Here is a 55,934-nt window from a genome sequence, read left to right as displayed (position 1 = left end):
CGGCGCGGCGAACGACATCGAGAAGGCCACGGCGACGGCCCGCGCGATGGTCACCCAGTACGGCATGACCGAGCGCCTCGGCGCGATCAAGTTCGGCGGGGACAACACCGAGCCGTTCCTGGGCCGCGAGATGTCGCACCCGCGGGACTACTCGGAAGAGGTCGCGGCGCTGGTCGACGAAGAGGTCAAGAAGCTCATCGAGACCGCGCACAACGAGGCCTGGGAGATCCTGGTCGAGAACCGGGACGTCCTGGACAACCTCGTCCTCGCGCTCCTGGAGAAGGAGACGCTGGGCAAGGAGGAGATCGCCGAGATCTTCTCCACGATCGTGAAGCGCCCGGCCCGTCCGGCGTGGACCGGCTCGTCCCGCCGTACCCCCTCCACCCGTCCGCCGGTGCTCTCTCCCAAGGAGCTCCAGCTGACGAACTCCGCGAACGGCACCTCGGCGGCAGCCGCGGCGCCCGTCTCGACGGAGAAGGGCATCGAGGTGGCCCCGGAGGACCGCCCCGAGGCCTGACCACCCGGAATGGAAGCCGCGCCCCCCAGGTTCTAGCCTGGGGGGCGCGGCACATTTGTACGAAGCCGCGCGTGCGCACAGGAACGAGGATGAGATGACCGACCCAGTGACCCTGACCGGTGGCGAGGGCACGATCGGCGAGTTCGACGAGAAGCGCGCCGAGGCGGCCGTCCGTGAACTCCTGATCGCGGTCGGCGAGGACCCGGACCGCGAAGGCCTCCTGGAGACCCCGGCGCGCGTCGCGCGGGCGTACAAGGAGATATTCGCCGGCCTCTACCAGAAGCCCGAAGAGGTCCTGACCACGACGTTCGACCTCGGCCACGACGAGATGGTCCTGGTGAAGGACATCGAGGTCATGTCGAGCTGTGAACACCACCTGGTCCCGTTCCACGGTGTGGCCCACGTCGGCTACATCCCGTCCACCGACGGCAAGATCACCGGCCTGTCCAAGCTGGCCCGCCTGGTGGACGTCTACGCCCGCCGCCCCCAGGTCCAGGAGCGCCTGACCACGCAGATCGCCGACTCCCTGATGGAGATCCTCGACCCGCGCGGCTGCATCGTGGTCATCGAGTGCGAGCACATGTGCATGACCATGCGTGGCGTCCGCAAGCCCGGCGCGAAGACCATCACCTCTGCGGTCCGCGGCCAGCTGCGCGACCCCGCGACCCGCAACGAGGCCATGAGCCTGATCATGGCGCGCTGAGGCCGTGCGGGAGCCGACGGCGGGAGAGGCCGTCTGGGAGCCGCTGAGCGAGGACGTCCGGCGCACCCTGGAGGTCCTGCTGGCCGGGGAGAGCGGCCAGGACCCCGTCTACCGGGCTCAGATCCCGCACGCCCTGATGAAGCCCGGCTGCATGTGCGGCTGCCCCAGCCAGGACCTGCGGGTCGGGCCCAGGGGCGTGCCGGCGGCGAGGGCGGAGTCCGGGGCCTCCCCGATCGTGGCGAGCCGCCCCCTCCGCTCCCCGGAGGGCGCGTGTGTCGGCGAGGCGCTGCTCTTCGCCGACGAGGGCCTGATGGTGTCGCTGGAGATCTGCCACTGGGAGGCCCTGGGACCCCTGGTCCAGCCCCTGTGGCAGCAGCTGGGACCCGTCTAGGCCCGTCCAGGCCCGGCCGGGGCTCAGGCCGTCGCGCGGGCCCTGGACGGGTCGTCGTCCTCGGGGAGCCTCAGGACGCGCTCCAGGAACAGCGCGGCGGCGATCACGGCCGCGCCGGCGATGACCGAGCCGCCCGCGTACCAGGCCTGGTCGCGGCGGGCCGGGACGTCCATCGCGTCGGTCAGCAGGAAGACGCCCACGCCGCCGTACATGCCCGCGACCAGGGCCGCGACCAGGGCGCTCGCCTGTCCGAAGACCACCGCCCGGGCCGCCATCAGCGGCTCCACGCCCTTCGCCCCCGGGCGGCGCTCCCGCTGGGCCTTGAGGCGGGCGCGCATCGACAGGGCCGTCGCCAGCAGGACGACGGCGATCACCGCCAGCACGATCGGCGCGGCCAGCGGGACGCCCGGCAGGGTGCCGTACGCGTTCCACAGGCGGGCACCCGCCCAGGACAGCACCCCGGCGATCGCGAAGATTCCCGCCAGGACCGCCGGCCTCAGTTGCTTCACTTGCCCGTCCCCTGTTCAGTGGCTGCTACCTGAACACGCTAACGGCTACTCCGGCAGGCGGAGTTCCAGGTCGGTGCGTGCCGTGACACCGGTGAGGCCGATCGCGGCCAGCAGCTCCGCGACGGGGCCGCGGCCGGGCAGCTGGGCCCCGGGGTCGATGTCGTTCCAGGGGGCCAGGACGAAGGACCGCAGGTGCGCCCGCGGGTGCGGGAGGGTGAGGACCGGGTCGTCGGAGACCACGTCGGCGTACGTCACGATGTCGACGTCGATCGTGCGCGGCCCCCAGCGCTCCTCGCGGACGCGGTCGAAGGCCTCCTCGATCGCGTGGGCCCGCTCCAGCAGGGAGGAGGGCGGCAGGGTGGTCTTCAGCGCGACGACGGCGTTCAGGTACGAGGGCTGCGAGCCGGGCTCGACGCCCCACGGCTCCGTCTCGTAGACCGGGGAGACGGCCTTGACCCGCAGCCCCGGGGTGTCGCCGAGGGCGTCGATGGCGCCCTGGAGGGTGTCCAGGCGGTTGCCGAGGTTCGCGCCGAGCGCGACGACGGCCCACTTGGGGTTGGACAGGGTGGTGTCCGCCGCGTCGACCGCCTGGACGACGGAGGCGGGTACCGGCTGGACGGTGGGGTCGCTCTGGGCGTTCAGTCCGTTGTTCATGCGCGGCTCCGGGTGATCGTGATGGTCACGTCGTCGAAGGGCACGGTGATCGGCGCGTCCGGCTTGTGGACGACGACCTCCACCTGTGCCACCGCCTCGTGCTTGAGGCACTGCTGGGCGATCCGCTCGGCGAGGGTCTCGATCAGGTCCACGGGCTCGCCCTGGACCACGTCCACGACCTCCTCGGCCACGACGCCGTAGTGCACGGTCTTAGCCAGGTCGTCACCGGCCGCGGCCGGGCGGGTGTCCAGGTGCAGCACGAGGTCGACGATGAAGGTCTGGCCCTCTTCGCGCTCCCGGGGGAAGACGCCGTGGTGCCCGCGAGCCTTGAGGCCGCGCAGCGCGACACGATCCACGCGAATCACTCCTGCTTTCGTAGGTGCTTCCGGTCCCGGGGCTCCCCGGGGCCATGGGCCTACGCCGAGTGCGGTCGGCGTCGTCCACCTTCGAATTTACCTGCGATAAACCTCGGCCCCCGCCTTTGGGGTCAGCCGGAGCCCTCTTCTTCCTCGTCATCGGAGTCCGTGAGCACGGGAGAACCGTGGTGGGACCAGAGGCGCCAGCCCTCCGGTGTGCGTCGGAACACATTCGTGGCGACGACCAGCTGACCGACCAGCGGACCCAGCTCGCCGGCCTCCGGGGCGGGGCCCCCGCTGAGGATGTTCTCCGTGCACGTGACCAGGGCGGTGTCACCTATGAGGGCCACCTTGGTGTCGGTCAGGAAGAACTGGATGTACTCGGTGTGGGACATGATCAGCGCGTACGAGCGCAGCACCTCGCCCCGCCCCGAGAGCACCGGCCACCCGGGGTGGACGCAGGAGATCTCGTCCTCCAGCCAGAGCGCCGACAGCGTGTCGAAGTCCCCCTGCTCCATGGCCGCGTAGAAGGCCGTGTTGGCCTCTTCCACGGCTTCGATGTCGGTACGGCTCACCGTGCCCCTTCCCTGTACTTCCGGCGGGTGTGCGTCGGGCGGGTCAAAGAGCCCCTTCCACGGCACGGGCCACCCGAACCGCGTCCGCGGTCGCCCGTACCTCGTGCACCCGTACGGCCCAGGCGCCCTGGTGCGCGGCGATGGCCGAGACGGCGGCCGTGGCGGCGTCCCGCTCGCGGGCCGGCGGCGGGGCGGTATCGGCGGTGCCGGCCAGGACCCGGCCGAGGAAGCGCTTGCGGGAGGCGGCGACGAGGAGCGGGAAGCCGAGGGCGCGCAGCTCGGGGAGGCGGGCGACGAGCGCCAGGTCGTGCTCGGCGTTCTTGGCGAAGCCGAGGCCGGGGTCGACGACGATCCGCTCGGGGGCGATGCCGCCGGCGACGACGGCGTCGATGCGGGCGCGGAGCTCGGCGGCGACCTCGGCGAGGACGTCGTCGTAGACGGCGAGGCTGTTCATGTTGTCGCTGAAGCCGCGCCAGTGCATGACCACGAAGGGCACCTCGGCGGCGGCGACGGCGGGGATCATGCCGGGGTCGGCGAGGCCGCCGCTGACGTCGTTGACGAGGCGGGCGCCGGCGGCGACGGCCTGCTCGGCGACGGCGGCGCGCATGGTGTCGACGGAGACGACGACGCCCTCGGAGGCCAGGCCCCGGACGACGGGCACGACCCGGCGGAGCTCTTCCTCGGCGTCGACGCGGGTGGCTCCGGGGCGGGTGGACTCACCGCCGACGTCGACGAGGTCGGCGCCCTGGGCGACGAGTTCGAGGCCGCGCTTGACGGCGGCGGTGGTGTCGAACCACCGGCCGCCGTCGGAGAAGGAGTCCGGGGTGACGTTGACGACGCCCATGACCGCGCAGCGGTCCCAGTCGGGCAGCCCTGTGACGATGCCCCTGGGGGCCGGCCCGAGGTTGCTGTTCATGGGCCCAGGGTAGAGCCCCTGCCCTGGCCGGGCGGTTATGCGGCTTGGCTGTGGGGGCCGGCCGATGCGGATGCGGATGCGGCGGGGCCGGTCGCCGGGGGTGCCGCTGCGCGGGGCGGTCCCCTACCCGCCCTTCGCCCGTTCCCTGGGGGCTCCGCCCCCAGACCCCCGCGCCTCAAACGCCGGCGGGGCTGGAAGTGCGCTGCGCGCACTCCAGCCCGCGCGGCGTTTGAGCGCAACGGGGTCAGGGGCGGAGCCCCTGGGAACGGTGGAAGGGCGGGTAGGGGACCAGCCCCGCAGGGGTTCCCCACCCGCCCGGCAGGGCTTACGCGGCCTGGACCTCGCGGTCCTGCTGCGCGGGGACCTTGGCCTCGTGGACCGTGTGCGTGCAGGTGCGGACCGGCTTGGGGCGGCGGCGGCTCGCGAAGAGGCGGGGGAGGGCCAGCGTGACGAAGCCCTCCGCCTGCATCACGGCGAAGCCGATGCGCGGCAGGTCGCGGTGGTGCCGGTAGACCATGAAGCGCGGCTCCCAGCGGGGGCGGAACTTCTCGTTGAACTTGTACAGCGACTCGATCTGGAACCAGCGCGAGAGGAACACGAGCAGGCCGCGCCAGGCCCGCAGGACCGGTCCGGCGCCGATCTTCTCGCCGCGGGCCAGGGCAGCGCGGAACATCGCGAAGTTCAGGGAGACCTTCTCGATCTTCAGCTCGGGGGCCTGCTGGAGGGAGGCGACGATCAGCAGTTCGTTCATGCCGGGGTCGGCTCCGCGGTCGCGGCGCATCATCTCCAGCGACATGCCGTCCTTGCCCCACGGCACGAAGTGCTGGATGGCCTTGAGGTCGCCGAAGGGGCTGGTGTCGCCCTCCTCGATGCGGTGCGCGGTGGCGATGATGCAGTCGCCGTCGCCCGGGTCGCCGATGCGGCCCAGGGCCATGGAGAAGCCGCGCTCGGTGTCGGTGCCGCGCCAGGCCTCGGCGGCCTTGCGCACCTGGGTCAGCTCGAACTCGTTCAGTTCGCTGACCCGGCGGACCTTGGTGGTGTAGCCGTTGCGTTCGATGCGCTTGACCATCTGCCGGACGTTGCGCATCGGGCGGCCGGAGAGGGAGAAGTCTTTGACGTCGACGATGGCCTCGTCACCGAGTTCCAGGGCGTCCAGGCCCGTCTCGCGGGTCCAGACCTCGCCGCCGGTCTCGCTGCAGCCGACGACGGCGGGGGTCCAGGAGTGGGCCTTGGCCTCCTCCATGAACCGCTCGATGGCGCCGGGCCAGGCCTCGACGTCGCCGACCGGGTCGCCGGAGGCGAGCATCACGCCGGAGACCACGCGGTAGGTGACGGCGGCCTTGCCGCTGGGGGAGAAGACGACGGCCTTGTCGCGGCGGAGCGCGAAGTGGCCGAGGGAGTCGCGGCCGCCGTGCCGGGTGAGCAGCTCGCGCAGCTTCTCCTCGTCGTCGGAGGTGAGCTGGGCGGCCGGGTGCTCGGGGCGGAAGGCCAGGTAGATGGTGGTGACGGCGGTCAGCATGCCGAGGGCGCCGAGGGAGTAGCCGACGGTCCAGGACACCCGTCCGGCGTAGTCGACGGGGCCCTCGAAGCCGAAGAGGCCGTAGATGACGTGGGTGATCTGCTCGTACAGGCTGGGGCGGCCGACGACCTTGCCCGGGTGCACGTTGACGATGACGAGTCCGAGGCCGATGGAGCCGGCGCTCATCAGGACGAAGTTGGCCAGCGCCTTCCAGCGGCTGCGCGGGTCCGGCAGGGCCTTGAACTCACCCTGGTGGCGGACGAGCAGCGCGAGGAGGACGGCCGAGATGACCACGCCGATGACGGAGTGGCGGTACGCGAACTGCGCGACGGCGCCGGCGGGCAGCAGGATGACGGCGGCCCGCCAGGCGCGGCGCTTGCGGCGCTTGAGACCGTGCGCGAGGAGCAGGATGAGCACGCCCGCGCTGATGGAGAGGGCCGCGGCGAAGGGGCCCAGGGAACCGGGCAGCACCTCGGTGACCGCGTGGATCCGGCTGTGGCGGAATCGCGGGAAGACGCCCGCCGCGATGTCCAGAAGGCCGACGATCATGACGGCCGTACCTACGAGACCGGGCACCGACTCCGGTCGTGGTCCGCGGAAGATTCGCCGGACCGTACTCGGAACCTGTCCCGACTTATCGCCATCTATCCTGCTAGACATCGCTTCCCGTTGCTCCGCGAGAGATCATGTGGCCGAAGGCCGCGACAGCCTCCGGAGTGTGGTGCGTCCACTAGGACGACATCGGCGGGTGGCGGGTTCACTCTTCCGTCGGAAAAATCCAGTCCTGCCATCAGAAAGTCGACTGACTGCTCATGGGTCTCACCAGTAATACGGTTCTGGTCCTGGCCATCATCGCGGGCGTGGCCCTGTTCGCGGTCACGGTCTGGGCCTGGCCGAAGCTCTCGGGGCGCGGCGTGCGCGCGGTTCTCGGCCGGATCGGCCTGCTGCTCGCGACCCAGCTGGCGCTGTTCTCGGCAGTCGGTCTCGCGGCGAACAAGTCGTTCCTCTTCTACGGCTCGTGGGCGGACCTGTTCGGCCAGGAGACGTCCATCGGCAAGGTCGTCGACCACTCGATGAGCAGCAAGGACATCAAGGTCATCGACAAGCAGCAGCTCGACGTGCCGGGCGGCGGCAAGCCGCAGGTCGGCGGGCAGATCCTGAAAGTGGCCATAACCGGCCCGAAGTCGAAGATAACGAGCCCCGGCTACGTGTGGCTGCCGCCGGAGTACTTCCAGCCGCAGCACAAGGACCAGAACTTTCCGGCCTCGATCGTCCTGACGGGCTACCCGGGCACCGCCGAGAACCTGATCAAAGGGCTGAACTACCCGATGACGGCCTTCAAGCAGGCCAAGGCGGGCAAGATGAAGCCGATGATCCTGGTCATGCTGCGGCCGACCATCGCGCCGCCGCGCGACACCGAGTGCGTGGACATACCCGATGGCCCGCAGACCGAGACCTTCTTCGCGCAGGACCTGCCGCAGGCCATCCAGTCCACCTTCCGGGTGGGCAAGAAGCCGCAGAACATGGGCTTCATCGGGAACTCGACGGGCGGCTACTGCGCCCTGAAGATCGCCGCGCACCACCCGCAGACCTTCGGCGCGGGCGTGGGCCTGTCGGCCTACTACAAGGCGGCGGACGACGCGACGACCGGTGACCTGTTCCACGGCGACGCCAAGCTGAAGGCCCGCGCGGACGTCCTGCAGAGCATGCAGGACAAGAAGCCGGCCGGTACGTCCTTCCTGGTCACGACCAGCGAGAAGGGCGAGGACAACCTGAACGACACGAAGAAGTTCATCAAGCTGGTCAAGGGCCCGGACCGGGTCTCCTCGATCGTGCTCGACAGCGGCGGCCACAACTTCAACACCTGGCGCCGCGAGATCCCGCCGATGCTGGTGTGGCTGAGCGGCCGCCTCCAGGCCTGAGCCCCGTGCTCGTACGGCGTACCCGAAGGGCCCGGCTCCGGCCGGGCCCTTCCGCATGTCCGGGCGGCTCCGTCAGGAGTCCTGGAGGCCGGCCCGGCGCAGCGCCCGGTGGACGCCGCCGGGGGTGAGGACGCCGGCCAGCGCGCCGGAGTCCGGGGCGGTGACCCCGATCCGGCCGGAGTCGTCCTGGAGCAGGGCGGCGAGGGCCTCGCGCAGCGACGCCCCCAGGGGAACCGTCACGGCGGGGTCCGGGCCGCCGTCGGGGGCGGTGAGGTCGGCCGCCGTGACGGGGGTGACGGCGAGCCGCCTGAGGCCGCGGTCGGCGCCGACGAAGGAGGCCACGTACTCGGTGGCGGGCGCGGCGAGGACGGCGGCCGGGCGGTCGAACTGCTCGATGGTGCCGTGTCCGTAGACGGCGATCCGGTCGCCGAGCCGCACGGCCTCCTCCAGGTCGTGCGTGACCAGCAGGATCGTCTTGCGGACGGTCTTCTGGAGGGTCAGGAACTCGTTCTGGAGCCGTTCGCGCACCACCGGGTCCACCGCGCCGAACGGCTCGTCCATCAGCAGCACCGGCGGGTCGGCGGCGAGCGCGCGGGCCACGCCGACGCGCTGGCGCTGCCCGCCCGACAGCTGCTGCGGGTAGCGGCCCCCGTGGACGGCCGGATCCAGCCCCACGAGTTCGAGCAGTTCGGCGGCGCGGGCGCGGGCCTTGGCCTTCGGGGTGCCGATCAGCTGGGGCACGGTCGCCGTGTTCTCCAGGACCGTCTTGTGCGGGAACAGCCCGACCTGCTGGATGACGTAGCCGATGCGGCGGCGCAGCTCGACCGGGTCGGCGGCGGCGATGTCCTCGCCGTTCAGCAGGATCCGGCCGGAGGTCGGCTCGATCAGCCGGTTGACCATCTTCATCGTGGTCGTCTTGCCGCAGCCGGACGGGCCGACCAGCGTGACCAGCTCGCCCTCCGCGACCTCGAAGGACAGCTCCTCGACGGCCGTCGTCCCGTCGGGGTAGCGCTTGGTCACTCGCTCGAATCGGATCACCCCGCCATCCTCCCCCAACGGTCCGCCCGGATGGGCGAAGGGTTTGTCAGGGGAGTGTTGCGGCTGTGCGAATGATTCCGGCCATCGCGGGCACCGGGGGTTATGGTCGCTCGGTGGCCGCTGTGCGGCACATCCGTGCGAGGGGGGAAGGGGTGAGCGGCTTGGCCGGGCAGGGCTGCCTGGTGGCGAACGACTGGATCTGCTGGGAGTACGTCACCTCCCGCTCCCGGGAACTCACCGACGCCACCGTCGAACACGTCTGGATCACCGTCGTGTCGGTGCTCGTCGGCGTCGCCGTGGCCGTCCCCCTCGCCCTGCTGGCCCGCCGCGGCCGCCGCTGGGCGGCCCCCGTGCTGGGCCTGACCACCCTGCTCTACACGATCCCCTCGCTCGCCATGTTCTCCCTGCTGCTGCCCTTCTTCGGGCTGTCGGCGGCGCTCGTGGTGACCGGTCTGGTGCTGTACTCGCTGACCATCCTGGTCCGCAACGTGCTGGCCGGCCTGGAAGCCGTCCCCGAGGACGTACGGGAGGCCGCGCGCGGCATGGGCTACGGCCCGGCCCGGCTGCTGTGGCAGGTCGAACTCCCGCTGGCGCTGCCCGCGCTGCTCGCCGGGGTGCGGATCGCCACCGTGTCGACGGTGGCGCTGACCACCGTCGGCTCCATCGTCGGCAAGGGCGGGCTGGGCAACCTGATCGCCCCCGCCGTGAACAGCTCCTTCAAGGCCCAGGTGCTCACCGCATCGGTGCTGTGCGTGCTGCTGGCGCTCGTCGCCGACCTGCTGCTGCTCGGAGTGCAGCGGCTGCTGACCCCGTGGACGCGGCCCGGCCGCCGCGCCGTGAAGGGGGCGTGAGGGCATGGGCGTGATGGCGAAGGCCTGGGACTGGCTGGCCGACGGGGCCAACTGGTCCGGCGAGGCGGGGGTGTGGCACCGGCTCGGCGAGCACGTCTACGTGAGCGGGATCGCCCTGGCCGTCGCCTGCGCGGTGGCCCTGCCGGTCGGGCTGTGGCTGGGCCACCTCGGCAAGGGCGGCACCCTCGCGGTGAACGTCTCCAACGCCGGCCGGGCCGTGCCGGTGTTCGCGGTGCTGGCCCTGTTCATGGTCTCGCCGCTGCGCAGCGCGGGCTACCTGCCCACCATCGCCGCGCTGGTGCTGTTCGCCGTACCGCCGCTGCTGACCAACGCGTACGTCGGCATGCGCGAGGTGGACCGCTCGGTGGTCGAGGCGGCCCGGGGGATGGGCATGTCCGGGAGCCAGCTGTTCCTGCGCGTGGAACTGCCCCTCGCGCGGCCCCTGGTGATGACCGGGCTGCGCTCGGCCGCCGTGCAGGTCGTCGCCACCGCCACGATCGCGGCGATGGTCGGCCAGGGCGGCCTGGGCCGGATCATCACCGCCGGCTTCAACACGTACAACACCCCGCAGGTGGTGGCGGGCGCCGTGCTGGTGGCGCTGCTGGCCCTGGTGGTGGAGGGCGCGCTGGTGGCGGCCGACCGGCTGCTGCCGGGAGCCCCGTCGCGCTGAGGCGCGGCCGGCCGTCCTCCCTCTGACCGATCCCTAAGGAGCATGATGAGCAAGTCCACGCGCATCCTCGGCGCGACCCTGGGCGCGGTGGCCCTGACCGTCTCGCTGGCCGCGTGCGGCGGCGAGAGCCTGGAGAAGTCCAAGGACGGCGGTTCCGCCTCGGCCCCCGCCGGCGGCGGCAAGGGCAGGCTCGTGGTCGGCGCGGCGGGCTTCACCGAGTCCAACGTGCTGGCGGAGCTGTACGCGCAGGTCCTGCGCGGCGCCGGCTACGACACCTCGGTCACCACCGTCAACAACCGCGAGCTGTACGAGCCGTCGCTGGAGAAGGGCGAGATCGACGTCGTCCCGGAGTACGCGGCCACGCTCGCGGAGTTCCTGAACGCCAAGGTGAACGGTCCGAACGCGCCCAAGGAGAAGCCGGTCGCCTCCAGCGACGCGGCGGCGACCGTCGCGGCGCTGGAGAAGATCGCGGCGCCGCTCGGGCTGAAGGCCCTCCCGGCGGGCTCGGCGGTCGACCAGAACGCCTTCGCCGTGAGCAGGGAATTCGCGCAGAAGAACAACCTCAAGTCCCTTTCCGATCTTGGAAAGTCGGGACTGAAGGTGAAGATCGCGGCGGGTGACGAATGCGCCGTCCGCCCCTTCTGCGCGCCCGGACTGGAGAAGACCTACGGAATCGCCGTTTCCGGTATTGATCCCAAGGGAGTCGGCACCCCGCAGGCCAAGCAGGCCGTCAAGGACGGGGTGGACCAGCTCGTACTGACCACCACCACCGACGCCACCCTCGACGCCTACGGCCTGGTCCTGCTGGAGGACGACAAGAAGCTCCAGAACGCCGACAACGTGCTGCCCGTCGTCAACGCCAAGGACGCCGGGACCCCCGAGGTCGCCACCGCCCTCGACGCGCTCACCAAGGCCCTGACCACCGCCGACCTCGTCGAGCTGAACCGCAAGGTGGACGCGGAACGCGCGAAGCCGGCCGACGTGGCCAAGGCCTATCTGGACTCCAAGGGACTCCTGAAGAAGCAGTAGTTACGTGTTTGATGGCCAATTGTGGGGTAACTGCCCGGGAACGGATTGCCGGGCGGGTACCCCACACGCGGTCCACGCCCTGTAAATTTCAGGCCATGCCCCGTGGACGCCACCGCAATCCCGAGCCCCTGCACCGACTTCTCACGCCGACGGCCGTCGCCGGGGTTTCCGTGGCCAGCGCCGGTGCGGCCTGGCTCCTCGCGGAACCCCTCGCGCTGCGCCTGCTCGTGGCCCTCACGGCGGCCGCGGGCGTGGGCGGTGCCGTCCTCATGCGCTCCTGGGACCGGGCGGCCGGCCGCCGGGTGGCGGAGCTGGCCCGCGAACGGGTCAAGGACGAGTGGAAGACGGACGAGCGGATAGCCGAGCTCGAATCCGACATCGAGGAGGCCCGCCTGCTGCGCGCCCGCCTCGACGCCAAGCTGCGCGCCAAGCGCGTCGAACTGGCGGGCCTGCGCGGGGAGCACGCCGCCCTGCTGCGCCGGTACGCCACCGCCGAGACCGAGCGCGCCAGCGCACTGGAGAAGCGCCGGCTGCTGGCCCTGGAGACCGCCTCGGCCCCGGCCGGCGCGCCCAAGGAGCTCCCCGCCGTCTCCGAGGAGCGCACCGGTGCCGGAGCGCCCACCCCGGTCGGCTACGCCCGGGCCCACGCCGCGATGGCGGCCCTGGCCCGCAAGGCGGAGGAACGGTCCGCCTCCGCTCCCGCCCCGGCGGCCACGCACAGCCGCCCGGCCGCTCCCGCTCCCGCCCCCGACCGGGCGTCGGCGGTCCCGGCCCGCCGCCCGGCGGCGGCGGTGTCCCCGTACGCGGCCCAGCGCCGCACCGCCTCCCGCGCCGAGGGCGGCTTCGACTTCTTCGGCACCAAGAACGCCGCGCAGGCCCGCGCCGCGATCGAGTCCGTGCAGAACGAGGACCTCGCCGACGTGGTCGGCGCCGAGGCCCTCGCCGTCCACGAGGCGGAGACCGCGGGCGGCGAAACCGGGCCGGAGGCCACGGAGGCCACGGATCCCGCGGAGGCCACCCCCGGCCAGGACGCGGCGGGCCAGGTCATCGACCTCACGGCACACGACGAGACGGAGCCCATCGAGGTGGTCCGCCTCCGCACGGCGATCTCCTAGGCGGCCGCCGGGAGTCCGGCGGAACGGATTCTCCACAGCCTGTGCACAACCCCGCGGAGCTGCCGGCTCAGGGGAAGGCGGGCACCAGGCCCACCGCGCACAGCTCCAGCACCAGTTGGGCGCCCAGCGCCGGTCCGCGCAGCCTCGCCGGCGCGGCCAGGGCGAGCACCATCGCCAGCGCCGCCGCACCGCACAGCACCAGGAAGACGACCCCGGGGAAGGGCGCGCAGCCGCCGTACATCAGGCAGCGGCCGCCCTTCTCGGTCATCAGGACCAGGATCTTCGCCGCCACCAGCGCGGGCACGAACAGCGCGGCCGCGATCAGCGCGCGGACGTGCGTCCGGGGGCCGGTGGCGGCGGTAGGGGGCACGGCGGCGGTCGGGGGCTGAGGGCTCCAGGTCATGCGGCCATCCTGTCCCGGCGGGCCGGCCCGGGGATCCGTACGCGTACTCAGTCCGCCCGGCCCCCGTACCCAGAAGGCAGTGGCCGGGGCTGCTCAGAACAGCGGCAACTGGCCCGCATGGGGCCCGAGGACGAACCCGTCCAGCGTCGGGGCGGAGGCGCCGAGGACCACCCGGGCCCGGGAGCCGGGGCAGGACACCATGTCGCCCCGGCCGCGCCCGGCCGGCGGGTCGTGGCGGGCGATCCGGCCGGCCGTCACGGCGCAGTCGCGGCCGCAGGTGGGGCAGGCCCGTCGGGGGGAGTGGGACATGCCCCCAGTCTGCCCTGCCGCACCGACAGCGAAGCCGTCAGGAGGAGGCCGCGGCCTCCTTCTCGCCCTCCTCGCCCTTCTCGCCCTTGGACGCGAGCCAGGCCCGGTGGGCCTCGTCCACCCGGGCCCACAGCGCATCCCGGTCCGTCTCCGTCAGGTCGTCGAGCCGCCGCCCGAAGACGCCCTCCACCACCTCGAAGAACTCCCGCCGCCCGGCCAGTTCCCGCTCGGCCGTCACCTTCCCGCCCCCCGACCGGCGGGACAGGACCCGGCCGCGCAGGATGTCCACGCCGTCCGCGTCGCGCCGGAACAGCGCGAAGGTCCGGACGAACGAGGACTCCGGGGAGGTCGACAGCCAGGTGTGCGTCTCCTCGAAGTCGGCCGTCGTCGCGGGGGCGTCGCGGAAGTTCACCCGGTGCATGGTGCTGTCGGGGTTGAAGTAGCTCCAGCCGGGGCCCTCGCCCTCCAGCGGGTCCAGCCGCCGCAGCGCGTAGCGGAAGCCGTCCTGCTCGTACGCCCCCTCGCGCAGCGGGAGCGGCTCGTACGGGCCGTCCCCGAGCCCGGCGTCCACCCAGTACGCCGCCCCGCCGACCCGTACGGTCAGCGTCAGGTGGTGGCCGTTGACCACCCGCGACCCGTCGTCGGCCTCGACCCCGGAGACGTGGCGGGTCACGTCGTAGCCCAGGTCCTCCAGCAGCGCGGCGAAGGCGCCGTTGAGGTGGAAGCAGTAACCGCCGCGCCCCTCGGCGAACCGGCGCGCCGACAGGCCCGGGTCGATGCCGGGCGGCCGGCCGACGTAGATGTCGACGTTCTCGTAGGGGATGCGCTCCAGATGGGCGCGCTGGAGCGCGAACAGCCCCTCGGCGGAGGGGGCACCGGGGTCGGTCAGACCGAGTCGGCGCAGGTAGTCCGGGTACGTGCCAGTGGTCATGGGGGCACCCTAGGACGCCCCGCCGACACCGCCCGGGCGGATTTCCGCCCGCCTGTCAGGTCGCCCTACTTGTCGATGTCGCCGACCACGAAGAAGAGCGAGCCGAGGATCGACACCATGTCCGCGACCAGCTGCCCGGGCAGCAGCACGGCCAGCGCCTGGATGTTGTTGAAGGACGCGCTGCGCAGCTTCAGCCGGTACGGGGTCTTCTCGCCCTTCGAGACCAGGTAGTAGCCGTTGATGCCGAGCGGGTTCTCCGTCCAGGCGTACGTGCTCCCCTCGGGCGCCTTCAGCACCTTCGGGAGCCGCTGGTTGACCGGCCCCGGCGGCAGCTCCGCCATCCGGTCCAGGCAGGCCACGGCCAGGTCGAGGGCGTTGTGCGTCTGGTCGAGCAGCACCTCGAAGCGGGCCAGGCAGTCGCCCTCGGTGCGGGTGACGACCTTCAGCACGTCGGCCAGCTCGCCGTACGCCAGGTACGGCTCGTCGCGGCGCAGGTCGAAGTCCACGCCGGAGGCGCGCGCGATCGGGCCGGACACCCCGTACGCGTGCACCGCCTCGGCGGACAGCACGCCGACGCCGCGGGTGCGGGCCCGGAAGATCTCGTTGCCGTGGACCAGCTTGTCGTAGACGTCCATGCGGGTGCGGACGTCGGCGATGGCGGCGCGGGCCCGGCCGAGCCAGCCGGCCGGGAGGTCCTCCTTGAGGCCGCCGACGCGGTTGAACATGTAGTGCATGCGGCCGCCGGAGATCTCCTCCATCACGGCCTGGAGCTCCTCGCGCTCGCGGAACGCGTGGAAGATCGGGGTGATGCCGCCCAGTTCGAGCGGGTACGACCCGAGGAACATCAGGTGGTTCAGGACCCGGTTCAGCTCGGCGAGGAGCGTACGCATCCACACCGCCCGCTCGGGGACCTCCATGCCGAGCATCCGCTCGACGGCCATGACCACGCCGAGCTCGTTGGAGAACGCGGACAGCCAGTCGTGGCGGTTCGCGAGCATCACGATCTGGCGGTAGTCGCGCGCCTCGAAGAGCTTCTCGGCGCCCCGGTGCATGTAGCCGACCACCGGCTCGGCGCTGGCGATGCGCTCGCCGTCCAGGACGAGCCGCAGGCGCAGCACGCCGTGGGTGGAAGGGTGCTGGGGTCCGATGTTGAGCACCATGTCGGTGCTCTCCGCCGCACCGCCGATGCCGACCGTGGTCTCCGTCATGGGCGCATTGTCTCAGTCCTAGGGTGGGTGCATGGATACGGGGACGAGGGGTGAGACGGACCGCCCGCAGTGGGTGGGCCTGCCGGAGGGGCTGCGCGGGGTCCGGCGGCTGCTGCTGGTGATCTGGACGGTCCCGCTCACGGTGGTGACCGGCGTGTCGCTGGGGCTGGCCGCCGGTCCGTGGTGGGCGGTCTTCGCGGCGTTCTGGCCGGCGGTCCTGGTCTGGGGATGGGTGCTGATCGGGCGGAACTGGCGGTCCTGGCGGTACGCGGAACGGGCCGACGACCTGCTGATCAGCCGGGGGGTGCTGTGGCGGGAGGAGACGGTGGTCCCGTACGGGCGGATGCAGCTGGTCGAGGTGACCTCGGGCCCGCTGGAGCGCCGCTTCGGCCTGGCCTCGGTCCAGCTCCACACGGCGGCCGCGGCGACGGACGCCAAGATCCCGGGCCTGGCCCCCGCGGAGGCCGAACGCCTCCGCGACCGCCTGACCGCCCTGGGCGAAGCAAGGTCGGCGGGCCTGTGACGCCGCCGCCCCGCTCCGCGGGGGAACCCGACCGGGACACCCCCGCACCCGGCGCCGGGCACCGGGAGCCCGCCGCCCCGCCGCAGGCGCCTGCCGCGCCCGGGGCCTCCGCCGCGCCCGGGGCCGCCCCGGCGGAACGCCCGGTGGCGGGGTCCGGGGCGGAGCCCCGGGGAACGGTGGAAGTGGGGGTCCCCCCGGACGGAGTCTGGGGGAGGGTAGGGGACGGCCCCACGCAGCGGCCCCCCGCAGCCCCCGCTCCGGCGGCCACCGCGCCCGGGACGGGCAGGCCCCCCGCCACCCCGCCGGGAGGCGAGCGGCGGCTGCACGTGCTGACCCCGCTGCGCCGGGCGTGGGTGCCCGGCGCGGCCCTCGGCGGTGTCGTCGTCCAGCAGGGCGAGCGGGCCCAGGAATGGGTCACCGGCCTCACCCCCGGCGTGCGCATGCTCATCCTGGCCGGGCTGGTCCTCGTCTTCGGTACGTACGGCTTCCTGAGCTGGTGGTTCACCCACTACGCCGTCACCGACACCGAGCTCCGCATCCGCACCGGCCTGGTCTTCCGCCGCACCGCCCACATCCGCCTCGACCGCCTCCAGGCTGTGGACGTCACCCGCCCGATGCTGGCCCGCATCGCCGGCGTCGCCAAGCTCCGCCTCGACGTCATCGGCACCGAGGCGAAGGACGAGCTGGCCTTCCTCGGCGAACGCGACGCCGTCGCCCTGCGCGCCGAGCTGCTGGCCCGCGCCGCCGGCTTCGCGCCCGCCGAGGCTGTCGCCGTCGGCCAGGCCCCCGCGCGGGAGCTGCTCCGCGTGTCCGTACGGGACCTGGTGGTCTCCCTGCTGCTCGGCCTCGACGTGTGGGCCGCGCTGGCCGGCGGGCTCGTCGCACCGCTGGTCGTCTGGCGGCTCAGCGACAGCCTCTGGGCGGCCGCGGTCACCCTCGTACCGCTGCTCGGCGCCGTCTGGGGCGGCACCGCGGGCCGGTTCCTCACCGGGTACGACTGGACCGTCGCCGAGTCCCCCGACGGGCTGCGCCTGGACCACGGGCTGCTGGACCGGGCCCACGAGACGGTCCCGCCGGGCAGGGTGCAGGCCGTACGGATCGTGGAGCCGCTGCTGTGGCGGCGGCTCGGCTGGGTCCGGGTCGAGCTGGCCGTGGCCGGCTCCAAGAACGGGGTCCTGGTCCCCGTGGCCACCCGGGAGGCCGCCCACGCCCTGATCGCCCGCGTGCTGCCGGGCGCGGACCCGGCGGGCCTGGAGTTCAGCCCCTCCCCGCGCACCGGCTCGCGGTGGGTGGTGCCGGTGTGGTGGAAGGGGTACGGCCTGGCCGTCTCGGAGGAGGTCTTCGCCGCCCGGCGGGGCCGCCTGTGCCGCCGCACGGAGATCGTTCCGCATGCGAAGGTCCAGAGCGTGCGCCGCTCACAGGGCCCCTGGGAGCGCGCCCGAGGGGTGGCCGACGTCCACGTGGACACCGGCGCGAACACCACCGTCACCGCCCGGCTGCGCCCCGCCGCCGAGGCCGCCGACCTGCTGCACGACCAGGCGGTCCGCTCCCGCACCTCCCGCGCGGCGGCCCGCCCCGACCGCTGGATGACCTGACATGACGACGCCCTACGAGCGGCTCCTCGGCACCGACTTCGACGGCACGCCCGCCGGCGACCCCTACGACGTGATCTGGGAGGGCGAGGACCACCCTGCCCACCGCGACCGCGTACCCGGCCTCACCGCCCTCCTCGACGATCCCGCCGCGGCCTGCGGCGAACGCCTCCTGGCCCTGATCGCCCTGGTCCACTGGGCCGAGCCCGCCGGCTACGAGGCCGTCCTCCGGGCCGCCACCACCGACCCCCGTGCCGCGTTCTGGTACGGCTGGTCGACCGACCGCTGGTTCTCCCAGGACGACAGCTACGGCCACTTCTGCGAAGCGGCGGTCCGCAGCCGGGAGTTGGCCGAGGCGAAGGGCACCTCGCAGCTGCGCGCCGCGACCCTCCGCGCCCTGGTCGGCCTCGCCGACCGCGAGGGCTTCGACAACCGGCTCGGCGACTGCCTGGACGCCGAGTCCGTACGCGACTGCCTGCCCGGGATCCGCACGGCCGTCGAGCGGGGCCTCGCAGGGATGCGGGCGGGGCAGCGCTACCACTTCGACGTGGAGACCCAACTCGTCGGCCTGGCGGGAGCGGTCACCCTCGTCGACGAGCAACTCGCCGTGGAACTCCTGCGGCCGCTGCTCGCCAACGAGCCCTCCGGCCGCGCCCTCCGGTACGCCGCAGGCCCCGTGTCCCGCTGCCAGGGTCCGGCCGGCAAGGCCCTGGCGGCCTGGCTGTGGGACGTAGGGGACGACTACGTACAGGAGGTGTTGGGGGCGCGGGAACCTGCCAACGGCGATTTTCAGCCAGACGTCAAGGCTGGATGAAACCGTGTTTGTGTTCGCAACGTCCCTTCGGTAGACAGGTACGCACGCAAGTGACGGAACAACACGTCAGGGGTGGGTGAATGAAGTTCGACATGGGCAGCACCACGCTGTCCGAACTGGGCAAGGCCACGACCGGTTCCAGCGACGACCTCGGCACGCTGATCAAGCTGCTGATTGCCGCCGCGGACCCGCTGGAGGGCAAGTTCAACGGCGTCGGCCGCCAGGCCTTCGACTCCTTCAAGCGGCGCTCCGACGCGATCACCGCCGAGCTGAACGCCTCGCTGCGCGCCATCCTCGGCGGTCAGGCCGGGATGGACACCTCGTTCACCACCGGTGACCAGGAGCAGGGCGACAACGCCCACCAGAACATGGGCTCCGCGAACTTCGACGCCGCTCGCTTCGGCGCGCGCTGACACCCGGGGGACTGACAGACATGGCGAACCAGGACCGCACCTCGTACGACATCGCCGCCTCCGTGGAGGTCCAGGGCGGACTCGGCGGGATCATCGGCCAGCTGGAGCGGGTGCTCGGCGACCGTGACAACGCGGTGAAGGCCGCGATGGCCGAGTTCCAGGCCGACGGCGTCTCCGACGAGTACCACGGCAAGGAAGTCCGCTGGAACAAGGCGGCGAACGAGGTCCGCGACATCATCCGCCTCGTCCGCACCACGCTGGAGCAGAACGACGCCACGGCGCAGGCCACGCTGCAGAAGGCCAAGGCGGCCGTCGACAACATCGGCTGACGCCGGTACGCACGCCGGACGAGGGACGCGAGGACACGGGGGTAGGGCATGGACTGGGACATCAAGCCGTCCGGCGTGCAGGGGGTCGTCAACAAGACGATCACGGCCGCCGAGGGCTTCCAGAAGGCGGGCAAGTCGCTCCAGACGGAGCTGCCGGAAGCCGCGAAGCACGCGGGCACCATCACCCCGGGCGGCGGCAGCGCCGGCGAGGGCGGCGGCATGGGCCCGATCGCCGGTGCGCTGGGCGGGCTCATGCAGTCCCACGACTACCGGCTCGCGTACATCGGCAAGCGCACGGAGGCCTCCATCAACGGGGCGATCAATGCCACGACGGCCTACGTGCAGGGCAACATCGAGCAGGCGCAGAACGCGCAGAACGAAGCCCTGAAGGAGCCCAAGATCGACCTTCCGGGGGCTGGTCAGAAGTGACCGACCACGTACCGATCAATCCGTGCACGATCCCGCAGTTCACGGGTGACCTGGACGCGCTGGAGCAGGACCACGCGGCGATCACGGCGGCTGCGGGCACGTTCCGCACCGCCGGCTCGAACGTTGACAGCGAGTTCCAGGGCCTCTCCGCGTTCTACGCCGCCCCCGAAGCAGCGCAGCTGTTCGCCACCACCAAGCCGGTGAAGACGGACAGCGACTTCTTCGCCGACCAGCTCGAATCGGCGGCGAAGGCACTGGGCGAGTACGTCACCGAGGCCCGACCGATCGTGGCGCGGCTGAAGGCGCTCCAGGCGAAGGCGACGGCCTTCACCAACAAGATCGCCGGGGACGAGCACTGGAAGGACGACGGGAAGAAGACCGATGAGAACAACGATCTGATCCACGACGTCAACGCGGCCGCCGAGGCGTTCTGGGCGGCCGAGCGGACCTGTGCGAACAAGATCCGTGCCCTGTACTGCGCCCCGCCCTTGACCGTCAACGACGGCTCCAACGGGGCGAACATGTACGGCTACAAGGCGGAGGACCTGAACAAGGTCCAGGACCTGCCGTGGGGTTCGCAGCTGGAGGAGACCCACCGGGCGTGGGAGGTCGGCTACTGGGTCAAGTCCTTCGTGTGGGACGGGATCATCGTCGACGGGATCTGGGGCACCATCCGCGGCCTTGGCACCCTGGTCGGCGTTGACGGCTGGGACAAGGCCGGCCAGGCCTGGACGGGTTTGGCGAAACTCGCCACCGGCCTCGCGATCACCACCATCCCCGGCGTCGGCACGGCGTTCTGGATGGCGGACGACAAGCAGCTCCCGGGCTGGCTGAGGGACTCCCGCACGGCGATGAAGGAGACCGGCAAGGCCCTGGTCGCGTGGGACGAGTGGGGCAAGAACCCCGCCCGCGCAGCCGGTGCGGTCACCTTCAACGTCCTGACCACGGTCTTCACCGGCGGCGCCGGCACCGCAGCCAAGACCGGCGGGATCGCCAAGGTCCTCTCCGTCGCGGGCAAGGCGGGCAAGATCATCGACCCGATCACCTACATCGGCAAGGCCGGCTCCCTGGCCAAGCTGAAGATCGGCGAGATGTTCGCGAACCTCGGCAAGGTCGACGGGGCGTTCCCGAAGATCGACGATGTGGTGTGGAAGGACCTCCCGAAGGCCGACGCGCCGGGGGTGAAGTTCCCGCATCCGGACGACACGGTCCAGCTCACCGACGATGCTCTCGGCCGGCCGCAGTACTTCGACAAGGTCACCAACCAGCTCCTGGACCACAAGGGCCTGCCCAAGCAGGACCTGACCTCGGTCCCCAAGGGCGTCGACCACCCCCTGGCCGAGGTCCCCAAGCGGCAGGAAGTTCCCGTCGGCGTCGGCGCCCACACCGCGGACGTCACCTCCCACACCCCCGGCGGCCCGGCCACCCACACCCCGGGCGGGGCTGCGTCCCACACCCCGGGCGGCACCGCCGACAACCTGCCGCACAACAGCCACACCGAACCCGGCGGCGGCACCGGCGGCCACGGCAACACCGACACCACCCCCACCGGCGGCGGAGCAACGCACACGGACACCCCGTCCACCGGCGGCCACGGCGACGGCCCGTCCACGGGCACCGGCGGCCACGGCGACGGCCCGGGTGACGGTCCCGGCGGCGGGGACCACACGCCGGAAGGCGGTGACCAGACCCCCGGCGGCGGTGACCACGGCGGTTCGGACGGCCGGCCCCCGGCCCGCGACCACACGCCGGCACCCGGCGACGGCGACCCGAAGCCGCTGGTCCGCGGTGGGGAGGCGGAGCAGCAACTCCGGGATGCCGTCAAGCAGCTTCCCGGCAAGGAGCGTCCCAAGCCGGACGTCCTCGAGCGGGCGATCGAGCGCCTGGCGGAGAACCCGCGCGGCAATCAGATCGCGGAGATCATCAGCTCGGGTGCCTTCAAGGACAGCGAAAACTTCTCCCAGGTTGTTTCCAGCATGGGGGCGCGCAAGGCGGGTATGCTCGAGCCCGCTCTCGACCAGATCATCTTTGCCGACGACCTTCGAAAGAGCGGATTGAAGGGCGACGAAATCCACTTCGAGGTCAAGAAGGCGGAATTCGAGGACACGGACGTCTACTACGGTCCCAAGGACGGCGATTCGTGGGGCTACCAGATGAAGCGCCTCGAGAACCCGCTGGACCCGGTGGGTGAGATCACCCGCGGAAAGTATCTCAGCCAGATCACCCACTCGACTGCCGATCACAAGTTCATGCTCGTCGACGGGCAGGGAACCATGGCGAAGTGGCAGGAGAGCGGGGCGGTGGACCAGCTGATGGAAATTCACCAGAACGGAAAGGGCAAGTGGGGTTCCGGTAAGGGCGTAGCCTTCATCCTCCGACTGGATGACGGGATCATTGTGGTCCCGCGCGGGACTCCGACCGACCCCATGGGAATCCTGAAGGAAAGCCAGTGATCACATCTGAGCCCGTGGGCGAATGGTTCTGGGAGCCCTCCCCCGTATCCGACCCCGCCGAGACCGGCATGGTGAAGGCCCTCGGGCTGCTGTCGGAGGTCAGGGCCGCCCTGGTGTCCTTCGGGCTGGTCACGGACGGGGGCACGGCTTCGGTCGTGCTCAGCGACCGGCACGCCATGGCCAGCCCCTTGTTCTCGGTCCACGACGTTCCCGTCGAGACCGTGGCCGGACAAGCCGCTGCCGTACAGCTGCTGCCGGACCGTCTGCTGACGCTGAGCCTGAAGCTGCCTGGTGAGTGGACGGAAGCCGGAGTCACGCGCCGGGCGGAGAAGCTGTTCACCGTACGGATCGACGTATGGGGTGAGGGTGCGGTACTCCTCGTCCTGTCCGCCTATGCCGATGCCTGGCTGACCCAGGACCTCAGGGAACGTCCACAGCCGGAGGTGGCCGCGGAGAACGCGCCCCGCCTTGCTGCCGCGCTGAAGCGGATCTCCGAGCTGACGGGTTCGGAGATCGACCCGGGAGACGCGACCAAGCACGCCCGCCCGACCCCGGACGGTTTCGCCGACCTTCTGGCGGAGGAGGCGGAGTACGACGACTCGTGGGGGACGTTCGAAATCCCCGCGCGCTGGAAGCGGCTCATGAAGCTGGTCCCCGGGGAGTCGGGGGGCGAGGACTACGAGAGCAGCACGGAACACCCTGTCCGTTACGCGCGGGTGCTGCGCGGAGAGCAGGTCCTCGGGTACCTCTGGGCCTCCGTCGGCGACGCGGCGGCCGGGTACGAGCCGCGCAACGCGGCGGGTGACCCGGCTTTCGAGGCCGGCGTGCCCTGGCTGTTGCGGCTGCGTTCCCTGCGAATGCGGGGCTTCGGGGCGCTCGAAGCGCTGGGTGATCTGGTCGGTGCGGGAGTCGAGGACCCCAACGGCTCGGTCGTCGAGCCGACGCTCCACGAAATGACCTCGCTCGACGCTCTGGAAGAACTGTCGGGAAGGCTCTGACTACGCCATTGCCCGCGCCCGCTCCGATACCGGAGCGGGCGCGGGCGGGGCGAGAAACGGATTCCGTGATGGGCCCGGTGCGACGCGTCGACGCCGACGACCCCGAGGTCGATATCGATACGGGGCACCGAATGCTGTATCGGGACGAGTTGTTCACGGGGGAGGTGGCCGAGCATCAGGGTGAGCAAATCGTCTGCCTTGACGTCTACCTCGACGGAATCAGGAACGGCTTGACCCGGATGTGGTACCCCGACGGCACTCTGAAGCTGGAGGGGAACGTCCTCAACGGGGTCGCATCGGGTGAGTTCCGGGAATGGCACCCCAATGGCGTTCTCAAGTCCCGAAAGTATTTCGATGACGACATCTACTCCCTCAGAGAAGAGACCGTCTGGGACGAGCAGGGGCGCGTTGTGCGCGGCTGGACACGCTCGAAGGACTGACGGGGAGGTTCTGGGGATGCCGGGATCCGGCGCGGCCGCCATGCTCGGGCGGCTGCGGGCCGTGGACTGGGACATGCGGTGGGACCTAGCGTTCGAGCGCTGCGGGTCCCGGCAGGTGCTGATGTGGGAGTACCTGCGTCGGGCCGCCGTGTGGGCGAAGGCCTGCGGGGCCGAGGAGGCGTGGCCGTTCTACGACGTCACCCCCTACCTGGACCCGGAGTTCGAGCTGCCGCCCGCGCAGGCGGCCGGACTGGAGGAGCTCCAGCGCACGGTCGTCTGGGGGGAGCTCCGCAAGACCTGTGCCGGGGCCGTGCGGTTGGCGGGGCTCGGGGAGCGGACGCCGGAGGCGGTGGCCGGGCTGCCGGACCTGTACGAGCCGCTGGTGCTGTTCTACGAGCGCGGCGGGTCCTTCACCCGTGACTGCTCCGGGGTGTTCATCGACCTCGTCGGCGTGATGTGCCGGCCGGGCAAGCTCGCGGGCTACCTCGGCAGCCGGCCTGTGGCCGTGCTCGACGACGCCGTCCTCGACGCGCTGGAGGGCGAGGGGCGCATCACGTACCACCAGGACGAGTACGGCGAAGGGCCGTTGTTCCGGAGCCGCGTACAGGGGGACGTCCGGGTCGACGAAGTGCTCGGGCCCGGTCTGCGCTGGGAACCGGTGGACCTGCCGGCCGGAGCTGCAGGTCTGGCCGCCATCGGCCACCTGGAGGCGGCCAGGCGGATCGGGAGCATGGTGTGATCCCTGCCGACCGGCTGGTCGGGCGCGTCACCGCCATCGACTGGCGGGCGAGGGAGCACGACTTCGGGCACGGGCCCGAATGCGCCCGGCTGCTGCGCGAGTACCTGCGGCGGGCCGCGCTCTGGGTGCGGGAACTCCAGACGGACCGGCCCGGGGACTTCTTCGACGTCGGGCAGCCGGACCGGTGGCCCTTCTTCGACCTCGCGCGCCGCGTCGACCCCACCGTACGGGCGGACCCGGAACTCCTCGCCCGGCTCGACGCGTTCCTGGCCGCGCACGCGAGCAGCCCGCTCACCGGGCGGATCTGCCGGGCCGCGCTGAACTGGGCCTCGCTGTCCGATGAGGCGCTCGCGCCGTTCGCCGGGCTGCCCGACCCCTTCGAGCCGCTGGTCGGGGTGTTCGAGAGCGGCGGCGGCTTCTGGATCGAGAACGGGTTCGTGGACTTCGTCGAGTGCCGGGTGCGTCTGGGAACCTGGCAGGAGCATGACGGAACCACCGCCACCGGTTTCGGCGTCGTGAGGGGGCGTACTAGCGTGCGGGGCGACAGGGAGAAGGGAGGCCGGTGTGGCGGCTGAGGACTACGACAGCCAGTTGCTGGAGTCCGTCGCGGTGCGGCGGCGCAGGATGCGCGACGCCGTGCTGTTCGGCGCGCAGCGCGGGCGGCGGGTGGCCGACGAGCGGATCGGCAAGGCCGTCGCCGGGCTGGTCATCGCGGCGGTGCTGTGCGCCGGCTGCGTCGGCTGGTCGTTCATCTCCCACCGCCTCATCGGCAAGACGGGGACACCCGGACAGGTAAGTACTCGGTGATAGGTTCGAGCGCGTGGTGAGCATGGGGGCAGTGAGCGGTACGGCTTTGAGCCGGGTCACCCTGGTCGGTGAGCGGCGGCGGATGGATCTCGTACTCCCCTCCCAGGAGCCCGTCGGGCGACTGCTGCCCGACGTCATACGGATGCTGGACGACCGGGTGGCCGCGCAGCCGATGCTGCGTCACCTGGTCACGGCCGACGGGTCCGTGATCGAGCACGGTACCTCCCTGGAGGACGCGGGCATCGCCGACGGGGCCGTGCTGCGGCTCGTGCGGGTGCAGGACGTGCCGTCCGCGCCCGTGGTGCACGACGTCACCGACGAGGCCGCCGAGGACCTGGACGTACGCGCCTGGCGCTGGCGTCCCTCCGCGCGGCGGGTCACCGCCGGGGCGGGGCTCGTGCTGTGGGCGCTGGTCGCCGGCTGGTTCGCCCGGCGGGAGTTCGCGCCCGGCGCGGTCGCCGGGGTGCTCCTCGGGACCGCCGCCGTCGCGGGTGCCGTCGGCGCGCTGGCGGGCCGGCTGAAGCGGTCCGGGCTGGCTGCGGCGCTGCTGGCCTGTGCCGCCGCGGTCGGGGTGCTCGGGGCGTGGACCCTGGGCGACGCGCAGCACTGGGGCGCCATGGGCCGGCTCGCCGCCGTCGCGGGTGCGCTCGCCGTCGGGCTCGCGCTGCTGGGGTGGTTCACGCCGCTCGGGCGGGGCGGGTTCGTGGGCGCCGCCGCCGTGGTGGGCCTGACGGTGGTGTGGGAGGCGACCGCGCTGGCGCAGGGCCAGGCGGGCGCCCGTACCGGAGCCGTGCTCGCCGTGTTCTCGGTGATCCTGCTCGGGCTGCTGCCGCGCCTCGCCCTGGCGGCGGCCGGACTGACCGGCCTGGACGACCAGCGGGCCCGCGGGGCCTCGGTCAGCCGGTACAAGGTCGCCACCGCCCTCGGCGCCACCCACCGGGGCATGGTGCTGGCCACCCTCGCCACCGCCGTCTCGGCGGGCGCGGCCGGTGTGGTCGCGCTGCGGGAGCCCGACGTGTGGACGGTGTCCCTCGCCTCGGCGGTCGCCGTCGTCCTGTGGCTGCGCGCGCGGGCGTTCCCGCTCGTCGCCGAGGTGGTCGCGCTGCTGCTGGCCGGGGCCGCGGTAACCGTGGCGGCGCTGCTGGTGTGGGCCGGCCGGGCCGGTGCGGCCGGGCCGCTGGCGGTGCTGCTGGTGCTGGCCCTGGCCGCGCTCGGCGTCCTCGCCGTCCAGCCGCCCGAGCACGTGCGGGTCCGGCTGCGGCGGGTCGGGGACACCGCCGAGTCGATCGGCGTCATCGTGCTGTTCCCGCTGCTCATCGGGGTGTTCGGCGTGTACGGGCGGCTGCTCGGCACCTTCGCGTAAGGGTTGCTACTCAGACATGTCAGACATGAGCATGAACCAGCGGCGTGACGACTGGCAGGCCGGCGTCCTCGGCGACCTGACCGGCGACCCGCAGACACCCCAGGCCCCCCAGGCCGGCCCCCTGCCGGTGCAGCCGCACGCCCCCCTCCCGCAGCAGCAGGCCCCCGCGCAGCAGCCGCAGCAGGCGTACGCCCGGCAGTACACCCCGCAGGCCCCCCAGGCCCGCGCGCCCGAGACCGTCCCGGTCCCCGGCTCCGACGCCCCCGCCGGCCGTCCCCGCCACGGCGACCCGCTGGCCCGCCGCACCCTGCGCACCCTGCGCGGAGCGCTCGGCTCCTCCGTCGCCAAGGCCGTCGCCGCCGAGACGGAACTCGCCGCCCAGGTCCAGCAGCCCGTCACCACCGGCCGCCAGATCGTCGTCACCAGCATCCGCGGCGGCTCCGGCAAGACCACCGTCACCGCCCTCCTCAGCCGCACCTACAACCACTTCCGCCACGACCCGGTGCTCACCCTGGAGGCCGACGCCGCCCTCGGCACCCTCCCGGTCCGGCTCGGCGTGCAGTCCCTGCGCTGGACCTGCGCGGACCTCGCGCAGATCGTCCGCCCCTCCATGCAGCTCACCGACATCACCGGCTACCTCGTCCCGCTCCCCGACGGCGGCTGGCTGCTGCCCGGCAGCCAGGGCCGCATCGGCGCCCAGGTCGACGTCGCCACCTACCGGACCGTGATGGTCGCCCTGCGCCGCTACTTCGGCGTCACCGTCGTCGACTGCGAGACCCTCCCCGGCGACGTCGCCCGCACCGCCCTCGACACCGCGCACGCCCGCGTGCTCACCGCGCCCGCCACCGCCGAGGGACTCGTCTCCACCCACGCCGTCCTCGACTGGCTCGGCTCCCTCCCGGTGCCCGTGCTGCCGCGGACCGTCGTCGTGCTCACCGTCCAGGCCCCGCACCCCGCCGTCGACCTCGGCAAGGCCGTCGAGAAGCTGCGGGCCACCGGCGCGGGCGTCGTCGTCCTGCCCTACGACCGCCACCTCGCCTCCGGCGGCGCCGTCAAGTCCGAACTCCTCGGCTTCCAGACCCGGGAGGCGGCCATGCGGCTCGCCGCCGACGTGCTCCAGCGGGCCGTGGCCCTCCCGGCTTCCGGTGCCGCCCGGTGACCCAGCAGCTGATCCACCGCCCGGCCCGGGGCACGATGCCCCCCGCCCCCGCGCAGCCCCACTCCGTCGAGGCCCCGCCCAACCTGCCCGAGGGCAAGATCGGCAGCCCGGCCACCGCGCTGCTGCCGATGGCGGGCGTGATGGGCTCGGTCGTGATGATGACCGTCATCCGCAACAGCCAGTTCGCCGCCGTCGGCGCGATCGTGCTCGTCTTCGCCCTGATCGGCGCCGTCGCCCTGTTCTGGTCCCAGCGCGGCAAGGCCCAGCGCACCCGCCGCGCCCAGCGCGAGCGCTACCTGGAGTACCTGGAGGAGCAGCGCGAGGAGCTCGGCGCCCGCGAGAAGGCGCTGCGCGACGACGCCCGCCGCCTCAACCCGCCGCCGGAGGCCCTGTACGACCTCGTACGCGACCCCGCGCGGCTGTGGGAGCGCCGCCGCACCGACCCCGACTTCCTGCGGCCGCGCCTGGGCACCGGCGCCGTCGCCGTGCAGGACCTCTCCCTCGCCGCCGGCGCCGGCGGCGTCCTCACCCCGCCCGACCGGTTCATGCTCAACGAGGCCGGCGCCCTCATGGCCCGCTTCGGCCGGGCCAGCGACTTCCCGCTGACCGTCCCCCTCGACCGGGCCGGCAACGTCAGCATCGTCGGCGACCGCGAGGGCGTCCTGCGCGTCGCCCGCGCCCTGCTCGCCCACACCGCCGTCCTGCACGCCCCCGACGACGTCGCCGTCGCCCTCGGCGTGCCCGGGGACCGGCTCGGCGACTGGGAGTGGGCCAAGTGGCTGCCCCACGTCCTCGACCAGCAGGAACAGGACGGCCCCGTCGCCGCCCGCCGGATCGCGCCCAGCCTGCCCCAGCTCGCCTCCGGGGTCCTCGCGGCCGACCTGCGCCGCAGGGCCTCGTACGCGGCCGAGGTGCGCCGCGGCCTCTCCGACAAGCGCGCCCTGCGCCTGGCCGGCCGGCTCCTCGTCGTCAGCGACGAGTACGGCGAGAACGCCGTCGAACTGCCCCGCCCCGACACCGCCGTGGGCCTGGCCGACATGAACACCACCGTGCTGCACCTGCTCGCCGAGCAGGTCCACGAGCCCGACGAGGTGACCATACGGATCACCGTCGACGGCAGCCACGTCACCGTCCGGGACCTGCGCACCCCGCAGGCCCCCGCCGCCGAGGGCATCAGCGACGCCCTCGGCCCGGCCACCGCCGAGGGCCTGGCCCGCATGCTCGCCCCGCTGCGGCTGTCCGCCGAGTCCGTCGCCGAGGGCACCCCCGTCTCCGGGCCGGTCGACTTCATGGGCCTGCTCGGCATCGGCGACCCCGCCGCCCTCGACGTGAAGCGGATGTGGGCGCCGCGCGGCGAGCGGGACTTCCTGCGCGTCCCCATCGGCATCGACGACCGGCACGGCCCGGTGCTCCTCGACCTCAAGGAGTCCTCGCAGCTCGGCATGGGCCCGCACGGCCTGTGCGTCGGCGCGACCGGCTCCGGCAAGAGCGAGCTGCTCCGTACGCTCGTCCTCGCCCTCGTCGCCACCCACTCGCCCGAGGACCTCGCGATGGTCCTCGTCGACTACAAGGGCGGCGCGACCTTCGCCCCCTTCGAGAAGCTCCCGCACGTCGCCGGCGTCATCACCAACCTGGAGAACCAGGCCGGACTCGTCGAACGCGTCCACACCAGCCTCGCCGGCGAGGTCAAGCGCCGCCAGCAGGTCCTCAAGGACGCCGGGAACGTCGCCGACATCGGCCACTACGCGGTACTGCGCGCCGAGAAGCCCGAACTGGAGCCGCTGCCACACCTGTTCGTCGTCATCGACGAGTTCGGCGAACTCCTCACCGCCAAGCCCGACTTCATCGACCTGTTCCTGTCCATCGGCCGCATCGGCCGCTCCATCGGCGTGCACCTGCTGCTCTCCAGCCAGCGCATCGAGGGCGGCAAGCTCAAGGGCCTGGACACCTACCTGTCGTACCGGCTGGGCCTGCGCACCTTCTCCGCCGACGAGTCGCGGACCGTCCTCGACACCACCGACGCCTTCCAGCTGCCGCCGCTGCCCGGCTTCGGCTACCTCAAGGTGGACACCTCCACCTACACCCGCTTCAAGGCCGGGTACGTCTCCGGCCGCTACCGGGGCCCGGCCGCCGCCCACGACGACACCGAACGCGGCCCCCTCGCCCTGCCCTACCCCACCTTCAACACCCTCCAGGACAGCGCCGGCCCGGCCGAGCCCGCCGAGGAGAAGCCCGCCGCCACCGCCCGCGAGACCGGGCCCAGCGTGCTCTCCGTCATCGTCGACCAGCTCGCCGACGCCGCCCCGCCCGTCCGCCGCATCTGGCTGCCGCCGCTGCCCGACGCGACGCCCCTGGACGCCGCCGCCGGACCGCTGTCCGTCACCGAACGCGGACTCCGCCTCGGCACCGCGGAGCGCCCCCCGCTCAGGGTGCCGCTCGGCGTCCTCGACGACCCCGCCCGCCAGTGGCGCGGCCCCTGGGAGCTGGACCTGACCGTCGCCGGCGGGCACACCGCCGTCACCGGCGGCCCCCAGTCCGGCAAGACCACCCTGCTGCGCACCCTGGCCCTGTCGCTCGCGCTGACCCACACCCCGCAGGAGGTCGCCGTCTACGGCCTCGACCTCGCCGGGGGCGGCCTCGCCGCGCTCGCCGGGCTCCCGCACGTCGGCGGGATCGCCGGCCGCGCCGACCGGGAACGGGCCGCGCGCACGGTCGCCGAGGTACGGGCCATGCTCGCCACCCGCGAGGAACTGTTCCGCGAGCACTCCATCGACTCCGTCGACCAGCTGCGCAGGCTCCGCTCCCAGGGCCGGCTGCCCGAACTCGCCTCCACCGACATCGTGCTCCTCGTCGACGGATACGGGGCCCTGCGCGAGGAGTTCTCCGAACTCGACGACTCCGTCACCGACCTCCTCAAGCGGGGCGGCGGCTACGGCATCCACGTCGTCGCCGGCATGCTCCGCTGGAACGACGTCCGGATCGCCAACCAGTCCCTGTTCGGCGGCCGCGTCGAACTGCGCCTGGGCGACCCGTCCGACTCGGCCATCGACCGCAAGCTGTCCGAGACGATCTCCCCGGACACCCCGGGCCGCGTCCTCACCGACGGCAAGCTGTTCGCGCAGACCGCCCTGCCGCGCATCGACTCCCGGGCCGGGAACACCGACCTGGCCGCCGCCCTGGAGGAGGCCGCCGGCACCGTCCGCGCCACCTGGCACGGCGACATCGCCTCCCCCGTACGGGTCCTGCCCGCACGGCTGCCGTCCGGCCGGCTGCCCGGCGTCGACGAGGAGCCGTACCGGATCCCCGTCGGCGTGGACCAGGACGTCCTCGCCCCGGTGCTCCTCGACCTCTTCGGCCAGGACCAGCACCTGCTGATCCTCGGCGACAACGAGTGCGGCAAGACCAACCTGCTCGCCCTCGTCGCCCGCCAGCTCATCGCCCGCTACGGCGAGGACGAACTGGTCTTCGCCGTCTACGACCCCAGGCGCGGGCTGCGCGGCGTGGTCCCCGAGCCCTACCGGGGCGGCTACGCCCACAACGCGAAGATCGCGGGCGCCCTCTCGGCGGGCATCGCGAAGGAACTCGACAAGCGGCTCCCCGAGGACGGCATCGACCCGGACGCCGAACCGGGCGAGGGCCCCGGCTTCGCCGGACCGCGCATCGTGGTCCTCGTCGACGACTACGACATCCTCACCACCGCCGGACAGCAGCCCCTCCAGGCCTTCGTCCCCTACCTGCCGTCCGCCCAGGACATCGGCCTGCACTTCGTGATCGCACGGCGCGTCGCCGGCTCCTCCCGGGCCCTGTACGAGCCGCTGCTGACCACCCTGCGCGAGTCCGGCACCACCGCCCTCGTGATGAACGGCGAACGCTCCGAAGGCCAGCTGTTCCCGCAGCTGTACGCCAGCGCCCAGCCGCCCGGCCGCGGCACCCTCGTCCGGCGCGGACGCCCGCACCAGATCGTGCAGACCGCCCTCGCCGACTCCCCGACCCAGGAAGCGCCCTGACACCGTGACCAAGGACGTCATCGCCCTCACCGCCAAGATGCCCGACACCACCGCCCTCATGGTGGCCCTGACGGCGGGCGGCGCGGACCTCGACGCCCAGGCCGTCGGGGACGGCGCCGTCATCCAGCTGCTCGGCGCGGCCGGCCGGCCGCTCGTCTCCGTCGAGGCACCCGTACTCGTCCAGGTCCCCGGCGAGGTCGAACGCCTCCTCGGGACGCCCGCCCCCACCCCCGTCTGGTGGACGGAGACCCGCGCCTCCACCGCCGTACCCGAGGCGGCCCCCCTCGCCGGGGCCGTCGCCGGACGCCTCGCCGAGGTCCTCGGCGGCACGGTCTGGCCCGAGGGCGCCGGGCACGTCGGCGTCGTGCCGGTCACCTCCGAGGCCTCGGCGGCACCCGCGCCCGTCGGAGCCCTCCCGACCGTGGACGTGGTCACCGAGTCCACCGCCGTGGTCCTCGCCGACCGGCCCGTGATCGGGCTGACCGCCTGGCTGTCGGACGTCCTGCGCACCACCGCCGAATTCGGCGCGGCCCTGCACATCGTCACCCCCGACCACTGCCGGCTCAGCCTGCCGCTGCGCACCGCGCTGGCCGGCGCGCCGAACCGGTGGGTGGTCCAGGACCCCGCGTCCGGCTACTACGACGGCCTGTCCGGCGCGGTGCTGGCCTGGCAGGACGGCACCTTCGCCCCGGTCCGCGACGAGGCGGGCAACCCGCGGCTCGCCGCCGCGTTCCGGCGGGCCGAGGCGTCGGGGGAACGCCGGCTGACCGTGCAGTTCCGCACCGAACACCCCGCCGAGGAAGGGCTGCTGGCCGGCCGCTCCCTGGAGGCCGCCTGGCGCACCCTGACCGGGGGCCCGCCCGCCGGCTGGGGCACCGCCGAGCCGGTGAACCTGCCCTGGTCGCCGCGCCAGCTCACCGACCTGGCCCGGGGCCGGGCACCCGAGCCGACGCTGGTCACCGCCGTCGGATCGCCGGAGCGGCCCGCGCTGGCCACCGTACGCGTGCTCCGCACGGCCGCCGGGGTCGAGCAGGACATCACCCTGTCCCTCGGGTACGGGCCCGGCGAGGAGGTGCCGCTCGACGTGCTTCCCGCGCTGGCGGAGGAACTCGTCGCCGGGCACGGCCTGATCAGCATGCTGGCCGCGCTCGGGCCCGGCCGGCGGGACCTGAGCCTGACCCCGCGGGTGTCCGTGCCGGCGGTACCGGTGTCCTTCACCCTGGGCGGGGCCGGCGTGGCCGAGGCGACGCTGACCCAGGCGCGGCGGCCCCCGCTGGAGGTCAAGCCCGTCCAGGTGGGCCCCCAGCGCAGGCCCGGGCTGCACTACCCGCTGGGCGACGGCGGCGACCCGGCGGCGTGGGAGTCCCTGTCGGTGCTGCTGGCCCACCTGCGCACGGCGGTGCCGCCGCTGCCGTAGCGGGGCGCCGTCGTCAGGGTGGCGGCGGGACTACGCCGCCCCGCCGCCCCCGGCGCGCACCAGCCCCGTCTCGTACGCCAGCACCACCACCTGCACCCGGTCGCGCAGGCCCAGCTTCGTCAGGATGCGGCCCACGTGCGTCTTGACCGTCGCCTCCGACAGCACCAGCCGCGCCGCGATCTCCCCGTTCGACAGGCCCTGCGCCACCAGCAGCATGACCTCGCGCTCGCGGTCCGTCAGCCGCTCGATCTCCTTGTTCTCCGGCTCCGCCGCCGTCGTCGGCAGCATCGGCGCGAACCGGTCCAGCAGCCGCCGCGTCGTCGAGGGCGCCACCACCGCGTCGCCGCTGTGCACCGACCGGATCGCGGCCAGCAGCTCCGCCGGCGGCACGTCCTTCAGCATGAAGCCGCTCGCGCCCGCCTTCAGGCCCGAGAACGCGTACTCGTCCAGGTCGAAGGTGGTCAGGATGATCACCTTCGGGTGCGTCTCCGGCTCACAGATGCGCCGCGTCGCCTCCACCCCGTCCAGCTTGGGCATGCGCACGTCCATCAGGACGACGTCGACCGCCGTGGCCCGCAGCACCTCCAGCGCCTCCAGGCCGTTGCCCGCCTCGGCGACGACCTCCATGTCCGGCTGCGCGGCCAGCACCATGCGGAAGCCGGTGCGCAGCAGCACCTGGTCGTCGACCAGCATCACTCGGATGGACATCCGTGACTACCTCTACCTCTTCTTGAGCGTCCCGTGCGGGGCTAACTCTTCTTGAGCGGGAGCAGGGCACTGATCCGGAAACCCCCGCCGGGGCGCGGGCCCGCGTCCAGGGTTCCACCGACCATACCGATGCGCTCCCGCATGCCGATCAGACCGTGCCCGGCGCCGTCCGCGCCGCCGTCCTCGTACAGTTCGTGCGCCGCGCCCCGCCCGTCGTCCTCGACCAGCAGGCCCAGCCCGTCGTCGAAGTAGACCAGCCGCACGCTCGCCCTGGCATCGGGGCCCCCGTGCTTGCGCGTGTTCGTCAGCGCCTCCTGCACGATCCGGTACGCCGTCAGCTCCACCCCGCTCGGCAGCCTGCGCGGCGCGCCCTCCACCTCGAAGTCGACCGTCAGCCCCGCCGCCCGCACCTGCTCGACCAGCACCTCGATCTGCTCCACGTCGGGCTGCGGCACGTAGTCCTCGGACTCCTGCGGCTCGCCCGTGCGCAGCACGCCCAGCAGCCGGCGCATCTCGGCCAGCGCCTGCCGGCCGGTGCCGGAGATGGTCTGGAGGGCCTCCTTGGCCTGGTCGGGCGCCACGTCCATGACGTACGCGGCCCCGTCGGCCTGGACCACCATCACCGAGACGTTGTGCGCGACGACGTCGTGCAGCTCGCGGGCGATCCGGGCCCGCTCGGCGGCCACCGCGACCTTGGCCTGCGCCTCGCGCTCCTTCTCCAGCCGCTGGTTGCGCTCCACCAGCTGGGCGTAATAGGCGCGGCGGGTGCGCAGCGAGTCGCCCATCACCCAGGCGAGGGCGAAGGGGACCATCATGAAGAGGACGAAGAGGACCTCCTCCGTGGCGCTCGCGTTCTTGTCGATGCCGAACCGCAGGAAGTACAGGGGCGAGGCCAGCAGCCCGGAGGCCAGCGCGGCACGCGAGACCCAGCGCGGTACGTCGGCGGCGGCCACCGTGAACAGGACGACCAGCATCGCGACGTCGCAGAACTGTATTTCCTGCCCGATGGCCAGCTGGCAGACGCCCGCGCCGACCGACAGCCAGAACATCGGCACGGTCCACCGGCGGCGCAGGGCCAGGGCGGCCGTCAGCGCGCCGACGACGGGGACGGTGGCCAGCCGCAGGGCGGTGCTCTGCCCCTCGGCCCCGGCCACGTTCATCATCGAGATCCCGAAGAAGAGGACAGCCCAGAAGCTGTCGACGCCCGTCGGGTGTCTGCGGATGAAGTCGTAGAGGCGCTGCACGTAACCCAGAGTAGGGAAAGGAAATAGGTGCTGGAGTCAACCACAGGTGCGATCCCTGCGACGGGGGAGTACTCCCCAAGGTGGAGGGTTGGCTTAACCTGCGGGTGATGAGCGCTGAGGGTGAGGTCAGGGGGCCGGTCCGGTGGCGGGCCGCGATGGAGGCCGCGCTGTACGGGCCCGGCGGTTTCTACGTGCGTCCGGGCGGGCCGGGGCCCGCCGGGCACTTCCGTACCTCCGTGCACGCCTCCGCCCTGTACGCGGGGGCCGTGGCCCGGCTGCTGGAGTGGGTGGACGCGGAGCTGGGCCGGCCGGCACGGCTCGACCTGGTCGACATGGGGGCCGGGCGCGGCGAACTGCTGGCCGGCGTCCTCGCCGCGCTGCCCGCGGAGACCGCGGCGCGGGTGCGCCCGTACGCGGTCGAGCGCGCGGCGGAGCCCGAAGGGCTGGACCCCCGCATCCGGTGGGTGGCGGAGCCGCCCGAGGGGACGACGGGGCTGCTGTTCGCGAACGAATGGCTGGACAACGTACCGCTGGAGATCGCCGAGGACGGCCGCTACGTCCTGGTCGCCCCCGACGGCACGGAGACCCCCGGCGGGCCCCTGGAGGACGCCGACCGGGACTGGCTGGAGCGGTGGTGGCCCGGCGCGGCCGGACCGGGCGGCGGCCGGGCGGAGATCGGCCGGGCCCGCGACGAGGCCTGGGCGGCGGCCGTCGCCACCCTGGACCGGGGCCTCGCGGTGGCCGTGGACTACGCGCACACCCGCGACGCCCGCCCCCCGTACGGCACCCTCACCGGCTTCCGCGACGGCCGCGAGACCGCCCCCGTCCCGGACGGCGGCTGCGACGTCACCGCGCACGTCGCGCTCGACGCCTGCGCGGGACCGGGCGCCGGCCTGCTCACCCAGCGCGCCGCCCTGACCGCCCTCGGCGTCTCGGGCGGCCGGCCGCCGCTGGCCCTGGCCTCCACCGACCCGGCGGGCTACGTCCGCGCCCTGTCGGCGGCGGGTGAGGCGGCGGAGCTCACCGCGCGCGGGGGCCTGGGCGACTTCGGCTGGCTGGTCCAGCCGGTCGGCACCGGACCCTGGCCGGGGTAGCTCCGGCCTCCCCCCCCATCACGGCACGGCCGAGGGGCCGGCCTCCCGTCCGGGAGGCCGGCCCCTGGTGTGTCCGGCTGTTCTTACTCCGTGACGTCGTGGTCGTGGCCCGGGCGCAGACCGCCGCCGTTGCCGGAGCCGGTGGACGGCTTCGGGGTGACCGGCTGCGTCAGCGGCGCCAGGTCCCAGGCGTAGTGGCCGACCGCGTTCGCGATGACGTCGACGTTGATGTCGAGCCCCTTCTGGTCGATGTTGTTGATGTCGTCGCCCTTGCCGTGGTAGTTCGGGTCGTAGGCGACGCCCGCCTGACCGCCGAACTTCGCGGCCTGCGCCGGGGTCTTGATGCCCTCGGCGCCCGTGTCCGTACCGCCCGACGGGATACCGGCCTCGATGAACGGGCCGTAGTCCGAGCGGCCGGTGAAGTCACTGCCCTCGTGCGGGATCTTCTGCGCGTCGAGGAAGTCGGTGATCTGCTTCTCCAGCTGCGCCGAACCCTCCGGGCCCGGGCCCGAGCCGACCTTGTCCGAGTCGTCGCCGTCGTAGACGAAGTACGCGGAGTTCGGCGAGGCGATCATGTCGAAGTTCAGGTAGAGCTTGATCTGCTTCTTCTGCTCCGGCGTCAGCGAGGCCACGTACGCCTCGGAGCCGAGCAGGCCGAACTCCTCCGCCGACCACCAGGCGAACTTCACCTTGTTCTTGATCTTCTTCTGCTCGCTCGCGAGGCGCTGCGCGACCTGGAGGATGCCCGCCGAGCCGGAGCCGTTGTCGTTGATGCCCGGACCGGCCGCGACCGAGTCCAGGTGCGCGCCGAGGAAGACGGTGTTCTCCGGGTCGCCGCCCTTGGTCTCCGCGACGACGTTGAACGTCTTGCGGTTCTCGCGCAGCTCGCGGACGTCCAGGGTGAGCGAGACGGGACCCGCGGCCGCCTCGGCGGCGAGCTTCTCGCCGTCCTCCTGGGAGATGCCGCCGGTGGGGACCTTGCCGGCGTTCGCGTCGCCGAGGGTGCCGTTGAGGGCGCCCGCGGTGTTGTTGTAGATGACCGCGCCGACCGCGCCGGCCGCCGCCGCGTTCGCCTGCTTCGCGGCGAAGGTGCAGCCGCCGCGCTTGATCAGTGCGATCTTGCCGGTGAAGGCGCCGGCCGCGAAGTCCGTGGCCTCGCAGCCGTTGGTGTTGTCGGCGTCGACGGGGGCGACGGCGACGGGCGCGGTGATGCCGCCCTCCGGGCCGCTGGCCGTGTACGTCATCAGCTTGAGCGGCACGTCCCGGCCGGTGGCGCCGTTGACCTTCAGCTTCTCGGAGATCGTCTCGACGTACACGAAGTCGAACTCGTGGCGCGAGACCTGGTACCCGGCGCCCTTCAGCACGGCCTCGACGTACTGCGCCGACTGGGCGTGGCCCTTCGAACCGGCCACCCGGGTGCCGTTGTTGTAGTCGGCGATCGACTGGAAGACCTTCAGGTGGTTGTTGGCGCCCTTGCCCGTCGAGTCCTTGACCAGCTTCCTGGCCAGCGCGTCACCCCGGGCGGCGTCGCTCTGCGGGCTCGTCGCACCGGCCGGACCGGCGAGGAGCAGCGGGGAGACGAGGGCGGCGGCCGCGAGGACGGCGGTGGCAGTGGCTATACGGCGAGAGGGCATGAAGGTCCTTTCACAGCAGGAAGCGTCTGTGGGGGAGGCGTGGCGTGGTGGACGCACGTTAGACACCAAGAGGCGGCCCTCGCCAGAGTTTTCACTGCTTCCGGTTTGTGAAATCCGGATATCGGTGCCTCTGATGAGGGGCGAAATCCGGCCACCGTCCGATCGTCGGGCAGATCTGCTCAGCGCAGGATTCCCTCGATGAAATCGCCACCTATTCGTGCGACCACGGACAGATCCAACTGGTGCTGTACATAACGACCCTGGCGCCGCGTGTGCAGCAGCCCCGCCCTCTTCAGCACGGCCAGGTGCCGGGACACCTCCGGCGCGGAGATCCCGTAGACCCGCGCCAGCTCGCTCGTCGTGTACGGGGCGCGCGCCAGACTGCGGCACAGCATCATCCGCATGGGGTGCGCCAACGCCTCCATCCGGCGCTGCAGCAGCTCCACCGAGCCCGGCTCGGAGGCCAGTTCGGGCGAGTCCAGCGGGTAGTGCACCACCGGCCGCCAGCCCGGAGCGTGCAGCACCAGCAGGTGCGGCCAGCCGAAGTGCGTCGGTACGAAGAGCAGCCCCGGCCCGACCGTCGGATCCGTCGCCGTGGCCTGGCCGTTGACCATCTTGTCGGCGGTGATCAGCGTCAGCCCCTCGTCCACGCTCAGCGCCGACGACACCTCCCGCAGCACCGCCGGCAGCCCCTTGTGGCGCAGCACCTCCGTCTTGTGCCGGGCGTCCGCCGTCTGCCGGGGCTCGATGCGCCGCCAGGTCTCCGCGAAGAAGGCCTCGTCGCAGTCCTCCAGCAGCCGCCGCATCCACACCCGCACCCCGGCCGGGTCGTCCAGCAGCCGGATCGAGAACTCCAACTGCCGCGGCCCGCGCGCCGCCGCCGTCTCCAACGCCTTCGCCCGCGCCCCCGCGTCCTTCAACGGATGCGGGCCGCCGCCCTCGTTGTACAGCGCCAGCCAGCAGTGCTCCAGCGCCGCCATCACGAACCGCTCGTCGTCCAGCCGGTCGAGCACGTCCAGCTCCTCGGCCAGCGTCGCCCCCGGGCGGCCGGTACCGCCGGGGATGCCGGCGAAGGCCATGAAGATGTCCGAGAACGAACTGCGCCACATGAAATCGGCCTCAAGGAGCCGGTCGGCGAGGCAGGGGTCGAGCGAAGCCGTAGTGGCCCTCGTCCAGGACTGCAGCCCCGGGTGATGGGCCGGCTGCGAGAGCGCGTGCAGGGTCATGCAGAGCTCGGCGAGCGGCGACGGCGCGAAGCCGATCCGCTCCGCGGGGAGCCCGGCGATGTCGATGGTGACGCTCATCGCCCCATTGTGTCCTCCGGCGCGCGGAGCGCGGCGCGGGCATGGCAGGGCAGGGCCCGCGGGTACGGGCGGCCGCGCGCCGGCCGTGCGCCCGTACGAGGGGCCGTGAAGCCATGGTCGGGGCATCGCCGCAGGTGAGGGGCGTCGATTGACGGGGAGCGTCAATCGGCGGGCGCGCCGCGCCCAACGGGGTGAGGGTGGATGCATGACAGCCATCGAGCAGTACCTCGTCGACACCTACCGCGCGGCCCAGCACGGCACCCCGCAGCCCCCGCCCCCGGGCCGCGACGACGTCGCCGCCCTCCGCGCCATCCGCACCGAAGCCCAGTTCTCCGCCGTCCTGGCCGGCCGCCCGGCCACCCACCCCTGGCTCCACGCCCTGACCCGCCACCTCCACCGCGGCGGGGCGTGCTGAGGGCCTCCGGCGGGGGCGGGGTACCGGGGGCGGTATCCCCATGGACGGCCTCAGAGCAGCCTGGGGGCTTCCCGTCAGTCCCATCGTCCTTCCGGTTCGGGCCGGTCCCTCAAGGGCGCTCCTTCGTCGCGTCGCTACGCGATGTCGCTTCGCTCCACCCTTGACCGACCGACCCGAACCGGAAAGCCGAAAGACTGCCGGGAAACCCCCAAAGAAACGGCACGGTCCAAGGGCAGGGGACGGGTCCGTCAGCGATGAGACGAGGGACCGGGCGCCGGCCCACCGGGCATCCGGGCCCATCCAGTCCCGATTCCGGGCCGGGGGCGCGACTACCCGCACGAGAGGCCGATCAGAGCGACCTGCGGAGCCCTCAGGCGCGTCAGATCGCTACGCGCTTCTCTCGTCTCGGCGTCCGACGACCGCCTTGGGCTGATACCCGCACCAGAGGACGAACGGATCGGCTCGGCTCGGCTCGGCTTGAACGCGTTCAAAGTCTGTGCCAGGCTGCGGGTCGCATCCTCGTCGCACACGCGACCTGCAGAAACCCTCGGGGGTGGAGTGTGTCGCGTTCCTGCCGGTCCGCGCTTGTCCTCCTTGCCATGACTCTCGCACTCACGGCTTGCGGAAGGATCTGGAACCGGCCGCCACCCGATGGCGAACCCGTCAAGCTGACGCCGGCCGAACTCGCGGTCACGTGGTTCGACGCCTATGGCGGCAGCCTGACGCTGAAGGAGGACGGGACGTTCATCGCCAACCAGGTGTGTGGCGACTGGATGGGCGCCTCGGACTGGAACTGGACCGGACCCCGGTCGGGATCGGGTACGTGGAGAAGCGAGACGGGGAGGTCCGTCGTGCGGAAGTTCGATGCCAAGGGCCCCGAGGGCGACGTTGTGGGCGACAGCCTCGGCGTGTGGCGGGATGACAACACGGTGATGCTCTGGACCCGCGTGGGTGATGAGGACAACGACGATTCCCACTGCATTCTGACCAGACGCTTCTAGCCGCACCTGAACGGAATACACATGCCCGCCTTCACCCGCCACGGCCCTGAACAGGCCCGAACCATCACCGAGCAGCTGCTGGCCGTCTACTCGGGGGTGTACGACGTCCCGCCGTACGCCGGGGACCCCTTCTTCGCGGTGGAGACGTACCACTCGCGCCTCCGGGCCGCCTACGGCATGAAGGGCTTCGAGGTGGTCACGGCGCACCTGGCGGACGGTTCCATCGCGGGATACGTCCACGGCGTGACCCTCACCCCGGACCGCGCCTGGTGGGACTCCCTCCTGAGGGAGGGGAAGGTGCCCGCAGACGTGGAGAAGGCGGCCGAAGCCGGCGAGGTCTTCTGGCTGAGGGAGCTGATGGTCCTCCCCGCGCACGCCGGCCGGGGAACTGGCCGCGCGCTGCACGACGCGATGGTCCTGGGCCGAGAGGAGTCCTGGACCACCCTCACCTGCATCACCGACAACGAGCCGGCCCGCTCCGCCTACCCCCGCTGGGGCTACGAGGTGATCGGCCGGATCAAGCACGCCCCCGAATCCCCGGTCTACGACGCCATGGTCCTTCGGTCGGACGCTGAGAAATGAGGAGCGCGTAGCGATCTGACGCGCCTGTCGGCTCCCTGGGCTGCTCTTTTCGCCCTCTGGTGCGGGTATCGGCCACAGGCGGTCGTCGGACGCTGAGATGTGAGGAGCGCGTAGCGATCTGTCGCGTCCGGGGGCTCCCCAGGTCGCTCTGGTCGGCCTCTCGTGCAGGTAGTCGCGCCCTTGGCCCGGAAACCGGGCATCTGAGGGCCAGGATGCCCGGCGGGCCGGCGCCCGGCCCCTCGCCTCATCACTGACACGGCCGCTCCTCCAACCATCGACCGTGCCGTTTCTTTGGGGGTTTCCCGGCAGTCTTTCGGCTTTCCGGTTCGGGCCGGTCGGTCAAGGGTCGCCGTAGGCGATCGCGTAGCGACGCGACGAAGGAGCGCCCTTGAGGGACCGGCCCGAACCGGAAGGACGATGGGACTGACGGGAAGCCCCCAACCCTCCCTGAGACCGCCCCAGGGGCTACCGCCCACCCCGCCCACCCCGCAGCCCCCGGGGACCCCCCTAAACCCGCCCCAAGAACCCCGCCACCGCCTCCCGGACCTCCTCCGCCGTCCACCCCAGGCCCGGCTGCGTGATCTCCACCTCCGTCACCGCCAGGCCCGGCGGGCCCTCCGCGCTCCACCGCCGGAACAGCACCGTGCCCGTTTCCTCCGCCAGGCGGGCGCCCGCCTCCGTGAGGCGGTCGGCCTCGTACGGGAGCCACACCTGGAACTGGTGCGTGTGCGGCACCTCCGGGTGGACCCGGGACCACGGCACGCCCGCCTCCGCGAAGGCCTCCCGCAGCGCGGCCGCGACGACCCGGGCCTGCTCCACGTACGCCGGCAGGCGCGGCAGCTCCCGTTCCAGCCCGGCCAGGGCCGCCAGGGCCTGGGGGAACTGGCGGAAGACCTGGCCCCCGTACCGGTGGCGCCACACCCGGGTCTCCTCGACGAAGTCCCGGGGTCCGGCCAGGCAGGCCCCGCTCAGCCCGCGCAGCGACTTGTAGAAGGAGACGTACACCGAGTCCGCGAGCTGCGCGATCTCCGGCAGCGGCCTGCCGAAGTGGACGGTGGACTCCCACAGCCGGGCCCCGTCGAAGTGGACGACCGCGTCCCGCTCCCGGGCGGCGTCCACCAGCCCCTCCAGCTCCTCCCACGCGGGCAGCAGGAACCCGGCGTCGCGCAGCGGCAGCTCCAGCATCAGCGTGCCGAAGGGCTCGGGGTGCTCCCGGACCTCCTGCGGGGTCGGCTGGCGCGGCTCCGTCACCGGGTGGGTGGTCCGCAGCCCGGCCAGCGCCGTCAGGGCTCCGCCCTCCCACTGCTCCGGGTGGCTCATGGGGTGCAGGGCCACGACCGGGTTGCCGGTGCGCCCTGCCCAGCAGCGCAGTGCGATCTGCTGGGCCATCGTCCCCGAGGGGAAGAACGCCGCGTCCTCGGTGCCGAGCAGCGCGGCGACCCGCCGCTCCAGGTCGGCGACGACGCCGTCGCCGTAGATGTCCGCCGGGGCGTCCAGGTCGTACGGGGCGTCGGCCAGCCCGGCCAGCAGCTCCCGGACCGTCTCCTCCCGCCCGCCGCTCGTCAGGGTCCGGCGGGCCCCCTTCCAGGCGGCCACCAGCCGCTTCGTCAGCTCCGCGTCATCGCTCATGCCGAGATCATCGCGGACGGCAACCCACCACCGCCCCCGAAAAACCCGCGGACGGCCCCCGGCCACCGCCCCCGAAAACCCGCGGACGGCAACCCGCCACCGGCACCTCCCCGCCCCCTCCCCGCCGCCCTCCCCGCCCCCGGCGGGCCTGACCGGCGCCGGGCCGCGGAAAGGGCCTAGCATGGCGACGTATCGTCCGGTACCCCTCGCGGACTGGAACGGAAGGCCCTCACCGCGTGAACTCATCCCAGGAACCGCGTCCCGCCCGGCTCACCGTCGGAGTCGTCGGCGCGGGCCGTGTCGGCCCCGCGCTGGCCCGTGCGCTGCAGCAGGCCGGGCACCGCCCCGTCGCCGTGTCGGGGGTCTCCGACGCCTCCCGGCGCCGGGCCGAGCGGATGCTGCCGGACGTGCCGCTGGTGTCGCCGGCGCAGGTGCTGGAGCGGGCCGAGCTGGTCCTGCTCACCGTCCCCGACGACGCCCTGCCGGGCCTGGTGGAGGGCCTCGCCGAGACCGGCGCGGTCCGTCCCGGGCAGCTCCTCGTGCACACCTCGGGGCGTTACGGGACCGCCGTGCTGGACCCCGCGCGGCGCGCGGGCGCGCTCCCGCTGGCGCTGCACCCGGCGATGACCTTCACCGGGACCGAGGTGGACGTGCAGCGCCTGGCCGGCTGCTCCTTCGGCGTGACCGCCCCCGAGGAGCTGCGGCTCGCCGCCGAGGCCCTGGTCATCGAGATGGGCGCGGAGCCCGAGTGGATCGCGGAGGAGAGCCGCCCGCTCTACCACGCGGCCCTCGCGCTGGGCGCGAACCACCTGGTCACCCTGGTCGCCCAGGCGATGGAGCTGCTGCGCACCGCGGGTGTCGAGCACCCCGACCGGATGCTCGGCCCGCTGCTCGGCGCCGCCCTGGACAACGCCCTGCGCTCCGGCGACGCCGCGCTCACCGGGCCCGTCGCCCGCGGTGACGCGGGCACCGTCGCCGCGCACGTCTCGGAGCTGCGCAAGCACGCTCCCGCCACCGTCGCCGGGTACCTGGCGATGGCCCGTACGACCGCTGACCGCGCCCTCGCGCACGGCCTGCTCAAGCCCGAACTGGCCGAGGACCTCCTCGGCGTGCTCGCGGACCCCGCCGACCCGAAGGATTCCGAGCGATGACCGGCCCGCTCCAGCTGCTGAACACCGCCGAAGAGCTCCACAAGCTCCCGCGCGACGGCCGCCGGGCCGTCGTGATGACGATGGGCGCCCTGCACGAGGGCCACGCCACGCTCATCCGTACGGCCCGTGAGGAGGTGGGACCGGACGGCCAGGTGGTGGTCACCGTCTTCGTCAACCCCCTCCAGTTCGGGGCGAACGAGGACCTGGACCGCTACCCGCGCACCCTCGACGCGGACCTGCGGATCTCCGAAGGGGCGGGCGCGGACGCCGTGTTCGCGCCGTCCGTCGACGAGGTCTACCCGGGCGGCGACCCGCAGGTGCGGATCACCGCCGGGCCGATGGGCGAGCGGCTCGAAGGCGCCACCCGCCCCGGCCACTTCGACGGCATGCTGACCGTCGTCGCCAAGCTGCTCCACCTCACCCGCCCCGACCTGGCCCTGTTCGGCCAGAAGGACGCCCAGCAACTGGCCCTGATCCGGCGCATGGTGACCGACCTGAACTTCCCCGTTGAGGTGGCCGGCGTACCCACGGTCCGGGAGGACGACGGGCTCGCCCTGTCCTCCCGCAACCGCTACCTCGGCCCGGTCGAGCGCCGTACCGCCCTGGCCCTGTCCCGCGCCCTGTTCGCGGGCCGCGACCGGCTCGCCGCGCAGGCCGCGCTGTGCGCCCGCGCGGAGGCGGCCCCGGCCAGCGACGGGCGCGCCACCGCCCTGGCCCGGCTCGGCGAGATCCGCGCGTCCGCCGACGCGCACGCCGTGTCGGCGGCGGCCGGCGGCGTCACCGGCCTGCCGGACGCCGTACGGGCCGCCGCGCGGCACGTGCTGGAGGAGGCGGGCCGGCACGAGCCGCCGCTGGTCCTGGACTACCTGGCCCTGGTGGACCCGAAGGACTTCACCGACGTCGGTCCCGACTTCACCGGACGGGCCGTGCTGGCCGTCGCGGCGAAGGTCGGCACGACCCGGCTGATCGACAACATCCCATTGGAGTTCGGAGCACACGCGTGAGCACCACAGGCAACCCAGGCACCCCCGGCGCCGCCGGTACGGGCATACGGCTGCACGCCCCCGCCCCCGGCTGGGCCCTCGACGCGGACGTCGTGGTCGTCGGTTCCGGCGTCGCGGGCCTGACGGCCGCGCTGCGCTGCGCCGCCGCGGGCCGCCGTACGGTCGTGGTCACCAAGGCTCGGCTCGACGACGGCTCCACCCGCTGGGCGCAGGGCGGCATCGCGGCCGCCCTCGGCGAGGGCGACACCCCCGAGCAGCACCTGGACGACACGCTGGTCGCGGGCGCGGGCCTGTGCGACGAGGCGGCTGTGCGGCTGCTGGTCACCGAGGGCCCCGACGCCGTGCGCCGGCTGATCGCGGCCGGGGCGGTCTTCGACACGTCCGCCGAGACCGGAGAGATAGAGCTGACCCGCGAGGGCGGCCACCACCGCCGGCGCATCGCGCACGCGGGCGGCGACGCGACCGGCGCGGAGATCTCCCGCGCCCTGGTCGAGGCCGTGCACGCCGCCGGGATCCGCACCGTCGAGAACGCGCTGGTCCTGGACCTGCTCCAGGACGCGCAGGGCCGTACGGCCGGCGTGACCCTGCACGTGATGGGCGAGGGCCAGCACGACGGCGTCGGCGCCGTCCACGCGCCCGCCGTGATCCTGGCGACCGGCGGCATGGGCCAGGTGTTCTCCGCGACGACCAACCCGGCGGTCTCCACGGGCGACGGGGTGGCGCTGGCGCTGCGCGCCGGCGCCGAGGTCTCGGACCTGGAGTTCGTCCAGTTCCACCCGACGGTCCTGTTCCTCGGCCCGGACGCCGAGGGCCAGCAGCCGCTGGTGTCGGAGGCGGTCCGCGGCGAGGGCGCGTACCTGGTGGACGCGGACGGGGTCCGCTTCATGGTGGGGCAGCACGAGCTGGCCGAGCTGGCACCGCGGGACATCGTCGCCAAGGGCATCATGCGCCGCATGCAGGAGCAGGGCGCCCGGCACATGTACCTGGACGCGCGGCACTTCGGCGCGCAGATGTGGGAGAACCGGTTCCCCACGATCCTGGCGGCCTGCCGGGCCCACGGCATCGACCCGGTGACCGAGCCGATCCCGGTCGCCCCGGCCGCGCACTACGCCTCGGGCGGCGTACGCACGGACCTGCACGGCCGTACGACCGTGCCGGGCCTGTACGCGTGCGGCGAGGTGGCCTGCACCGGTGTGCACGGCGCGAACCGGCTGGCCTCCAACTCCCTGCTGGAGGGCCTGGTCTTCGCCGAGCGGATCGCCGAGGACATCGCCGCGAACCCGCCCGTGGGCAGCGGCCCGGGCATACCCGTGCCCGCCACCGGTCCGCTCCAGCCGGCCGAGGCCCGGTACGAGGTCCAGCGCATCATGACGGAGGGCGCGGGCGTGCTCCGCTCCGCCGGATCCCTCGCGGCGGCCGCCGAGGCGCTGGAGACCCTGTACACGACGGCCCTGGGCGAGCTGGAGAGCCGCGGCAAGACGGCCGTGCCGGGCGTCGAGACCTGGGAGGCGACCAACCTGCTGTGCGTGGCCCGCGTCCTGGTGGCCGCCGCCCAGCGGCGCGCCGAGACCCGCGGCTGCCACTGGCGCGAGGACCATCCCGACCGGGACGACGCCGAGTGGCGCCGCCACCTCGTGGTGCGGCTGTCGCGCACCGAGCGGCGGGCGCTGGTCGTCACCCCCACCGACTCCGCGGACTTCCCGTCCGTCCACCACCCCCTCAGCCTGGAGAAGTGACCGTGAGCACCCCCGAACTCCCCCTGATCGAGCAGAACGAAGGCGGCTGCGGCGACGACTGCGGCTGCGGCGACGGCGAGGAGAGCGGCCTCGACCCGGCGCTCGCCCAGCTGCTGGTCGACGCGGGCCTGGACCCGATCGAGGTCGAGGACATCGCGCACATGGCGCTGTCCGAGGACCTGGACGGCGGGGTCGACGTCACCACCGTCGCGACCGTCTCCGAAGAGGCCGAGGCCATCGCCGACTTCGTGGCCCGCGAGGCCGGCGTCGTGGCGGGCCTGCGGATCGCCGAGGCCGTGTTCTCCGTGGTCTGCACGGAGGCCTTCGAGGTCGAGCGGCACGCCGAGGACGGCGACAAGGTCGAGGCCGGCCAGCTGCTGCTGTCGGTGCGCTCGCGCACCCGTGACCTGCTGACCGCCGAGCGCAGCGCCCTGAACATCCTGTGCCGGCTGTCCGGCATCGCGACGGCCACCCGCCGCTGGGCGGACGTCCTGGAGGGCACGAAGGCCAAGGTCCGCGACACCCGCAAGACGACGCCGGGCCTGCGTTCGCTGGAGAAGTACGCGGTCCGCTGCGGCGGCGGCGTCAACCACCGCATGTCGCTGTCGGACGCGGCGCTGGTCAAGGACAACCACGTGGTCGCCGCGGGCGGCGTCGCACAGGCCTTCAAGGCCGTCCGCGAGGCCTTCCCGGACGTTCCGGTGGAGGTCGAGGTCGACACGATGCACCAGGTCCGCGAGGTCGTGGACGCGGGCGCCGACCTGATCCTGCTGGACAACTTCACCGTCCCGGAGACGGAGGAGGCCGTGACGATCGTCGCGGGCCGCGCGGTCCTGGAGTCCTCGGGCCGGCTGTCGCTGGAGACGGCCCGCGCCTACGCGGAGACCGGTGTGGACTACCTGGCGGTGGGCGCGCTGACGCACTCCTCGCCGATCCTGGACATCGGCCTCGACCTGCGCGAGGCGGTGTAAGCCGATGCTGCTCACCATCGACGTGGGCAACACCCACACGGTCCTGGGCCTGTTCGACGGCGAGGAGATCGTCGAGCACTGGCGCGTCTCCACGGACCCGCGGCGCACGGCGGACGAGCTGGCCGTGCTGATGCAGGGCCTGATGGGGATGCACCCGATGCTCGGCAGCGAGCTGGGTGACGGGATCCACGGCATCGCGATCTGCTCGACGGTGCCGTCGGTGCTGCACGAGCTGCGCGAGGTGACCCGCCGCTACTACGGCGACGTGCCGGCGATCGTGGTGGAGCCCGGCGTGAAGACGGGCGTGCCGATCCTGATGGACAACCCGAAGGAGGTCGGCGCGGACCGCATCGTCAACGCGGCCGCCGCCGTCGAGCTGTACGGGGGTCCGGCGATCGTCGTGGACCTCGGTACGGCGACGACCTTCGACGCGGTCTCCGCGCGCGGCGAGTACGTGGGCGGGGTGATCTCCCCGGGCATCGAGATCTCGATGGAGGCGCTCGGGATGCGCGGCGCGCTGCTGCGCAAGATCGAGCTGGCCCGGCCGCGGAACGTGATCGGCAAGTCCACGGTCGAGGCGATGCAGTCGGGCGTGGTCTACGGGTTCGCGGGGCAGGTCGACGGGATCGTGCACCGCATCGCCCGGGACCTGGTGGGTCCGGACGGCGATCCGGACGACGTCCGCGTCATCGCCACGGGCGGGCTGGCCCCGGTCATCCTCGGGGAGACCACGGTGATCGACGAGCACGAGCCGTGGCTGACGCTGATCGGGCTGCGGCTCGTGTACGAGCGCAACGCGCCCAGCTTCGAGTGATCCGGCCGCCCGTGGGGCCCCGCCCGAGCGGGGCCCCACGGGCGGTAGCGGAACGTCATGCGGAATCCTCAGCTTGAACCTGATCCGTTAGCTTGTCGGCGTCGGACGCACACCCTCGCGAAGCGGCACAGGACGGCCCACATGCCCCGTAAATCACCGTACTTGCAGGTGGTCGCATCACTCAGGACCCGCATCGAGGCGGGTGAGTGGGCGATAGGCGACAGGCTCCCCTCGCGCGCCCGGTTCGCGGAGGAGTACTCCGTCGGGCAGGGCGTCACCCAGCGGGCCATGGAGCAGCTGATCATCGAGGGCTTCCTCGAAGGCCGCGCCGGTTCCGGCACCTACGTGCGCACCCCGCGCCGGCGCATGCGGATGCTCCGCACCCGCCGCCGCGTTCCCGGCTCCGGCAACACCTTCCGCTCCGAGGCCGCCGCGCACGGCATCGCCGCGTCCTGGGAGTTCAAGACCCTCCCGCAGGTCCCGGCGCCCGAGCGGATCGCCGCCCGGCTGGCCATCGAGCCCGGATCCCCCTGCGTGATGACCCGCTACGAGTTCATGGCCGACGGCAGCCCCGCCGAACTCTCCGAGTCCTGGGAGCCCCTGGCCATCACCTCCGGCACGCCGATCGTGCTCCCGGAGGTGGGCGAACTGCGCGGCGCCGGGGTGGTGGCGCGCATGCGGTCCATCGGCATCACCGTCACCTCCGTGGTGGAGGTGCCGCGCCCGGCCCGGGCCAACCAGAACCAGGCCAACCTCCTGGGGATCAGCCTCGGCGCCATGATCACCGAGGTCGAGCGCACGTACCTCGACGCCGACGGCCGCCCCGTGGAGACCGCCGACCTGGTCATCCCCGACTCGCGCTACGAGATCGCGTACGCCTTCCCGGTGGAGTGACCAAGGGCGCGTATTGTGAACGGCCGTACTTTCCGACGACCGGGTTTTTTACGGAACTGGCCGGGGTGTGCCCCTCGTGGCGCTAGCGTCACGCTCGAAAGCACCGCGACCTCGTCCACTGCGGAGGAGACACCATGACCGCGAACGCTCGACCCGACTGGCGCAAATCGTCCTACTGCGGCGAGGACGACGCCTGCGTGTACGTGGCGGCCGCGCCCGGCACCCTGGTGCGCGTGGCCGACCGGGCCGACCCGGCGCACCTGGTGATGGCGACCACCCACGCCGCCTGGGCGGAATTCGTGAAGTCCGTCAAAGAGACCGGCTGAACCGGGCCGGACCGCCCGGAGGGGCGGCGTGGATCCCCGCCGCGCCGCAATCCCGCACCCTCAGGGGATTTTGTCCGATTAGCGCGTATCTTCGCCCCATGCCCACGCCCTACGGATCCCGCGGCGGCATGGCGTTCAGCGCCGCCGAGCTGCACGTGCTCAGGCGTTCCCTCGCCCACGCCCTCCAGTCCTCCACGGCCCCCCTGACCGCTTCCGAGGTCCAGGACTGCCTGCGCCTCGCGGCGTCGGTGGACGACGCCGTCCTGGAGGCGGGCCGGCTCAGAGCCTTCCTGCTCGACGACCTCGCCCGCTACAGAAGCGCCCTCCCCGGGAGCCTGTCCGGCTACCTGGAGCTCCTCCAGGACGCCCTGGCCGCCGGGTACGAGCCCCTGGCCGACGACCTGGCCGCCCTGCGCGCCCTGCGGGCCAACCCGGTCGCCGCCGCCGTCCTGGAGCGGGCCCAGGCCGTCGCCGCCCGCTCCGTACGCCGCAGGCTCGCCACCGGGACCGCACCCGCGGCCGCCCCGGCCCCGCGCACCCGGCTGCTGGCCCTGGCCGGCGGCAAGGAGCAGCCGCCCCCGCCGCCGCCGAAGCCCGTCCCGGCGAAGGAGCCCCCGGCCCGGCCGGTGCCCACCCCGGGCGAGGTCTTCCCGCCGCGCCGCAAGCCCACCCCGCCCCCGGCGGCCGGACGCGCGGCGGTGTAGCTACGCTGGGGGGCATGGACTACGTCTCCGCGCTCGTGCCCCCCATCGTGATGGCCGCGTTCTTCATCGCACTCGTCGTGACGATCGTGAAGACCCAGGGCGGGGCCAACAAGGCCAAGGAAGACGCGGTCGTCGACGCCGCGCTCGCCCGCGCCGAGGCCGGCCAGCAGTCGCAGAAGTGAAGTAACCCCGGCCGGGGTTTTCCACCGCGCGTTGCGGCGAATAGTCGGGCAATTCGCCGCAATCGGCACTATTGTGCTGCTGTGCCTCGCCCCTTGGGAGAACTCGAAGACGCAGTGATGACGCGGGTGTGGCAGTGGAACCGCCCGGTCACCGTTCGGGAAGTCCTGGAAGACCTCCAGCAGGAACGGTCCATCGCGTACACCACGGTCATGACCGTTATGGACAATCTCCATCAGAAGGGCTGGGTCCGCCGGGAAGCCGAAGGCCGCGCCTATCGATATACGGCGGTCTCCACCCGCGCCGCCTACTCGGCCGCACTCATGAACGAGGCCTGGTCCACCAGCGACAGCCCGGCGGCCGCCCTCGTCGCCTTCTTCGGCATGATGTCCCCCGAACAGCGCGAGGCCCTCCGCGACGCCGTCCGCATCGTCCAGCACGACGAACCCGAACCGGGACCCGAGGCCGGCCCGGCCGGAGAAGACCCGTCAACGGCCCCGCCGGAAGGGGACTCCGGCGCGCAAGGGAGCGACCCGGGGCGATAGCGTCCGGGTATGGGAGAGCTTTCCACCACAGCCGACGCCAAAACAGTGACGATCCGCCGCGCGCGCACCAGTGATGTTCCGGCGCTGCGCCGCCTGCTCGACCAGTACGTGCAGCAGCGGATCCTCCTCGACAAAGCCCCCGTCGTCCTTTACGAGGACATCCAGGAGTTCTGGGTCGCGGAACGCGAGGGGGACGGGCAGGTGGTGGGCTGCGGCGCCCTCCACGTCATGTGGGAAGACCTCGCCGAAGTGCGCACGCTCGCCGTCGACCGCGACTTGAAGGGCGCCGGTGTCGGGCACCTGGTGCTCGCCAAGTTGTTGGAGACCGCCCGCCGGGTCGGGGTCAGCCGGGTATTCTGCCTGACCTTCGAAGTGGACTTCTTCGCGAAGCACGGCTTCGTCGAGATCGGCGAGACCCCGGTGGAGACCGATGTCTACATGGAGCTCCTGCGTTCCTATGACGAGGGAGTCGCCGAGTTCCTCGGTCTCGAACGAGTGAAGCCGAACACCTTGGGCAACAGCCGGATGCTGCTGCACCTCTGATCGAGCGCGGCGGCTATTACGGGCCCCCGTCCGCCTGAGGCCTATGTCCGAATCGCGCACGTTTCCCGCCTTGTTGAGGTCCTGAACCTCTCGCCGGGGGTTTGTGTTTTCCAGGCAAAAGCGGTTTCCTTTCCGCGTACTGCATTTTCGATGAAAGGAAATCCGGTGGCACAGAAGGTTCAGGTCCTTCTTGTCGACGACCTCGACGGTGGCACGGCGGACGAGACCGTGACGTTCGCTCTTGACGGCAAGACCTACGAGATCGACCTCACCACCGCCAACGCTGAAAAGCTCCGCGGTGCGCTGGAGGACTTCGTGAAGGCGGGCCGCCGTACCGGCGGGCGTGCTTCCACCGGCCGCGCCAAGGGCCGCGCCGCCGCCGCCCCGGGCAGCCCGGACACGGCCGAGATCCGCGCGTGGGCCAAGGCCCAGGGCCTCAGCGTCAACGACCGCGGCCGGGTTCCCGCCGAGATCCGCGAGGCCTACGAGAACGCCAAGGGCTGAGGCGTACGCCGCCCCAGGCGGGCGCGGTGGCATTCCGTGGCCGCCGCGGCCACCAGGCGTACGAGATCGGGCCCGGCCGGCTCCGCACAGAGCCCGGGTCCGGCGCCCCGCCCCGGACCGGGCAGGGCGGGCAGCGACGCCTCGCACCCCAGCTCGGGGGGCCGCAGCCACACGGCGGCCCCCCGAGGGCTTTCTCCCGGTGCCCGTCCGGGCGGCACGGGGGCGGTGATCCTGCCCCCCGCGCCCACGGCGGTCAGATCCAGCGCCACCCCGCCCCACTCCAGCCAGTCGAGCAGCCCCTCCAGCTCCTCGGCGCCGCCCGGGGCGATCAGGAAGCGCATCCGGCGCCCCATCACGGCCACCGGACCGGTGGCGGCGAAGCCGGGCCGGCCGAGCAGCGCGGCCCCGGCGTCCGAGGGGAGCTCCAGCACGTCGAACCGGACCCCGGTGACCAGCTGCGGGGGCGGCCCCCCGGCGCAGGCCCAGCCGAGCACCCGCTCGTACCAGGTACGGGTGTCCTCCTCGGACGGGACGCGGGGCGAGGGGACGCTCACGGTGCTGAGGGACATGACCGGAGCAACTCCGGCGACCGCCGACGGGTTACGCGACGCGCCCGTACCAATGCGTAGCGTAAACATCGGTCGAGCGGAGTCCCACATTCGGGACACAAGCGTGTTCGCCCGTAGCGGAGGGAACCATGCGTACCGGCATGGAGTGTCAGTCCTTACGGGTAAGACATTCCTAGTGGATCGGGGCGACACGCTGATTTGAGCGTGTTCCGTTCGCCATCGGCGTACACCTGTGACGGGTATCTGCCTGGCCTGCGGGAACATCGTCTCGCACCATCGAGTTGGAGCAGTAGTCGGCTCTTACAGCCGGTTTTCCTCACCGACGTGGGGGTGAGCCGTGGACGGATGTCGGCAGTTGGAATGAGCTGTCCCGTCCCGCGGGACTAGCATGCGGAAGGACAGGGCGGGGACCGACCCCGAACTGCCCGACCGCTCTGAGGAGCGATAAACGATGTTCGAGAGGTTCACCGACCGCGCGCGGCGGGTTGTCGTCCTGGCTCAGGAAGAAGCCCGGATGCTCAACCACAACTACATCGGCACCGAGCACATCCTCCTGGGCTTGATCCACGAGGGTGAGGGTGTCGCCGCTAAGGCCCTGGAGAGCCTCGGGATTTCGCTCGAGGCTGTTCGCCAGCAGGTTGAGGAGATCATCGGTCAGGGCCAGCAGGCCCCGTCCGGCCACATCCCCTTCACGCCGCGGGCGAAGAAGGTCCTGGAGCTGTCGCTCCGAGAGGCCCTCCAGCTCGGCCACAACTACATCGGCACCGAGCACATCCTGCTCGGCCTGATCCGCGAGGGCGAGGGCGTCGCCGCCCAGGTCCTCGTGAAGCTGGGCGCCGATCTGAACAGGGTCCGGCAGCAGGTCATCCAGCTGCTCTCCGGCTACACCGGGGGCGGCAAGGAGTCGGCCACCGCAGGCGGCCCGGCCGAGGGCACCCCCTCGACCTCGCTGGTCCTCGACCAGTTCGGCCGCAACCTCACCCAGGCTGCCCGCGAATCCAAGCTCGACCCGGTCATCGGGCGCGAGAAGGAGATCGAGCGGGTCATGCAGGTCCTGTCCCGCCGGACCAAGAACAACCCGGTCCTCATCGGCGAGCCCGGCGTCGGCAAGACCGCCGTCGTCGAGGGCCTGGCGCAGGCGATCGTCAAGGGCGAGGTCCCCGAGACCCTCAAGGACAAGCACCTCTACACGCTCGACCTGGGTGCCCTGGTCGCCGGCTCCCGCTACCGCGGTGACTTCGAGGAGCGCCTGAAGAAGGTCCTCAAGGAGATCCGCACCCGCGGCGACATCATCCTGTTCATCGACGAGCTCCACACGCTCGTCGGTGCGGGTGCCGCAGAGGGTGCGATCGACGCCGCTTCGATCCTGAAGCCCATGCTGGCCCGTGGTGAGCTCCAGACCATCGGTGCCACCACGCTGGACGAGTACCGCAAGCACCTGGAGAAGGACGCGGCCCTGGAGCGCCGCTTCCAGCCCATCCAGGTCGCGGAGCCGTCGCTGCCGCACACCATCGAGATCCTCAAGGGTCTCCGTGACCGGTACGAGGCCCACCACCGCGTCTCGATCACGGACGAGGCCCTCGTCCAGGCCGCGACCCTGGCCGACCGGTACATCTCGGACCGCTTCCTCCCGGACAAGGCGATCGACCTGATCGACGAGGCCGGCTCCCGGATGCGCATCCGCCGGATGACCGCGCCGCCGGACCTCCGCGAGTTCGACGAGAAGATCGCGGCCGTCCGCCGCGACAAGGAGTCGGCCATCGACTCCCAGGACTTCGAGAAGGCGGCTTCGCTCCGTGATTCGGAGAAGCAGCTGCTCGCCGCGAAGTCCAAGCGCGAGAAGGAATGGAAGGCCGGCGACATGGACGTCGTCGCCGAGGTCGACGGCGAGCTCATCGCCGAGGTCCTCGCGACCGCGACCGGCATTCCCGTCTTCAAGCTGACCGAGGAGGAGTCCTCGCGCCTGCTGCGCATGGAGGACGAGCTCCACAAGCGCGTCATCGGTCAGAAGGACGCCATCAAGGCCCTTTCGCAGGCGATCCGCCGTACGCGGGCCGGCCTGAAGGACCCGAAGCGCCCCGGTGGCTCGTTCATCTTCGCCGGTCCGTCCGGTGTCGGTAAGACCGAGCTCTCCAAGACGCTCGCCGAATTCCTCTTCGGCGACGAGGACGCGCTGATCTCCCTCGACATGTCGGAGTTCAGCGAGAAGCACACGGTTTCCCGCCTCTTCGGTTCGCCCCCCGGCTACGTGGGCTACGAAGAGGGCGGCCAGCTGACCGAGAAGGTCCGCCGGAAGCCGTTCTCCGTCGTCCTCTTCGACGAGGTCGAGAAGGCGCACCCGGATATCTTCAATTCCCTTCTCCAGATCCTGGAGGACGGTCGCCTGACCGACTCCCAGGGCCGGGTCGTGGACTTCAAGAACACGGTCATCATCATGACGACCAACCTGGGTACGCGGGACATCTCCAAGGGCTTCAACCTGGGCTTCGCCGCCCAGGGCGACGTCAAGACCGGTTACGACCGGATGAAGGCGAAGGTCAACGAAGAGCTCAAGCAGCACTTCCGGCCCGAGTTCCTGAACCGTGTCGACGACACGGTCGTCTTCCACCAGCTCAGCCAGGAAGACATCATCCAGATCGTCGACCTGATGATCGCCAAGGTGGACGAGCGCCTCAAGGACCGCGACATGGGCATCGAGCTCAGCGGTGACGCGAAGCAGCTCCTCGCCAAGCGCGGCTACGACCCGATCATGGGTGCCCGCCCGCTGCGCCGGACCATCCAGCGCGACATCGAGGACCTGCTGTCGGAGAAGATCCTCTTCGGCGAGCTGCGCCCCGGCCACATCGTGGTCGTCGGCGTGGAGGGTGAGGGCGAGGACGCCAAGTTCACCTTCCGCGGCGAGGAGAAGTCGGCTCTGCCCGACCTCCCCCCGATCGAGGCCACGGGCTCCGGCCCGGACCTCTCGAAGGGCGCGTAAGCGGTAGCCGTACGTAGCTGAAGGGGCGGCCCCGGGACCCAAAAGGTCCCGGGGCCGCCCCTTTGCGGTGTGCGGGGGCCCCGGGGGTGTGGGGCTTGTGGTGCGGGCCCGCTATCTCCCCCTCGACCCCGTGGGGCCGGGCGGTGGTTGCCCACCCGCCTCCCCGGGTGCGGGCCGGTGGGGCGGGTGAGCGGTAGCCCCTTGGGCGGTCTCAGGGCTGGTTGGGGGCTTCCCGTCAGTCCCATCGTCCTTCCGTGTCGTGCCGGCCTGTCAAGGGCGCTCCTTCGTCGCGTCACTTCGTGATCG

At 72.4% G+C, this 55,934-nt stretch carries 58 protein-coding genes (1 of these 58 running past the window's edge); 41 read left to right on the top strand and 17 right to left on the bottom strand.

The features are described 5' to 3' along the window. The 3 genes from ftsH to AC07A6_RS27705 form a co-directional block, all read left to right on the top strand. Window positions 1-517 carry the 3' end of an ATP-dependent zinc metalloprotease FtsH gene (gene ftsH, locus AC07A6_RS27715; RefSeq protein WP_007264873.1) on the top strand. 1,517 nt of this gene lie to the left of the window's left edge, so 517 of the gene's 2,034 nt are visible here — the last part of the coding sequence; its start codon lies off the left edge, out of view; the stop codon is at window positions 515-517. 94 nt (window positions 518-611) lie between these two features. Next, window positions 612-1,220, top strand: coding sequence for a GTP cyclohydrolase I FolE (gene folE, locus AC07A6_RS27710; RefSeq protein ID WP_362461943.1), 609 nt, complete (start codon window positions 612-614; stop codon window positions 1,218-1,220). Window positions 1,221-1,224: 4 nt separating this feature from the next. Then, window positions 1,225-1,611 (top strand): hypothetical protein, encoded by a 387-nt coding sequence (locus AC07A6_RS27705; protein WP_478778946.1) that lies wholly within the window; start codon window positions 1,225-1,227, stop codon window positions 1,609-1,611. A gap of 23 nt (window positions 1,612-1,634) precedes the next feature. Here AC07A6_RS27705 and AC07A6_RS27700 read toward each other — a convergent pair whose 3' ends face one another. The 6 genes from AC07A6_RS27700 to AC07A6_RS27675 all read right to left on the bottom strand — a co-directional run bounded on the left by AC07A6_RS27700 (window position 1,635) and on the right by AC07A6_RS27675 (window position 6,800). Beyond that, window positions 1,635-2,120 (bottom strand): DUF3180 domain-containing protein, encoded by a 486-nt coding sequence (locus AC07A6_RS27700; RefSeq protein WP_362461949.1) that lies wholly within the window; start codon window positions 2,118-2,120, stop codon window positions 1,635-1,637. Between the two features lie 45 nt (window positions 2,121-2,165). Beyond that, window positions 2,166-2,774, bottom strand: a complete 609-nt coding sequence (gene folK / locus AC07A6_RS27695) for a 2-amino-4-hydroxy-6-hydroxymethyldihydropteridine diphosphokinase (protein ID WP_362461954.1) — start codon at window positions 2,772-2,774, stop codon at window positions 2,166-2,168. Further along, window positions 2,771-3,130, bottom strand: coding sequence for a dihydroneopterin aldolase (gene folB / locus AC07A6_RS27690; protein ID WP_030010912.1), 360 nt, complete (start codon window positions 3,128-3,130; stop codon window positions 2,771-2,773). The genes folK and folB overlap by 4 nt, the downstream gene beginning before the upstream one ends. A gap of 131 nt (window positions 3,131-3,261) precedes the next feature. After that, window positions 3,262-3,705 carry a nuclear transport factor 2 family protein gene (locus tag AC07A6_RS27685; protein WP_362461956.1) on the bottom strand — a complete coding sequence of 148 codons (444 nt, stop codon included), beginning with the start codon at window positions 3,703-3,705 and terminating at the stop codon, window positions 3,262-3,264. A 43-nt stretch (window positions 3,706-3,748) separates the two neighbouring features. Next, the gene (gene folP, locus AC07A6_RS27680; protein WP_478778945.1) at window positions 3,749-4,621 is read right to left on the bottom strand and encodes a dihydropteroate synthase; all 873 of its coding nucleotides are present in this window, start codon (window positions 4,619-4,621) and stop codon (window positions 3,749-3,751) included. Between the two features lie 325 nt (window positions 4,622-4,946). Then, complete coding sequence (locus tag AC07A6_RS27675; protein WP_362467406.1) at window positions 4,947-6,800, bottom strand: phosphatidylglycerol lysyltransferase domain-containing protein; 1,854 nt, start codon at window positions 6,798-6,800, stop codon at window positions 4,947-4,949. Window positions 6,801-6,952: 152 nt separating this feature from the next. Between AC07A6_RS27675 and AC07A6_RS27670 the strand changes: the two genes are divergently transcribed. After that, window positions 6,953-8,062, top strand: coding sequence for an alpha/beta hydrolase (locus AC07A6_RS27670; RefSeq protein WP_362467407.1), 1,110 nt, complete (start codon window positions 6,953-6,955; stop codon window positions 8,060-8,062). A 72-nt stretch (window positions 8,063-8,134) separates the two neighbouring features. Here the strand turns inward: AC07A6_RS27670 and AC07A6_RS27665 are convergent, their stop codons facing one another. Continuing rightward, window positions 8,135-9,100, bottom strand: coding sequence for an ABC transporter ATP-binding protein (locus AC07A6_RS27665; protein WP_386274750.1), 966 nt, complete (start codon window positions 9,098-9,100; stop codon window positions 8,135-8,137). A 161-nt stretch (window positions 9,101-9,261) separates the two neighbouring features. On the opposite strand from AC07A6_RS27665, the gene AC07A6_RS27660 reads away from it, so the two are divergent. The 4 genes from AC07A6_RS27660 (at window position 9,262) to AC07A6_RS27645 (ending at window position 12,765) form a co-directional block, all read left to right on the top strand. Next, window positions 9,262-9,951: an ABC transporter permease gene (locus AC07A6_RS27660; protein WP_362467444.1), complete on the top strand. Its 690-nt coding sequence runs from the start codon at window positions 9,262-9,264 to the stop codon at window positions 9,949-9,951. A gap of 4 nt (window positions 9,952-9,955) precedes the next feature. Beyond that, window positions 9,956-10,621: an ABC transporter permease gene (locus AC07A6_RS27655; protein ID WP_362467409.1), complete on the top strand. Its 666-nt coding sequence runs from the start codon at window positions 9,956-9,958 to the stop codon at window positions 10,619-10,621. A gap of 45 nt (window positions 10,622-10,666) precedes the next feature. Next, a complete protein-coding gene (locus AC07A6_RS27650; protein ID WP_478778944.1) occupies window positions 10,667-11,650 on the top strand; it encodes an ABC transporter substrate-binding protein in 984 nt (327 codons plus the stop codon). A 95-nt stretch (window positions 11,651-11,745) separates the two neighbouring features. Continuing rightward, complete coding sequence (locus tag AC07A6_RS27645; protein ID WP_478778943.1) at window positions 11,746-12,765, top strand: hypothetical protein; 1,020 nt, start codon at window positions 11,746-11,748, stop codon at window positions 12,763-12,765. A 67-nt stretch (window positions 12,766-12,832) separates the two neighbouring features. Here AC07A6_RS27645 and AC07A6_RS27640 read toward each other — a convergent pair whose 3' ends face one another. From AC07A6_RS27640 to AC07A6_RS27625, 4 genes are all read right to left on the bottom strand, one after another. Further along, complete coding sequence (locus tag AC07A6_RS27640; RefSeq protein ID WP_478778942.1) at window positions 12,833-13,168, bottom strand: hypothetical protein; 336 nt, start codon at window positions 13,166-13,168, stop codon at window positions 12,833-12,835. 93 nt (window positions 13,169-13,261) lie between these two features. Continuing rightward, complete coding sequence (locus AC07A6_RS27635) at window positions 13,262-13,477, bottom strand: hypothetical protein (RefSeq protein WP_478778941.1); 216 nt, start codon at window positions 13,475-13,477, stop codon at window positions 13,262-13,264. Window positions 13,478-13,514: 37 nt separating this feature from the next. Further along, window positions 13,515-14,408: an arylamine N-acetyltransferase family protein gene (locus tag AC07A6_RS27630; protein ID WP_478778940.1), complete on the bottom strand. Its 894-nt coding sequence runs from the start codon at window positions 14,406-14,408 to the stop codon at window positions 13,515-13,517. Between the two features lie 65 nt (window positions 14,409-14,473). Next, window positions 14,474-15,616, bottom strand: a complete 1,143-nt coding sequence (locus AC07A6_RS27625) for an NADH-quinone oxidoreductase subunit D (protein ID WP_007264853.1) — start codon at window positions 15,614-15,616, stop codon at window positions 14,474-14,476. A 31-nt stretch (window positions 15,617-15,647) separates the two neighbouring features. On the opposite strand from AC07A6_RS27625, the gene AC07A6_RS27620 reads away from it, so the two are divergent. From AC07A6_RS27620 to AC07A6_RS27545, 16 genes are all read left to right on the top strand, one after another. After that, entirely contained in the window at window positions 15,648-16,139 is a 492-nt protein-coding gene (locus tag AC07A6_RS27620; protein ID WP_386274757.1) for a PH domain-containing protein, read from the top strand. 176 nt (window positions 16,140-16,315) lie between these two features. Further along, window positions 16,316-17,734: a PH domain-containing protein gene (locus AC07A6_RS27615; protein WP_478778939.1), complete on the top strand. Its 1,419-nt coding sequence runs from the start codon at window positions 16,316-16,318 to the stop codon at window positions 17,732-17,734. 1 nt (window position 17,735) lies between these two features. Further along, window positions 17,736-18,545: a hypothetical protein gene (locus tag AC07A6_RS27610; RefSeq protein ID WP_478778938.1), complete on the top strand. Its 810-nt coding sequence runs from the start codon at window positions 17,736-17,738 to the stop codon at window positions 18,543-18,545. A gap of 80 nt (window positions 18,546-18,625) precedes the next feature. Further along, window positions 18,626-18,958, top strand: coding sequence for a hypothetical protein (locus tag AC07A6_RS27605; protein ID WP_362467417.1), 333 nt, complete (start codon window positions 18,626-18,628; stop codon window positions 18,956-18,958). A gap of 20 nt (window positions 18,959-18,978) precedes the next feature. Beyond that, a complete protein-coding gene (locus AC07A6_RS27600; RefSeq protein WP_007264848.1) occupies window positions 18,979-19,287 on the top strand; it encodes a pore-forming ESAT-6 family protein in 309 nt (102 codons plus the stop codon). 48 nt (window positions 19,288-19,335) lie between these two features. Next, a complete protein-coding gene (locus tag AC07A6_RS27595; protein WP_125818629.1) occupies window positions 19,336-19,716 on the top strand; it encodes a DUF6507 family protein in 381 nt (126 codons plus the stop codon). Then, the gene (locus tag AC07A6_RS27590; protein WP_478778937.1) at window positions 19,713-22,169 is read left to right on the top strand and encodes a hypothetical protein; all 2,457 of its coding nucleotides are present in this window, start codon (window positions 19,713-19,715) and stop codon (window positions 22,167-22,169) included. The genes AC07A6_RS27595 and AC07A6_RS27590 overlap by 4 nt, the downstream gene beginning before the upstream one ends. Continuing rightward, a complete protein-coding gene (locus AC07A6_RS27585; protein WP_362467419.1) occupies window positions 22,166-23,167 on the top strand; it encodes a hypothetical protein in 1,002 nt (333 codons plus the stop codon). Before AC07A6_RS27590 ends, AC07A6_RS27585 begins: the two co-directional genes overlap by 4 nt. Window positions 23,168-23,244: 77 nt before the next feature. Continuing rightward, entirely contained in the window at window positions 23,245-23,607 is a 363-nt protein-coding gene (locus tag AC07A6_RS27580; protein WP_478778936.1) for a toxin-antitoxin system YwqK family antitoxin, read from the top strand. A 16-nt stretch (window positions 23,608-23,623) separates the two neighbouring features. After that, window positions 23,624-24,346, top strand: a complete 723-nt coding sequence (locus AC07A6_RS27575; RefSeq protein WP_478778935.1) for a hypothetical protein — start codon at window positions 23,624-23,626, stop codon at window positions 24,344-24,346. Further along, entirely contained in the window at window positions 24,343-24,921 is a 579-nt protein-coding gene (locus tag AC07A6_RS27570) for a hypothetical protein (protein WP_478778934.1), read from the top strand. Before AC07A6_RS27575 ends, AC07A6_RS27570 begins: the two co-directional genes overlap by 4 nt. A gap of 49 nt (window positions 24,922-24,970) precedes the next feature. Further along, a complete protein-coding gene (locus tag AC07A6_RS27565; protein WP_267036736.1) occupies window positions 24,971-25,153 on the top strand; it encodes a hypothetical protein in 183 nt (60 codons plus the stop codon). Between the two features lie 22 nt (window positions 25,154-25,175). After that, a complete protein-coding gene (gene eccD / locus AC07A6_RS27560; protein WP_362467446.1) occupies window positions 25,176-26,516 on the top strand; it encodes a type VII secretion integral membrane protein EccD in 1,341 nt (446 codons plus the stop codon). A 16-nt stretch (window positions 26,517-26,532) separates the two neighbouring features. Continuing rightward, window positions 26,533-27,675: a hypothetical protein gene (locus AC07A6_RS27555; RefSeq protein WP_478778933.1), complete on the top strand. Its 1,143-nt coding sequence runs from the start codon at window positions 26,533-26,535 to the stop codon at window positions 27,673-27,675. Continuing rightward, window positions 27,672-31,682 (top strand): type VII secretion protein EccCa, encoded by a 4,011-nt coding sequence (eccCa, locus tag AC07A6_RS27550; protein WP_478778932.1) that lies wholly within the window; start codon window positions 27,672-27,674, stop codon window positions 31,680-31,682. The genes AC07A6_RS27555 and eccCa overlap by 4 nt, the downstream gene beginning before the upstream one ends. A gap of 4 nt (window positions 31,683-31,686) precedes the next feature. Next, window positions 31,687-33,099: a DUF6177 family protein gene (locus AC07A6_RS27545; RefSeq protein ID WP_478778931.1), complete on the top strand. Its 1,413-nt coding sequence runs from the start codon at window positions 31,687-31,689 to the stop codon at window positions 33,097-33,099. A 30-nt stretch (window positions 33,100-33,129) separates the two neighbouring features. On the opposite strand, the gene AC07A6_RS27540 is transcribed toward AC07A6_RS27545, so the two are convergent. After that, complete coding sequence (locus AC07A6_RS27540) at window positions 33,130-33,807, bottom strand: response regulator transcription factor (protein WP_362467426.1); 678 nt, start codon at window positions 33,805-33,807, stop codon at window positions 33,130-33,132. A 41-nt stretch (window positions 33,808-33,848) separates the two neighbouring features. Further along, window positions 33,849-35,051 (bottom strand): sensor histidine kinase, encoded by a 1,203-nt coding sequence (locus AC07A6_RS27535; protein ID WP_478778930.1) that lies wholly within the window; start codon window positions 35,049-35,051, stop codon window positions 33,849-33,851. Window positions 35,052-35,158: 107 nt separating this feature from the next. Between AC07A6_RS27535 and AC07A6_RS27530 the strand changes: the two genes are divergently transcribed. Beyond that, window positions 35,159-36,145: an SAM-dependent methyltransferase gene (locus tag AC07A6_RS27530; RefSeq protein WP_478778929.1), complete on the top strand. Its 987-nt coding sequence runs from the start codon at window positions 35,159-35,161 to the stop codon at window positions 36,143-36,145. Window positions 36,146-36,228: 83 nt separating this feature from the next. Here AC07A6_RS27530 and AC07A6_RS27525 read toward each other — a convergent pair whose 3' ends face one another. Next, entirely contained in the window at window positions 36,229-37,779 is a 1,551-nt protein-coding gene (locus tag AC07A6_RS27525; RefSeq protein ID WP_478778928.1) for a M28 family metallopeptidase, read from the bottom strand. A 179-nt stretch (window positions 37,780-37,958) separates the two neighbouring features. Beyond that, on the bottom strand, window positions 37,959-39,083 hold the full coding sequence (locus AC07A6_RS27520; protein ID WP_478778927.1) for a DUF5937 family protein: 1,125 nt from the start codon (window positions 39,081-39,083) through the stop codon (window positions 37,959-37,961). Between the two features lie 205 nt (window positions 39,084-39,288). On the opposite strand from AC07A6_RS27520, the gene AC07A6_RS27515 reads away from it, so the two are divergent. From AC07A6_RS27515 to AC07A6_RS27505, 3 genes are all read left to right on the top strand, one after another. Beyond that, complete coding sequence (locus tag AC07A6_RS27515; RefSeq protein WP_478778926.1) at window positions 39,289-39,498, top strand: hypothetical protein; 210 nt, start codon at window positions 39,289-39,291, stop codon at window positions 39,496-39,498. Window positions 39,499-40,097: 599 nt separating this feature from the next. Further along, window positions 40,098-40,499, top strand: coding sequence for a hypothetical protein (locus AC07A6_RS27510; RefSeq protein WP_478778925.1), 402 nt, complete (start codon window positions 40,098-40,100; stop codon window positions 40,497-40,499). Between the two features lie 21 nt (window positions 40,500-40,520). Continuing rightward, on the top strand, window positions 40,521-41,081 hold the full coding sequence (locus tag AC07A6_RS27505) for a GNAT family N-acetyltransferase (protein WP_478778924.1): 561 nt from the start codon (window positions 40,521-40,523) through the stop codon (window positions 41,079-41,081). Window positions 41,082-41,588: 507 nt separating this feature from the next. On the opposite strand, the gene AC07A6_RS27500 is transcribed toward AC07A6_RS27505, so the two are convergent. Continuing rightward, window positions 41,589-42,710: a threonine aldolase family protein gene (locus AC07A6_RS27500; protein ID WP_478778923.1), complete on the bottom strand. Its 1,122-nt coding sequence runs from the start codon at window positions 42,708-42,710 to the stop codon at window positions 41,589-41,591. 236 nt (window positions 42,711-42,946) lie between these two features. On the opposite strand from AC07A6_RS27500, the gene AC07A6_RS27495 reads away from it, so the two are divergent. The 12 genes from AC07A6_RS27495 to AC07A6_RS27440 all read left to right on the top strand — a co-directional run bounded on the left by AC07A6_RS27495 (window position 42,947) and on the right by AC07A6_RS27440 (window position 52,082). Further along, window positions 42,947-43,861 (top strand): Rossmann-like and DUF2520 domain-containing protein, encoded by a 915-nt coding sequence (locus tag AC07A6_RS27495; protein ID WP_362467434.1) that lies wholly within the window; start codon window positions 42,947-42,949, stop codon window positions 43,859-43,861. After that, on the top strand, window positions 43,858-44,865 hold the full coding sequence (gene panC / locus AC07A6_RS27490; protein WP_362467435.1) for a pantoate--beta-alanine ligase: 1,008 nt from the start codon (window positions 43,858-43,860) through the stop codon (window positions 44,863-44,865). The genes AC07A6_RS27495 and panC overlap by 4 nt, the downstream gene beginning before the upstream one ends. After that, window positions 44,862-46,601, top strand: a complete 1,740-nt coding sequence (locus AC07A6_RS27485) for an L-aspartate oxidase (RefSeq protein WP_362467436.1) — start codon at window positions 44,862-44,864, stop codon at window positions 46,599-46,601. The genes panC and AC07A6_RS27485 overlap by 4 nt, the downstream gene beginning before the upstream one ends. A 2-nt stretch (window positions 46,602-46,603) precedes the next feature. Next, window positions 46,604-47,572 carry a carboxylating nicotinate-nucleotide diphosphorylase gene (gene nadC / locus AC07A6_RS27480; RefSeq protein WP_362467447.1) on the top strand — a complete coding sequence of 323 codons (969 nt, stop codon included), beginning with the start codon at window positions 46,604-46,606 and terminating at the stop codon, window positions 47,570-47,572. Window positions 47,573-47,576: 4 nt separating this feature from the next. Beyond that, window positions 47,577-48,386, top strand: a complete 810-nt coding sequence (locus AC07A6_RS27475) for a type III pantothenate kinase (RefSeq protein ID WP_007264823.1) — start codon at window positions 47,577-47,579, stop codon at window positions 48,384-48,386. 141 nt (window positions 48,387-48,527) lie between these two features. Continuing rightward, a complete protein-coding gene (locus tag AC07A6_RS27470) occupies window positions 48,528-49,280 on the top strand; it encodes a GntR family transcriptional regulator (protein WP_362467437.1) in 753 nt (250 codons plus the stop codon). 134 nt (window positions 49,281-49,414) lie between these two features. Further along, on the top strand, window positions 49,415-49,606 hold the full coding sequence (locus tag AC07A6_RS27465; RefSeq protein ID WP_362467438.1) for a DUF397 domain-containing protein: 192 nt from the start codon (window positions 49,415-49,417) through the stop codon (window positions 49,604-49,606). A gap of 98 nt (window positions 49,607-49,704) precedes the next feature. After that, entirely contained in the window at window positions 49,705-50,310 is a 606-nt protein-coding gene (locus AC07A6_RS27460; RefSeq protein WP_362467439.1) for a hypothetical protein, read from the top strand. A gap of 14 nt (window positions 50,311-50,324) precedes the next feature. Then, window positions 50,325-50,492, top strand: coding sequence for a hypothetical protein (locus AC07A6_RS27455; RefSeq protein ID WP_185911331.1), 168 nt, complete (start codon window positions 50,325-50,327; stop codon window positions 50,490-50,492). Window positions 50,493-50,573: 81 nt separating this feature from the next. After that, window positions 50,574-51,035: a BlaI/MecI/CopY family transcriptional regulator gene (locus AC07A6_RS27450; protein ID WP_362467441.1), complete on the top strand. Its 462-nt coding sequence runs from the start codon at window positions 50,574-50,576 to the stop codon at window positions 51,033-51,035. A gap of 9 nt (window positions 51,036-51,044) precedes the next feature. Beyond that, window positions 51,045-51,578, top strand: coding sequence for an amino-acid N-acetyltransferase (locus AC07A6_RS27445; protein WP_478778922.1), 534 nt, complete (start codon window positions 51,045-51,047; stop codon window positions 51,576-51,578). A 165-nt stretch (window positions 51,579-51,743) separates the two neighbouring features. Continuing rightward, window positions 51,744-52,082: a histone-like nucleoid-structuring protein Lsr2 gene (locus AC07A6_RS27440; protein WP_007264817.1), complete on the top strand. Its 339-nt coding sequence runs from the start codon at window positions 51,744-51,746 to the stop codon at window positions 52,080-52,082. On the opposite strand, the gene AC07A6_RS27435 is transcribed toward AC07A6_RS27440, so the two are convergent. Continuing rightward, window positions 52,061-52,651 (bottom strand): SCO3374 family protein, encoded by a 591-nt coding sequence (locus AC07A6_RS27435; RefSeq protein ID WP_362467442.1) that lies wholly within the window; start codon window positions 52,649-52,651, stop codon window positions 52,061-52,063. The genes AC07A6_RS27440 and AC07A6_RS27435 overlap by 22 nt on opposite strands. A gap of 451 nt (window positions 52,652-53,102) precedes the next feature. Between AC07A6_RS27435 and AC07A6_RS27430 the strand changes: the two genes are divergently transcribed. Continuing rightward, entirely contained in the window at window positions 53,103-55,628 is a 2,526-nt protein-coding gene (locus AC07A6_RS27430; protein ID WP_125818656.1) for an ATP-dependent Clp protease ATP-binding subunit, read from the top strand. Window positions 55,629-55,934: the final 306 nt, after the last annotated feature.

It is taken from the genome of Streptomyces sp. NPDC044002, from assembly GCF_056434525.1.
Note: the sequence above shows the minus strand (reverse complement) of the source record. Positions and strands in the feature narration are given on the sequence as shown.

Bases quoted from the DNA above. Each gene is read 5' to 3' on its own strand.
- folE (WP_362461943.1), top strand. From the start codon at position 612: ATGACCGACCCAGTGACCCTGACCGGTGGCGAGGGCACGATCGGCGAG.
- folK (WP_362461954.1), bottom strand. From the start codon at position 2,774: ATGAACAACGGACTGAACGCCCAGAGCGACCCCACCGTCCAGCCGGTA.
- folP (WP_478778945.1), bottom strand. From the start codon at position 4,621: ATGAACAGCAACCTCGGGCCGGCCCCCAGGGGCATCGTCACAGGGCTG.
- AC07A6_RS27675 (WP_362467406.1), bottom strand. From the start codon at position 6,800: ATGTCTAGCAGGATAGATGGCGATAAGTCGGGACAGGTTCCGAGTACG.
- AC07A6_RS27670 (WP_362467407.1), top strand. From the start codon at position 6,953: ATGGGTCTCACCAGTAATACGGTTCTGGTCCTGGCCATCATCGCGGGC.
- AC07A6_RS27655 (WP_362467409.1), top strand. From the start codon at position 9,956: ATGGGCGTGATGGCGAAGGCCTGGGACTGGCTGGCCGACGGGGCCAAC.
- AC07A6_RS27650 (WP_478778944.1), top strand. From the start codon at position 10,667: ATGAGCAAGTCCACGCGCATCCTCGGCGCGACCCTGGGCGCGGTGGCC.
- AC07A6_RS27645 (WP_478778943.1), top strand. From the start codon at position 11,746: ATGCCCCGTGGACGCCACCGCAATCCCGAGCCCCTGCACCGACTTCTC.
- AC07A6_RS27640 (WP_478778942.1), bottom strand. From the start codon at position 13,168: ATGACCTGGAGCCCTCAGCCCCCGACCGCCGCCGTGCCCCCTACCGCC.
- AC07A6_RS27635 (WP_478778941.1), bottom strand. From the start codon at position 13,477: ATGTCCCACTCCCCCCGACGGGCCTGCCCCACCTGCGGCCGCGACTGC.
- AC07A6_RS27630 (WP_478778940.1), bottom strand. From the start codon at position 14,408: ATGACCACTGGCACGTACCCGGACTACCTGCGCCGACTCGGTCTGACC.
- AC07A6_RS27625 (WP_007264853.1), bottom strand. From the start codon at position 15,616: ATGACGGAGACCACGGTCGGCATCGGCGGTGCGGCGGAGAGCACCGAC.
- AC07A6_RS27620 (WP_386274757.1), top strand. From the start codon at position 15,648: ATGGATACGGGGACGAGGGGTGAGACGGACCGCCCGCAGTGGGTGGGC.
- AC07A6_RS27610 (WP_478778938.1), top strand. From the start codon at position 17,736: ATGACGACGCCCTACGAGCGGCTCCTCGGCACCGACTTCGACGGCACG.
- AC07A6_RS27605 (WP_362467417.1), top strand. From the start codon at position 18,626: ATGAAGTTCGACATGGGCAGCACCACGCTGTCCGAACTGGGCAAGGCC.
- AC07A6_RS27600 (WP_007264848.1), top strand. From the start codon at position 18,979: ATGGCGAACCAGGACCGCACCTCGTACGACATCGCCGCCTCCGTGGAG.
- AC07A6_RS27595 (WP_125818629.1), top strand. From the start codon at position 19,336: ATGGACTGGGACATCAAGCCGTCCGGCGTGCAGGGGGTCGTCAACAAG.
- AC07A6_RS27575 (WP_478778935.1), top strand. From the start codon at position 23,624: ATGCCGGGATCCGGCGCGGCCGCCATGCTCGGGCGGCTGCGGGCCGTG.
- AC07A6_RS27565 (WP_267036736.1), top strand. From the start codon at position 24,971: ATGCGCGACGCCGTGCTGTTCGGCGCGCAGCGCGGGCGGCGGGTGGCC.
- eccD (WP_362467446.1), top strand. From the start codon at position 25,176: ATGGGGGCAGTGAGCGGTACGGCTTTGAGCCGGGTCACCCTGGTCGGT.
- AC07A6_RS27555 (WP_478778933.1), top strand. From the start codon at position 26,533: ATGTCAGACATGAGCATGAACCAGCGGCGTGACGACTGGCAGGCCGGC.
- AC07A6_RS27540 (WP_362467426.1), bottom strand. From the start codon at position 33,807: ATGTCCATCCGAGTGATGCTGGTCGACGACCAGGTGCTGCTGCGCACC.
- AC07A6_RS27530 (WP_478778929.1), top strand. From the start codon at position 35,159: ATGAGCGCTGAGGGTGAGGTCAGGGGGCCGGTCCGGTGGCGGGCCGCG.
- AC07A6_RS27525 (WP_478778928.1), bottom strand. From the start codon at position 37,779: ATGCCCTCTCGCCGTATAGCCACTGCCACCGCCGTCCTCGCGGCCGCC.
- AC07A6_RS27520 (WP_478778927.1), bottom strand. From the start codon at position 39,083: ATGAGCGTCACCATCGACATCGCCGGGCTCCCCGCGGAGCGGATCGGC.
- AC07A6_RS27515 (WP_478778926.1), top strand. From the start codon at position 39,289: ATGACAGCCATCGAGCAGTACCTCGTCGACACCTACCGCGCGGCCCAG.
- AC07A6_RS27510 (WP_478778925.1), top strand. From the start codon at position 40,098: ATGACTCTCGCACTCACGGCTTGCGGAAGGATCTGGAACCGGCCGCCA.
- AC07A6_RS27505 (WP_478778924.1), top strand. From the start codon at position 40,521: ATGCCCGCCTTCACCCGCCACGGCCCTGAACAGGCCCGAACCATCACC.
- AC07A6_RS27500 (WP_478778923.1), bottom strand. From the start codon at position 42,710: ATGAGCGATGACGCGGAGCTGACGAAGCGGCTGGTGGCCGCCTGGAAG.
- panC (WP_362467435.1), top strand. From the start codon at position 43,858: ATGACCGGCCCGCTCCAGCTGCTGAACACCGCCGAAGAGCTCCACAAG.
- AC07A6_RS27475 (WP_007264823.1), top strand. From the start codon at position 47,577: ATGCTGCTCACCATCGACGTGGGCAACACCCACACGGTCCTGGGCCTG.
- AC07A6_RS27470 (WP_362467437.1), top strand. From the start codon at position 48,528: ATGCCCCGTAAATCACCGTACTTGCAGGTGGTCGCATCACTCAGGACC.
- AC07A6_RS27465 (WP_362467438.1), top strand. From the start codon at position 49,415: ATGACCGCGAACGCTCGACCCGACTGGCGCAAATCGTCCTACTGCGGC.
- AC07A6_RS27460 (WP_362467439.1), top strand. From the start codon at position 49,705: ATGCCCACGCCCTACGGATCCCGCGGCGGCATGGCGTTCAGCGCCGCC.
- AC07A6_RS27455 (WP_185911331.1), top strand. From the start codon at position 50,325: ATGGACTACGTCTCCGCGCTCGTGCCCCCCATCGTGATGGCCGCGTTC.
- AC07A6_RS27445 (WP_478778922.1), top strand. From the start codon at position 51,045: ATGGGAGAGCTTTCCACCACAGCCGACGCCAAAACAGTGACGATCCGC.
- AC07A6_RS27435 (WP_362467442.1), bottom strand. From the start codon at position 52,651: ATGTCCCTCAGCACCGTGAGCGTCCCCTCGCCCCGCGTCCCGTCCGAG.
- AC07A6_RS27430 (WP_125818656.1), top strand. From the start codon at position 53,103: ATGTTCGAGAGGTTCACCGACCGCGCGCGGCGGGTTGTCGTCCTGGCT.